Source organism: Sheuella amnicola, assembly GCF_010499255.1.
GTDB lineage: Bacteria > Pseudomonadota > Gammaproteobacteria > Burkholderiales > Burkholderiaceae_B > Zwartia > Zwartia amnicola.
Genome location: NZ_JAAGRN010000004.1, coordinates 115,344 through 173,014 on the forward strand (window position 1 = coordinate 115,344; position 57,671 = coordinate 173,014).

Sequence of the window (57,671 nt, forward strand, 5' to 3'; positions counted from 1 at the left end):
CGTGAATCGGCTTTGGGATCTGGTTTGTCAGCAAAGTGGTCAGATCGACAGATTGCGCAGATTGAATTTGCCTGCAGAGGGCAAGACGCATGCGATCGTAAGAGATCACGAAGCGATATTGCACGCCCTGGAGATAAAGGATCAGCATGCGGCCGAGGCCGCATTAAGGAAACACCTGAGTGGAACCTTATCTTTCGTCAAAGAAATCCGCACGCTTTATCCGGACTGGATCAATGAGGCATCCAGCGAATAGGTGTCGATCGCGGTTTGAAAAAAGAGCGCATTGCGTTCGGACGCAGAGCATGACAAGGTCAGTTTCTTAAATGCATTCCACATGACGTGATAAGAGAACATTCCTTTATCAACTGGAAAATTACTTTCGAACATGCAGCGTTCGGGACCGAACGCTTCAATGAGTGTTTCGATATAAGGCTTCCAGTCGCGCACCAGTGTGTCCGAGTCTGGAGGTAGTGGTAATTCGTTGTATCGATAGCCGAGCACCTTCAACCCAAAACCGCCAAGCTTCATGCGCACGTTTGGCAACAAAGCGATTTTGCGAATGGATTCGAACCATTCGGTCCAAACAGCCTTGCGTTCATGTGCATAGGGTCCCACACCCAAAGGACCGCCAAGATGATCGATCACGATGGTTGTGTGGGGGCAGGACAGGGCGAGATCATAAACTTCGCCAAGCTGGGTGTGATAGGCCCAGACATCAAGCGTCATGTCATGTCGGGCAAGAAGCCTCGCGCCTTCGATAAAATTCGCATCGGCCAGCAGGCCTTTTGGAGGCGGAATCGGATTGCTGACGACGTCGGGATGCGAATGCCACGCGGTGGTGTTTCGTATCCCTTTGAGTCGACCGCCGCCTGCTGCGATCAGTTTCAGAAGGACATCCTCGACACCATCCCCAAGCAGTAAGTCGGCAAATCCGACGATACCGGCACAGCCAAGCGCCTCTCCATATAACCCGCTTGCAAACTGTGCACCGATCCCGCTGGCGAATTCGACTTCACCGATCGACTGGAATTTTGGATCAACATTTTGCCTGTACATGCTTCTGCACTGTACGTACATTGTCGCCAGTACGCGATGGCCCGAATCGAGATCGGCTTTGAGATCGTCAAGCAGGTAGCGATTGCCCGGACGATCCCAGAGGTGGTGATGCGGATCGATGATTGGCAGGTCAGGCAGCACAATCTCTTCACGTCCTAGAGCCAGCCATTGCGGGCGAACAGAAATGTGCGGAGAGGCATGCGTCGGCTTCATATCGCTGAGATCACTGGGGTTGAATGTTTGCCTGCTTGACCACCTTTGCCCATTTGGCGGATTCAACATCCATGTATTTTTTAAAGTCTTCCGGCGTGGATGCAATGATTTTCGTGCCGAGCGCATCGAATCGCTCTTTAACTTCGGGCAACTGGAGGACTTCCTTTACCGCGTTTTGCACCGTGTTCATGATCGCCACTGGGGTGCCTTTTGGCGCGAATATGCCGTTCCATTCGTAAGCCTCGTAACCCTTCACACCGGATTCGGCGATGGTCGGAACATCCGGAAAATTGGCGTTGCGTTGAGACGATGTGATGGCCAATGCTTTGAGCTCGCCCTTGTTGACTAGGTTCGAGATGGCCGGAAGATTGGAGAACATCATATCGACCTGGCCGCCCACGGTTGCCATGATGGCCGGTCCGCCGCTTTTGAATGGAATGTGCAGCATGTTGATGCCGGCACCCTGACTAAAGAGTTCGCCCGCCATGAATTGCACCGTACCCTGACCACCCGAACCGAACGTTAATTTTCCGGGATTCGCTTTAGCAGCTTTGACCACATCCTGTAGTGAGTTGAATGGGGAGTTTTTGGGCACGACAAGCAGCATCGGTGTGACCGAGACTTGCGTCACGGGTATCAGGTCTTTTTGCGGATCGAAGTTCAGTTTCTGCAAAAACGGATTGATCGAAAAAGGAGTGGCGTCGTATAGAAATGTGTAGCCATCGCCTTTCGCCTGGGCAACCGAGTTGGCGCCGATGATTCCGCTTGCCCCGGCGCGATTGACCACGATGACGGAGCCATTGAGCTTTGTGGCGAGATGCTGTGAGATCAGGCGTGCCAATGTGTCGGCGGCACCGCCGGGCGCGTAGGGAACGACCATCGAAATCGGACTGTCCGGATATGCGGCATGCGTCGGTGATGCGACGATCGCGGCCATCAATAGAGCGGCAAGAGTAGTCAGAATTTTTTTCATTTTGATTTCCAGTTCTTCAAGTTCAATCAACGGGCCGGAACATGCAGAGACATGCCGGGGTGGGGCATTCGGATTTTCAGGATTGATGCTGTTTGCGATTCGGTGCAATAAAGCGTCTGACGATCTTCATCGCCATAAGCCATGTTCGTCAACGACTGGCCGCACGGGCTGGCCCAGACTGCGATTGGTTCGGCCCGGTGATTTAGAAGCCATAGATAGCCTAATCCGGGATTGGCGATAGCCAGATTGCCGGCTTGGTCCATTGTTAAGCCGTCAGGCCCACTAGGCCCGTAGGATGTAAAAAATTGACCGACCTTGGCGACACTGCCATCGGCCAGCAAAGGCGCGCGCCAAATGCAGTTTCCGCGCGTGACACCGATGAAAAGAACCTTTTCGTCCGGTGACAGGACAATTCCGTTCGGGCTGGGAATATTGTCGATCAACAGATCAAGCTGACCGTTGGGCCGGAGTCGATACACGCATCCGGAAGGATCGTGCATGCCTGTTTGCCCCTGATCCGTAAAATAGAGATTACCGGCCGAGTCGAATACTAGGTCGTTCGGTCCCTTAAATCTTTCGGAGTTGCGGCGTGTCAGGAAAGGCGAGACTTGTCTTGTTTGAAGATTTAATTTCATCAGTCCGTTTTTGTAATCGGTGATGAGTAATTCATCTTCGGACATGAATTTCATGCCATTGGGCTCCCCATCGTACTGGACGATTAATTCCCAGTTCGCCTGCGGATTAATGCGAAAAATCCGACCAAATACGATATCGGTAATGTAGAGATTGCCGTGTCGATCGAACACCGGCCCTTCGATGAACGAATCGATTGGCTCACCACCGCGATTGGCATCGGCCCATTCGGAGCGCACACCCACATGACGAAATCGATCGGGCATGGTCGTCCAGACTTCCGCTGCCTGCACTTCCGGTATCTTTTTTAAGTACACAACGCCTCCTATTTCTTATTCAGGACACTGAGTATGTTTTGCGCGGCACCGCAGCCCATTTTGACATATGCATCGGCGGTGACTCCACCAATATGCGGACTTAACAGCAATCCGGGTTCGTTGAAAAACACATGGTCGGCAGGTGGTGGCTCCTGGCTGAAGCTGTCGATGCCTGCCGAACGTACTTTCTTTGAACGCAGCGCTTGCACAAGATCGGACTCGTTGATCAAGCCGCCGCGCGCAGTATTGACGATCACGACACCATCCTTGCATTGAGCGAAAACTGATGCGTTTATCAGGTTGCGGTTTTCATCCGTCAATGGGCAATGCAGGGAAATGACATCCGACTGTTTCCAGATTTCTTCAATGCGCACACATTGCAGATAGTTCGGCACGGATTTGGCGAATGGATCGAATCCGATGATTCGCATGCCCATTGCGTGGGCAATGGCAGCAACGCGCAGACCGATCGAACCGAGTCCGATCAGGCCTAATGTGCGCCCCTCAAGTTCGAGACTCTTATGGGTCGATTTATCCCAATGACCTTGATGCATGCGCGCATTGAGGGGGGCAACCGATTTTGCGCAGCCCAGCATTAATGCGATGGCATGTTCGGCAACGGCCGCTGCATTGGCCCCCGCCGCCGCGCATACGTGAATGCCGCGTGCTTTGGCTGCTGCTTGGTCGATCGTATCGATACCGCTGCCGTGCTTGGAAATGACCTGAAGGGATTTAGCCGCCGAAATTATGGCAGGGGTGATGCGGCCATAACGTACGATTATCGCGATCGGATCGTGTTGAGTCACCAATCGAATGAGGTCTTCTTCGGTCGGCTTTGCTCCTGCGTACTGAAGGTCGAAGTCTTTCAGGATCGCGATCGCTTCGTGAGCCAAATCGGCGCCAGTGACCAGCACAGCAGGCTTGGGATGATTGGAATTCATAGCGATTCGTCCACCTTAAGGGCGCCTGCCTGCCGTAATGCTTCGTTAAGCCAAGGTGCACCAAGATTGCCTTGCTTGATTGCGGCAATGCGTTTGGCTTCGGCATCCACCTTTTTTTGCGCAAGCGCCACGATTTCTTCGGCGTTTTCCTTCGGAATCACAACGACTCCGTCTGCATCACCGATGATCAAATCCCCTGGGTTGACCGAGACACCTGCGAGGGTGACTGGCCAATTGACCCTGCCGGCCAGCCCCTTGGTTGGACCGTTTGGATTGGTGCCAACGCAAAAAACCGGAAAATCGCCTTCAGCAAGTTCTTCCGAATCGCGTGCCGCAGCATCGAGAACGAACCCAGCTAGGCCTGCGGCTTGAGCCTGCGTGCTCATGATCGTGCCGCATAGCGCGCTGGTCTGATCCCCCTTGCCATCGACAACGATGACATCGCCCGGTTGCGCCAACGCTAGCGCGGCGTGAAACATCAGGTTATCGCCGGGGCGCACCTCGACGGTGAAGGCCGGGCCCGCCACTTTCATATGACGTCCCAGCGGGGCGATGCGTCCGCCCAAGGCGCCGCGACGTCCTGCCACATCGGCCAGAATCGCAGCTTGATATTGACTCGCTTTTTTGACCAGGTCCGGCGATACGCGTTGAATATCGCGACGAATGGGTGGCAGTGATGTGTTGCTCATGATGTGAAGACTCGTTCTGAAAGAGATAAAAATAGATGCCAATCGTTAATCGATTTTTGCGCCGGAGGATTTCACAACCTGCGACCACATTGCGTAGTCTTGTTTAAGCAGGTCGCTGAAACGTTCGGTACTGCCCCCTTGAATGGTGGCGCCTTCGCTTTTCAATTTGGCTTTGAAAGCAGGTGACTCCATCGCTCGATTGATTTCCTTGTTCAACAGGGCAAGGATGTGCGGCGGTATCGAGGCTGGCGCCAACACGCCGAACCAGGTGATCGCCTCGAACCCGGGATAGCCGGATTCCGCAATGGTCGGCACATCGGGCAGCTCATCCGAGCGTTGCAATGAGCTGACTGCCAGAGGCCTTAATTTGCCGGTTCGGATTTGTCCCAGCAACGTCGGTATGGATGACATGAACATCTGAACTTGTCCGGCAACCAGATCACTGAATGCCAGGTTGAAACCCTTGTACGGAATATGCTGGGCCTTGAAGTTCGCAATCTGCTGAAGTCTTTCGGTCGATAGATGGGCGACAGTGCCGTTTCCGGATGACGCGAAGTTCAGCGCACCCGGACGCGCTTTGGCATCGTTGATCAAGTCAGCAAGCGTTTTATAAGGAGAGCTTGCCGGCACCACCAAAACCATGGGCGATGTGCCGACCAGTACGATCGGAGCCAGATCCTTGAGCGGGTCATAAGGCAGCTTGCTGTAAAGAGTCGGGTTGATGGCCAGATTGCTTGTTTGTCCCATGACCAGGGTGTACCCATCTGCCGGTGCCTTGGCCGCGGCGTCCACGCCAAGATTGCCTCCTGCGCCGGGTTTGTTTTCGCTGACAACTGACCAGCCTGTCGATTGACTCAAGGCGGCCGCCAACTCTCTCGATACGAGGTCAGTCCCACCACCCGGAGGGAAGGGTACGATCAATCGTATTGTTTTACTGGGATAGTTCTGCGCCTGAATTGTCGGGGCAATGCAAACGGACGATGCTGCGATGAGCAGGCATAACAAACGGTTGAACAAGTTTCGTCTCCGGTTAGCAACTGATGGAATTCACTGCATTCACTTTTTATTGTTCGAACTATAAAAAAGTGTTCCACTTGTTACAACACTGTTTCATCAGTTGAACCGTGTATCGTCAGATGGAATCCAGGATATGTCGAAAAACCAGGTAACCGAAGCACAATCGCCGCTGGCGCAGTCCGAAGGCGTGGTCGCCGTTTCGCGAGCGATCAATCTATTGGAGGCGTTTCGGGTCGAAGACTCATTCATATCCCTGTCCGAACTTAGTCGACGGGCGCAGTTGCATAAAACGACGGCGTTGAGGATCGCGCGCACGCTTGCCCTGAATAATTACCTTGTGCAGCGACCCGAAGATGGTGCCTGGAGGCTCGGGCCTGCCGCAGGCTGGCTCGGGGCGCGGTATCAAGCCTCTTACGATGTGAATAACGCGATCGAGCCTGTATTGCGCGAGCTGACATTGAAGACAAAAGAAAGCGCTTCATTTTTTGTTCGCGAGGGCAATATTCGCACTTGTCTAGTGAGAGTCGAAGGACCTCAGGCGATCAGGCATCACATACGTATCGGCGAGGCGTTGCCGTTGGACAAGGGATCGCCTGGAAAGGTGTTGCTGGCTTTCTCCGGCGAGCCGGGCGAGGTGTACGAAGAAATTCGTCGAAAGGGTTCTTACATTTCGATCGGGGAGAGGGATAGCCAAATCGCGAGTGTCGCTGCCCCTGTGTTTGGCACCAACTGGAGATTGCTTGGTGCCTTAAGCGTGTCCGGACCTGCCGTGCGGTTAACGCGCGCCAAACTTGATTCGATCGCCCAGCTTGTCACGAGCCATGCAAGCCAGTTGTCATATGCGATGGGTGATAAACCATCGGCCGCACATCTTAAAACGGCGTTTTGGCATCCCTGATCAAGTTCGCTTTGGCAAGTGGATGTTCACTCCATTTTCAGATCGAGTTCTTTGGCTAATTTCAAATTGAACTCGACCTCGGTCTTCAACAACTGGGCGAAAGCGTTGCCGCAAATCGATTGAGGTTCCAACCCCAGGCTGGATAAGCGTTCAACTGTTTTAGCATCTTTGGCGTTTTGTTCGAGCGTATTTTGCAGTTTGGATCGCACGTTGTCTTGTATGCCGGCGGGGGCCATGACGCCGTACCAAGCATCTGCCGAATATCCCTTGATTCCGGATTCTTCAAACGTCGGCACATCGGGAAGAAACGCAGAGCGTTTGGGTGCAGCGACCGCAAGGGCCTTGAGCTTTCCGGATTTGATCATCGGCAGCACCGATGCCAAGGTCGCAAATGAAAGATCGACCTGCCCCGCCATCAAATCGTTCATTGCGGGAGCGGCTCCTTTGTATGGAATATGGTTCATTTTGAGATTGGCGAGTCGGGCAAACGATTCTGTCGCGAAGTGTCCGCCGCTACCTGTTCCCGGCGTGGCGTAAGTGCGCACCCCTGGCTTGCTTCGTACGTCGTCCAGAAATGCTTTGAGCGTATCGACCTTGAAAGCGGGACCGACAACTAGCACCGTTGGACTGCTTGCGACGGTGCACAGCGGCGCGAACGAGCTGACCGCATTGAATTTAATCTTGTCCTGATAGAGTGCCGGAATCATGGTGTGATTAGTCGCCGCGGCCAATAATGTGTAGCCGTCCGGTTGTGCCGACGCCACGATATCAGCTGCGATGATCGTATTCGCCCCGGGTTTGTTTTCGACAATTACCGGTTGACCAAGATTGCGACCGGCAAAATCTGCAATGCTGCGCGCCACGATGTCGGTCGGACCGCCGGCTGCAAATCCGACTACGATTTTGATGGGCTTATCGGGAAAACCGGTCGCGGCGGTTTGCGAAAAAGCCGGCATGCTCGTTGCCATGAATAAAAGACTGATCGCTAATCTGAGTGACATCGTGAGTCCCATCCTGATATTTGATTGCTTGGATATTTTTTGTTTTATGAGCACAGGATGCTATGCAAACTTGACTGGCCGCACAACCAGGGTGCGCCATGCGCAATGCGTTGCACAGAGCGAAACGGTGAATAAAAAAACCGCCCGATTTTGCAATCGGGCGGCTGCTTGCCTAAAGCGACTCGTGGGATCAGCTAAATGCCTGGATGCCGGTCTGTGCGCGACCAAGAATCAGGGCATGCACATCGTGTGTACCTTCGTAGGTGTTCACGACTTCGAGGTTGACCAGATGGCGGGCAACACCGAACTCGTCCGAGATGCCATTGCCGCCCAGCATATCGCGAGCCATGCGGGCGATGTCGAGCGACTTGCCGCAAGAGTTGCGCTTCATGATGGAGGTGATTTCCACGGCGGCGGTGCCTTCGTCCTTCATGCGTCCGAGACGCAGGCAGCCTTGCAATGCAAGTGTGATCTCGGTTTGCATGTCGGCCAGTTTTTTCTGGATCAACTGATTCGCTGCCAGAGGGCGGCCAAATTGCTTGCGATCCAGCGTGTACTGGCGAGCCATGTGCCAGCAGAATTCCGCGGCGCCCAAAGCACCCCAGGCAATGCCGAAGCGAGCCGAATTCAAACAGGTGAAAGGACCTTTCAGTCCCGACACGCCGGGGAGCATTTGCTCTTCGCCGACTTCGACTTCATCCATGACGATCTCGCCAGTCACCGATGCGCGCAAGCCGACTTTGCCGTGGATGGCGGGAGCTGACAGGCCTTTCATTCCTTTTTCGAGAATGAAGCCTTTGATGCGTCCGTCATGATCGCCACCAACGCACTTGGCCCAGACAACGAAAACCGTTGCGACGGGCGAGTTGGTGATCCACATTTTGTTGCCGGTCAGTTTGTAGCCGCTGGCGGTTTTGACCGCGCGCGTTTCCATGCCGCCGGGGTCCGATCCGTGATTGGGTTCGGTCAGGCCGAAGCAGCCGATCCACTCGCCGCTTGCCAGCTTGGGCAAGTATTTTTGTTTTTGCGCTTCGCTACCGAATTCGTTGATCGGCACCATGACGAGCGAAGATTGCACGCTCATCATCGAGCGATAGCCGGAATCCACGCGTTCGACTTCACGCGCGATCAATCCGTAGCTGACATAGTTCAGGCCCGATCCACCGTACTCGGTCGGGATCGTGACGCCCAGTAAACCCAGTTCACCCATTTCGGGGAAGATGCTGGTGTCCATCTTTTCGTGACGGAAGGCTTCGAGTACGCGTGGAGCAAGCTTGTCCTGGCAATAGTTGCGCGCGGCATCGCGCACCATGCGTTCGTCTTCTGTCAGTTGGCTGTCCAGCAACAGCGGGTCTTCCCAGTTGAATGAGGCTTCAGCGGCCATGGAATACTCCAGATATAAAATTTAAATATAAAAATCCAATACAAAGCTCCGGATGCGTGTGCGCATCCAAAGCCTAACTTATTTCTGTTGCGCAGCTGCCCTTAGTTTCGAGATCGTCGTGGTCGGCGTGATGGCTTCGGGATCGATCAAGCAATGCAGAATAGCCGGCTTGCCGCTGGCAACCGCACGCTCGAATGCAGGTCCGAATTGCTCCGTCGTCTCGACGCGTTCGCCGAATCCGCCGAACGCTTTAGCGTACGCGGCAAAGTCCGGATTTTGCAAGTGCGTGCCGGAAATGCGTCCGGGGTAATGTTTTTCCTGGTGCATGCGAATCGTGCCATACATGCCGTTGTCGATGATCAAAACGATGATCGGCAGGTTGTATTGGACAGCGGTTGCGAACTCCTGACCGTGCATCATGAAGCAACCATCGCCTGCGAAACAGACCACCATTTTCTCGGGCGACAGGCGCTTGGCACCTACTGCGGCCGGTAGACCATAGCCCATCGAGCCTGAGGTTGGCGCAAGCTGCGTGCCATATTGCGTAAAACGATGAAAGCGGTGCAGCCATGTCGCGAAATTACCCGCGCCATTGGTCATGATGGCATCGCCTGGCAAGTGAGCTTCAAGATATTCCATCACGCCACCCATTTGCAAAGCACCGGGTGTCTTGACAGGCGCGGGATCGCTCCAGGCTAGATAGCTTTTATGCATGACCTCTGTGTCCGCTGCCCATGGAGTCGATGCGGGTGCCGGCAACGAAGAAAGCTCGGCGGCAAAAGCATCAGGGGCGGCATTGATCGCGAGTTCGGCGCGATAAACGCGACCGAGTTCGCCGCTGTCCGGATGGACATGAACGAGTGTCTGTTTGGGAACCGGAATGTCGAGCAGGGTGTAGGCCTGGCTTGGCATTTCGGACATGCGGCCACCGACGAGCAGAATCAGGTCGGCGTTTTCAATGCGCTTGAGCAAAGCGGGATTCAAGCCGATACCCACATCCCCGATAAAGCATGGATGATTGGCCGGGAACAACATTTGACGACGGAAAGAAACCGCGACAGGCAACTTGAACTTTTCGGCAAAGGCGGTGAAGTCCTTGACAGCGGCCGCACTCCAGCGGGTACCACCCAAAATGGCGACTGGAGCCTTGGCTTTGGCTAGACGTGCAGCCAAGTCTTGCATCTGGCCTTTTGCCGGCGCGGATTCAACCGGAGCGAAATGAGGCGCATCGGGCACCGTGGCCATCTCGACCAGCATGTCTTCGGGCAGTGCAATCACCACGGGACCGGGGCGACCCGACGTGGCGACATGGAACGCACGCGACAGGATTTCGGGTATGCGGGCGGCATCGTCGATCTCGGTTGCCCATTTGGCAGCCTGTCCGAAAATCGCACGGTAGTCCATTTCCTGAAAAGCTTCGCGCTCGCGCATGCCGCGCTCGATCTGACCGACAAAAACGATCAGGGGTGTCGAATCCTGTTTGGCGATATGGATGCCGGCCAAGGCGTTCGATGCGCCGGGACCGCGCGTGACCATGCAAATGCCGGGTTCGCCGGTGAGTTTGCCGTGCGCATCGGCCATCATGGCTGCACCACCTTCCTGACGGCAGATCGTGACTTCGATGTTTGAGTCAACCAGCGCATCCAGTACTGCCAGATAACTTTCGCCCGGAACGCAAAAAACATGCTTGACGCCATGACTGACGAGTTGACCAACAAGAATCTGTCCGCCGGTGCGGGGTGAACTGGGTGAAGGTGCTTGGCTCATTGATTGGCTACTCTAAAGTTAACGACAGTGAGAGGGTTTGCATAACCCCTAATCATATCCCTAATTTAAGGGAATTCCCCTACTCTTTGAATCCGGGCGGGAGTTTGCGCAAGGTCGACGGGGTTCGGGACAGTTTGATGGGTGAAGCGAGACCTCTGTAACGTCCCTTTTCGAGCACCATGTTGCGGTGCCGTGTGTGGGGGTGTTCGAGAATTTGCTGCACATTAAGCACGGGTGCTGCCGGCACGCCGGACTTGAGCAATGTTTCGGCGATATTTGCCGCATCGTGATCCTTCAGCATCTCGACGAGCAGTTGATGCAAGGCGGGACGGTTTTTGAGCCGATCCTGATTGGTTGCGAAACGGGTGTCGCCAATAAGGGATTCGTGCCCCAGAACTTTGAGCAATGTCTGAAATTGCCTGTCGTTGCCGACCGCTAAAAACAGGGGACCGCTTTTGGTTTCAACCGTCTCGTAAGGTGAAATATTGGGGTGCGCATTGCCGCTACGCCCGGGGACTTTGCCGTTGCCGAAAAAATTGGCCGCATGGGGATGCAAGAGCGAGATCGCGCAATCGAAAAGAGTAATGTCCAGAAACTGGCCAAGACCGCTTCGCGTGCGCTCCTGCATGGCAAGCAAAATAGCCAGCGCCGCGTTCAAGCCCGTCACCATGTCGACCACAGGCAGACCGACGCGGGTGGCCTCACCATCGGCTTCGCCATTGACGCTCATCAGTCCGCACATGGCTTGCGCGCAGGCATCGTAGCCGGGCATGCCGCCCAGCGGGCCGTCGGCACCAAATCCGCTGATGCGACAGTGCACCAGCTTGGGAAATGATTGTTTCAGCGTGTCGTAACCCAGTCCCCATTTTTCAAGCGTGCCGGGTTTGAAGTTTTCGATCAGCACATCCGCATCGGCCAGAAGCGTGCGCAGAAATTCCTGGCCGGCTGTTTGGGCCAGATCGATGGTCAGGCCTGTTTTATTGCGATTGACGCCGATGAAGTAGGACGCCAGGCCATCCTCGAATGGAGGGCCCCAGTGACGGGTTTCATCGCCGGCGGGGGGTTCCAGCTTAAGGACGTCTGCTCCGTGATCTCCGAGAATCTGCGTGCAGAATGGCCCGCCCAGGACCCGGCTCAAGTCCACGATACGGCATCCGGCCAGTGCGCCTGAATTAGAAGATGTTTGCCACATATTTGTTGTTCCGTAATTGGGTCAAGATTTTCAGATTGAATGTGCCAACCAGGCGCACAGATCCGCATCCGCAAGCACGGGATCGGCGATCGGGTCGCGCGTCGCTAGACGCTGCGTGAGCACCAGATCGGCTAGTCTTGCCCGCATGGGCATACCGGCTTGCTTGGCTTCCCAGCGCATGCCGGCCATGGTCACGACGTGATAAAGCGCCGTGCCGACTTGACGGGCCAGTTCCGAGGCGTTGCCGTTGGCGGCCTGTTCAGCAAACGCGAATGCTTTCTCGATGCGTTCCTGTTGCAGTGAACGATGTGAATCATCAACGGGCGTTCCGTTGGCAAGCAACCATTCGACATGGGCGCGCAGTGCCGGTAAAGAATGCTCCCTTTGAATCGCGCGAATGACATCGAGCGCCACAATATTGCTTGTTCCTTCCCAGATCGAACCCAGATGGGCATCGCGCAACAGACGGGCATCGCTGAATTCTTCGATGTAGCCGCATCCGCCACGCACTTCCATCGCATCGCCGGTGACTTTACGTGCATCGCGGCAGGCGCGAAACTTGATCAACGGGGTCATGATTCGCATCAAGGGGCGTTTGGTCGCATCCGCATCCGATGCAGACAAGGCTAGCGCCGTTTGATAGACCATGGTGCGGGCTTGTTCTGTCGCGACCGCCATTTTGAGCAGTTGCCGTTGCATCAGAGGCATATCGATCAGGCGCTTGCCGAATGCGCGACGATTCTTCGAGATGAAAAGCGCTTCGGTCAGGGCGCGTCGCATCAGTCCGGCGGCTCGCACGCCGTTCGATAAGCGCGAATTATTGATCATGTCGGACATGTGCTTAAAGCCTTGCCCTCTTTCGCCGACCAGCCACGCAAACGCCCCTTCCAGACGGATTTCGCCACTTGCCATCGAGCGCGTGCCCAGCTTGTCCTTCAGTCTCAAGATGCGGTAATCATTGGGTGTGCCATCGGGCTTAGTGCGTGGCAATAAGAATAGCGATATGCCCTTCAAGCCCGCAACAGATTCGGATCTTGCAAGCACCATTGCGAAACCGGCATCGGGATTGGAACAGAACCATTTGTCGCCGCGCAATGTCCATGAACCATCCGCTTGCTCGAACGCCTGGGTTTCGGTCGCACTGACATCTGATCCGGCGGCCTGTTCGGTCATGAACATGGCACCCTGATGCAGGGCGTCGAAATCCTGGGTGGTGACCATGGGCAGGACTTGCTCGACCAGTTTCGGGTCGCCGAACTTGCGCAATGTGCGAGCCAAAGAATCCGTCATGCTGACCGGGCAGCACAGACCGAATTCGGCCTGCACGAACAGGTAAGTCAGCGCGTATTTTGCCGCCGCGGGCATGGCGCTCGGCCATCCCAATACGCCACCGCGATGAGATAGCGCAGCCAGACCGAACTCGCTATAGGCATAACGCTCCAGTTCGACGTAGGAGGGGTGTTTTTCGACTTTCGAAATATCGACACCCGCACGACTGCGCACCGACAGCGTGGGGGGGTTCTTATCTGCGGTGCCGGCCAGATCATCCAGTAGCGAGCCTGCCAGCCCGCCAAGCCTGTCTAGATGCGGCAAAAGATGCGCATGCAGATCGGCGGGGAGATAGCATGCGATTAAGGCGTTGCAAGCATCAGCCCTGAACAGGTTAATGCCGTGCGAATCAGGGACAGGATGGATTGCGGCAAGTTCCTGAGGGTTGATTTGCATGATCGTCTCCGGTGTAATTGGGTCGTCAATATTGGGTCATCAATCCTGCTGAAGTCTCAGCAGTGTTTCTTGCGCGATGGCCAGGCTGGATGTCAGCCCGGGGGATTCGATGCCGAACAGATTGACGAGTCCGGGAACGCCATGGTGCGCAGGGCCTGAAATCATGAAATCCGCGGCAGGTTCGTGCGGCCCGGAAATCTTTGGTCGAATGCCGGTGTAGCCCGGTGAGAGTGTGCCATCTCGCATGCCGGGCCAGTAAGTGCGCACGGCTTCATAAAAGCCCTCGCAACGACTCGGGTCGATGTCGTAGTCGACATGATCGATCCATTCGGTGTCAGGGCCGAACTTGGCTTGTCCGCCCAGGTCCAGTGTCAGATGTACGCCCAGTCCGGCATGTTGGGGTATGGGGTAGATCAATCTCGTGAAAGGCGCACGACCTTGAAGCGTGAAGTAGCTGCCTTTGCACAAGTATTCGTTCGGAATGGCTTGCGACGGGATGCCCGCGATGCGTCGAGCAAGCGTGGGGGCATGCAGGCCCGATGCATTGATGAGTACATTGCAGGACAACTGCATGGCGTCGGCACCGCCGAAAGTTAAATCGAATCCGCCGTGCGTTCTGACTGTTCCGCTGAGTAGGGGCGTGTGGAATACGCATTGTGCACCCGCGTTTTCAGCATCGCCTTGATACGCCAGCATCAGGCCGTGGCTGTCGATGATGCCTGTCGAGGGCGAGAGCAGGGCCGACGTACATGAGAGTGCGGGCTCAAGGGATTTCGCTTGCGCAGCCGTGAGCACTTCCAGATCGTCAACGCCGTTGATGCGCGCTTTTTCGCGTATGCCTTCAAGGTGAACTGATTCTTGTTCGGTTGTCGCGACGATCAATTTGCCGATTCGTTTGTGGGCGACACCACGCGCGGCGCAATAGTCGTAAAGCATGTGACGACCTTGCACACAGAGTTTTGCCTTCAGGCTACCTGCCGGATAGTAAATGCCAGCGTGAATGACTTCGGAGTTGCGCGCGCTTGTTCCGGTGCCTATCCCTTCCATCGCTTCGACAACCATGACCTCGCGGCCGGACAGGGAGAGCTGTCTTGCGATCGCCAGACCGACAACGCCGGCGCCGACGACAATGCAATCTATATCTGTGTTCATGACATATTCGGGGTTAAATCATAGCCTCCGGCATGGTAAACAAGCGGAAGGGCCTCTGTATGGGCGCAGTGCTCCACTTGGCCCACGAAAACGATATGATCGCCTTCGTCATACCGGCTGCGATTAAAGCATTCGAACCAGGCGGCGCAACGCATGTCCAGCCTGGCTGTGCCATTGGGGGCTTGCGTGAGCGGCACGCCATTGAATCTTTCGGCATGACTGCCGCGCGCGAATTTGTTGGCCAATAACATCTGATCTGCGCCCAGCACCTGTATTACATACCGATCGCAGCGTTCGAAGGTCGCAAGCGACGATGAACCCCTAGACAAGCTCCAGACCACCAATGGTGGATCCAGGGAAACAGAGTTGAATGAGCTGACGGTCAAGCCAACGGGCGATCCATCCGCTTTGCTGGACGTCACGATGGTGACTCCGGTCGCAAATCGACCCAGGGCTCGACGAAATTCCGGCGAATCAAAACTTGGAGAGGTTGCGCTCAAGTGCTCGTTTCCTTGTTTGTTTTTATATTGGGAGATCACTAGTGTAGCGTGTCGCCGGATCTCCCGATTGGGCCGGATTCAAGGGCGACCGGCCTGAAGGCGTGCCCTGAGCCGATCGGATAATTTTGCGAGCCTTTCGTCGCAAATCCCGACTTCTTGCAGCGCGATTGCCGTTTGCATGACGTAGTCGACGCAGGGCCCGTAAATCCCGCTTGCGCGCATGATGATTTCGATTAAATCCTCTTCATGTGGCTCTTGAACATAGCCCGGGCTTTCCGGGTTGATGATGAAGGCAAGCGCGGATACTTCACCGTGTTCGGTCTGGCATGTTTTCCAGTCCGGAAGATAGGATCCTGTCGACATTTCCCTCACCCAGACGGCTTCGAAGGTTTTCTCCACACGTTCTGCGGCGATTCTGAACACTTTGCCGGTGCAATGCCCACCTTGTTCGAGACCGAATACCAGTCCCGGCAACTCGGGGGTGCCCCGGTTAATGCGAGACCAAAGGCAAAGCGCTCGATGATGGCCATCCAGCTTGGCCATGCGACTTTCCACGAATTCGAACTCGGGACGCCAGATCAAGGACCCATATCCGAAAATCCAGACGTCCTGATCCTTTTGCCAATGACTCAGGGCATTTTCCATCGAGACTTGTCGTTCTTGTTCGGTCCAGCGTTTGAATATGTTCGCAGGGGGTGGCGTGGCGGAAACGGGCTTGGATGACATACGGCAGGTGGTGGAAAGGGATTTAGGATTTAGGATCTGGAGGCAGTTCTACATTGGAAAGAGGCGCTTCTTTGCCGGCACTACGGGTGAACCATCTTCCGGCGCCCAGGCCCGCGGCGGTCATCCAGAACAAGGGCATGATCCCCATGATTGCGCCCAGCGCCCCGAAGGTCAGGGGTAATGAGACCTGCACCGTATTGATGAGTGCCATGCGCACACCGAAGGCTTCACCCGCGCGCCCCGGTGGAGCGTGTTGCTGCAATAAGGCCAGAATCCCGGGTTGGGTCGATCCCAGCGCGATGCCCAGTATGAAAGACATGGTCATCAATATCCAGACTTGCGAGAAGAGGGGATAGATGAGGAAGTTCAAACCTGCGATAACCATGGCCAGATGGATCAGGTGCCAGGGTTTCAGATAGCGTTGGATGAATGGAAGCGCCAGGCGAACGACGATGGTTGCCGCAGCAAACGATGAAAGCACCACACCGATGGTTGTCGCGGACAGGCCGATTCCGACTCCAAAAATCGGCACGACAAACATGTGCGTGTCCCATGCCCCCGACAAAAGCATGTTGGCGGCAAAAACTTTGCGTAACGGGGCGATCGCCAAAAGATCGAAAACGCTGCTCTTTTCTTTGGGCTGGGTGCTTTTGATGTGCGAAGCCAGCAGGTCGGAACGGATTCTGTAGAGGCCCGCCAGGCAAAAAATCGGGCCCAGTGCGAGTAGTCCGAACACATAGCGATGGCCGAGCTGATCGATCGAAATGCCCGTAACCAGAGGGCCGATCAATCCCGATGTCGCCAACGACAGCGAGAGCCAGGAGAAGTTGCGCATCCTTTCTTCGTTCGAACCCAGGCCGAGCTGTCGTTGAATCGCGATCTGAAAAACCATGTGCCCGATTCCGATGCATACAGCCGAGATAATCAGGGCGATCAGGTCTTGCCACAGCAAGGGCAGAACCGCGCCGATGATTACGGTCATGACGCAAAGCTGCATCGGTTTCCATGGGCCGATCTTGTCCAGCAATTGCCCGGCCTTAACCGAGAGCAATGCAGGAAGCAGCGCAAATACCGCGATCAGAATCCCGACTTCGAAAGTGGAGCGACCCAGTTGTAGTGCTGTCAGGGAGACTGCGATCCGCCCGCCCGATATGGCCATGTGCACGAGCATGATCAACAGGCAAAGCATCGCCGGACCAGCCAGTAAGGATGGTTTGGATGCGGGGCGAAGTTGGGGGGACGGCATGCTCACGATATTCAGGATAAATTGTCTGCTTCTCGCGGCATCTTGTCGAGTCCGAACATTGTTTTTGATCGATAACGTGCAAAAATGCCGCATTCATTAGATCGGATATTCCATGCAAGATCAGACAAACGACACTTCCATTGATGCGACCCCGGTTGACGAGTCAACCGAGCGGCGCTTTGGAGGATTGACTCGGTTGTATGGCCCTGCATCGAATATTGCGCTGCAGCAATCGCATGTTGCTGTTGTCGGAATTGGCGGCGTGGGGTCCTGGGTCGCCGAAGCGCTCGCCCGCAGCGGCGTGGGCACACTGACGCTGGTCGATCTGGATCATGTGGCCGAATCCAACATCAACAGGCAGGTGCATGCCTTGACCAGCACACTGGGTCAGGCCAAAGTCGTCGCGATGGCCGCGCGTATTGCCGGCATCAACGCAGCGTGCCATGTAAAGTGTGTCGACGACTTTCTGACTCCCGAAAATGTCGCTACCGTTTTACCGGATGACGCGGCCGTCGTGATTGATTGCACAGATCAGGTGTCGGCCAAGATTGCGATGGTGTTGCATGCCAGGGCACGCAGGCTGCCGCTGCTTGTGTGTGGAGGAGCTGGAGGAAAGACCGATTTACTCTCCATGCGTGCGGGTGATTTGTCCGAGGCCACCCATGACGCCCTGTTGGCCAGGATGCGTAATTTGCTCAGAAAGTCGCATGGCTTTCCCAAGCCATCGAACGCCGCAGGCAAAGCCAAAAAACGCATTCCGAAAATGGGGGTCAGCGTCATCTGGGTGGATCAGCCGACGATATTGCCTGATGCCTGGTTGTTGCAAAAAACGACCGGGGATTCTGAAATGGCTTCGACTTTGCAAGGCCTCTCTTGCGCCGGGTATGGCTCAAGCGTTACTGTCACGGGTTCAATGGGCTTTGCGGCTGCAGCTCAAGCCATCAATATTATTCTGAACAATAAAAAAGTAACGCGATGAATACGCCCCGACTCTCTCGCCACCTGTCCAAAATCCTGTCGTTGGCGGACTTCGAACGCGAGGCGCAAAAGCGATTGCCTCGTCCGATTTACGGCTATGTCTCGGGCGCATGCGAGGACTGCAATACGTTGCGCGAGAATCGCAATGTGTTCGCGGAATATGAGTTCGTCCCGCGCGTGCTGGTGGACGTGTCCAAGCGTCAGCAGCAAATCGAATTGTTTGGCGATCGATACGCAAGCCCGTTCGGTATCGCTCCAATGGGTATTACGGCATTGTCCGCCTATCGAGGCGATGTGGTGCTGGCCCAAGCCGGTCAGCGCGCCAATATACCTGTCATCATGAGCGGATCTTCATTGATCAGGATGGAAGAGGTGGCCCAGGCAGCCCCAAATACATGGTTTCAGGCCTATTTGCCTGGGCGTGTCGAGGAGATCATGCCTTTGATCGATCGCGTGATCGCGGCTAAATTCAAGACGCTTGTGATTACCGTCGATACCGCCGCTGCGGCAAATCGCGAAAACAACGTGCGCACCGGATTTTCCACTCCATTGCGGCCAAGCGCCAGACTAGCCTGGGATGGCATCAGTCATCCACGCTGGTTGTTCGGCACTTTCTTGAAAACATTGATGTGCCACGGCATGCCTCATTTCGAAAATTCCTTTGCCACGCGTGGCGCGCCCATCATGTCCAAGAACGTACTGCGAGACTTTTCTTCGCGTGGACATCTGTCGTGGCAACACATCAGGGAAATTCGGGCCAAATGGAAGGGGCCGATGGTGATCAAGGGCATTCTGCATCCGGAAGATGCGAAGCTGGCGCGTCAATACGGAATGGACGGCCTGATCGTTTCGAATCATGGCGGCCGACAATTGGACGGCGCGATTACGCCTTTAAGGGCTTTGCCGCGCATTCTCGAGCACTTCAAGGAAGGTCCGGTGATGCTCGATAGTGGTGTGCGCCGTGGCAGTGATGTGCTCAAAGCGCTCGCGCTGGGCGCGCGATGCGTTTTTTTGGGGCGTCCATTCAATTATGCTGCCGCCGTTGGCGGCGCGGAAGGGGTGGACCACGCAATTTCATTGCTTGAACAGGAAGTTTCACGCAATATGGCGATGATGGGAGTCAACTCAGTGAGCGAGCTTTCGCCCGAGTGTCTGGTTCATGTCGCAAGATAGGGATGATCAATCAATTGGATTTTTAATGCCTTGGCAATCAAGGCTTTTTTTCTGGAGCAGTCATGGCTGAATTAGGTTTTCAAGTCAACGTGCACAAGCACACCGTCAGCAACGCCACGCTGAAAAAATTCGCGAAATTTGCCGTAGCAAATATCAGCGATGTGATGAACCGCACCAATGGCACGGTTGATTTGCGTCCGTTCCACAAAGGCGGAAAAATCCTGGGCCGTGCCCTGACGGTCAAAACAGCCCCGGGCGACAATCTGATGGTGCACAAAGCCATCAACATGGCCGCCCCCGGGGACGTGATCGTGGTGGACGCCGGCGGCGCGCAGCGTAACGCGATCATCGGCGAAATCATGTCCTCATTGGCCGAGAAAAAGAAGATTGCAGGTTTTGTGATTGATGGCCCGATTCGCGACGTCGATGCGCTGAGCAAAGGCAAGTTCCCCGTGTTCGCACGCGGTATTTCACATCGTGGTCCATACAAGGAAGGTCCCGGCGAAATCAATGTCACGGTCAGCATTGATGGCATGATTGTTCATCCGGGCGACATTATTGTCGGCGATCAGGATGGCTTGCTCGCAATCCGTCCCGAAATCGCCGATGAGCTCGCCAAGCTTGTTGCTGCGGTCGAAAAGAAGGAAAAGGAAATTCTTGCCCAGATCGCCAAGGGCACGCTCGATCGTTCGTGGGTGGATAAGATCCTGCAGGCCAAAGGCGTTCTTAAATAATTCGAAAATCAATTAAACACGGGGGATTCGGTAAATGAAAACGAATGTAGTGCGCTTTAACTTCTGGTTGAATCCGGCATTTGATGCGCAAATCGGCAAGGCGGCGGATATTAATTTGTCCGTTCTCAAACACGAGGACAGCGATGAAAAAAATATGGCCGTTTTCAGCAATGCTCACATCTATCATATTCTTGCCGCTCGAGATGAAGTGCCGTCGCAGTGGTGGGTGACGGAGGAGCTTCTTTCGAAATCACCGAATCTTCTGTGTGTTTCCAGCTCCGGAGCCGGATTTGATCCCGTGGACGTGCAGGCTTGCAATAAGCATGGCGTTCTGGTTGTCAACCAGTCCGGATGCAATGCGGACTCTGTTGCCGAGCATGCAATTGGTCTGATGCTGTCCGTCAAGCATCGCATCGCCGAGTCGGATCGCGTGATGCGGGCGAATGCTTACACCACGCGCGAAGATTTGATGGGTAACGAAATCCGTGGATTGACGATGGGGATTATCGGTCTGGGCAATATCGGCCGTCGCACCGCTTTACTCGCGAAGGCGTTCGGAATGGAGGTACTTGCTTACGATCCCAATCTGACGCAAGATGAAATCATCAGTCGCGGCGCGAAGCCTGTGTCGCACGATCAACTGTTGGCGCAGTCCGATGTGGTGTCGATACATTGCCCGCGCAATCCGCAGACATTGAATTATTTTGGCGCAGCCCAGTTTCGTGCGATGAAGCCGGGTGCGGTTTTCATTTCGACGGCTCGTGGCGGTATCCACGACGAGCAGGCGCTTTATGAAGCGCTGCGCGACAAGCATCTCTCGGGTGCCGGGCTGGATGTGTGGTCGGTCGAGCCGCCCGCCAAGGACAATCCTTTGCTCGGGTTGCCTAATGTCACCTGCACTTACCATACTGCAGGCGTGACGCATGAAGCGCGGCGCAATGCCGCGGTAATGGGGGCCGACCAGATCGAAGGGCTGGTCAGAGGAGAGCGTCCTCCACGTCTGGTAAACCCTGAGGCGTGGCCCGCCTATCTTGAGCGTAAAAAACGTATATTTGGCTGATACGTTTTCGTAGTGGCAACATGGCAGTACAACGGCGGGGAAGATACCTCGCCGTGAAGAAAAATATACGAGGCAAACAGTCATGCAAAAATTCATCCGTCAGTTCAAGGGCATCCTCCTTTCATTCGCAGTATTTTTTTCTGGCATCACGGGCATATGCGCCGCTGAATATCCTGAGCGTCCGATCACGATGATCATCGCCTACGCTCCGGGTGGCGGCACCGATCTCGTTGCCAGACTGATCGCCCCTTATATCGAAAAATATCTTGGTAACAACGCGCGCATCATCGTGTCGAACAAGGCCGGCGCGGGTGGCGCGATCGGTTTCACCGAACTGGCTAAGTCGGCTCCGGACGGCTATACCATCGGGTTTCTGAATACCCCAAATCTACTTTCGATTCCGATCGAGCGGCAGACGGCGTACACATGGCAGAGTTTCGATCTGATCGGCAATCTTGTGGATGATCCGGGTGCATTTACGGTGCAGACTTCGGATCCGATCAAAAACCTGAAGGATCTGGTCGAGTTTGCCAAAGCAAACCCAGGTAAGGTCACTGTCGGATCGACCGGTGTCGGATCCGATGATCATCTTGCGATGCTGATTTTCGCCAAGGCCGCCGGTGTGAAACTCACGCATGTACCCTACAAGGGTTCGGGAGAGGTTAGGGGCGCGATCGCTTCGGGCCAGCTTGTGGTCGGTGCGATCAACGTTGGCGAAGCATTGCAGTACATCAAAGGCGGAAGCCAATTGCGCATGATCGGTCAAATGGCTTTGAAGCGCACGACACTTGCACCGAACGTTCCCACTTTCGCAGAGCAGGGATTCAATATCGAAATGGCTTCGCTAAGAGGCATCGCAGCACCCAAAGGCTTGCCTAAGGATGTGCGTGAACGTCTGGTCAAGGCGGTTGCGCAGGCTGCAGCCGATCCCGCATTTTTGAAGCAGGCGGCCGATATGTTCGCTCCGATGCGTTATCTGGATCCCGTTGCCTATGAGAAAGAAATGGCCAGCGCGGAAAAGGATTTGCGCCAGTTATGGAAGGAAGTCCCCTGGAAGGAGTGAGGGGTCCCGAAAGCTCACGTCAAACCACCCGCGCAATCCATTTGATAATCTGATGCGTGCGCCGGGTGTGTGCAGATCCTCAAGGGTCAATACACCTTGCTTGACTTGTCCGGTTGCGAGCAAGTGTTGCCTGACTGCTCCACCCAAAAGGCCGCATTCAAGAGGCGGAGTGATCCATTCACCATTTTTTTCGATATAAACATTCGAGCGACTGCCCTCGCACAATTCTTCTCGTTCGTTTAAGAAGAGCAGATCGAAGAACTCGGGATGTTTGGTCAGCCATCCGGTGGTGTCGGCATACCAGGGGCGGTAAGTCGTTTTATGTCGCAGCAAGGCCTGATGGCTGTTCAGCCTTGTCGTGGCGATCGAGACCAGGGGCATCGCTGTCAAATCCGCCAAACGGGCTGACTCGATCGATACGTGTCCGCTGCGGTCGAGCAACAGTCGAACGCGGTATCGTTGAGATTGGATGGCCGGTGTGTCGTTGCTTTTCGGTTGCGGCTCTTTCTCGATTGTCTTAAGGACATTCTCTCGAATATCGTTTTTCAGTTTAGAGCGTTCGGGACATGCGTAATTCAGTTGCCGTGACGACTTTTCAAGTCGATCCAGGTGCTCTTCGAGTCTTTCAATTTTGCCGTTTTCATCGGCAAGCATCGTTTCGATCAGCTCGGGCGGGTTGTTCGAAAGCACGCGTGACTTCCAGTGGCATTCTTCCCACTCCTGGGATGGGTCCGAGTCAAACACAATACCGCCACCCACGTTGTAGGTGGCGCCGTGATCCCTGATGACAAGCGTTCTGATCGCAACGTTCAGCGCGAAGTCGCCGTTTGGCGCCATCCAACCGATGCTGCCGCAATAAAGGCCGCGCTGTTCGGGTTCGGTTTGCCGGATGCGCTGCATGGCTGCGATTTTGGGCGCACCCGTGACTGAGCCACACGGAAACAGAGCTCTCAGTATTGCCTCGAAGGTTGTGTCCGGCTTTAAATTTGCGGTGACTGTCGAAGTCATCGTCCAAACGCTCGGGTATTGCTCGAGCGAGAATAACGGCCTGGCGACCACAGTGCCGGGCAGGGCGACCCTGCCGAGATCGTTGCGCAACAAATCGACGATCATCAGGTTTTCAGCCCGGTTTTTAGCGCTGCGCAACAGGTTCTCGCCAAGCAGTCTATCTTGACCGGGATCTGTTGAGCGCGGGGCTGTGCCCTTCATCGGTTTGGTTGTCAGTGTATCGCCTTGTCGCAGCAAAAATAATTCCGGAGAAAAAGACAGAACAGTTCTGTCGTTGTCTTCAATATATGCCGCGTAAGAGACAGGGTGCTTGTTCGCTATTTTTTTATACAACGATTGCGAATCACCCTCGATCTCGACTTGCATCGGAAACGTCGCGTTGACCTGATACACATCGCCTTGACGAATCCATTCGCGAATCCGTTTGATTCTTCCGATGTAGTCATCACGCTCGATAAGCGGCGCCATTGCGGCAACCCGGGCGTGATTTTCCGGCGAGTCGGACCAGGGTTGCTCAATCGTCATTTGACCGTAGGCAAGCGCGGTCAGTAAGGGCCGCATAGTATTCGAACCGGTTCGATCTTCGCTATCCAGTGTCGGTTCGAACCATTCCCCCAATTCATAGTCGAGTAAAAGGGCGACCCATTCCCCACGCTTGCGCGCGGCTTCGATTCGCGCGAACGCCTCGGCCAATTCTTCTTTGCGGCATGCGGTGATGCGCTCTCGCAAATCGGTCAGTACACGCGCCTGACCGGCTAGGCGATCTTCAAAGCGGCAGATATTCATGTTTGTTCCAACACGGACATCAATTGCGCTGCATGAATTCGTGCAGGACTTCACCGGTGTGAGAATGTTTGCGCGCATCCATCACTTGTTCCGGCGTGCCTTGCACGACGAGTTGCCCACCGCCTGAACCACCTTCGGGACCCATGTCCAGAAGCCAGTCGGCCTCCGCAATGATGTCCAGATTGTGTTCGATCACGACAACAGTATTGCCAGCTTCGACAAGGCGATGCAGGACACGAATGAGTTTTTCGACATCCGCCATTGATAATCCAACGGTTGGCTCATCCAACACATAAAGCGTATGAGGCAATCGCGATGCGCGCCCGGTCTTGATGACCCCTTCGGTCATTCTTGCCTTTGCAAGCTCGGTGACGAGTTTGATGCGTTGCGCTTCTCCACCGGACAATGTCGGTGATGGTTGTCCCAAGGTCAGGTATCCGAGTCCCACATCCTGCATCAGTTGCAATGGATGGCGAACACGGGGATGAGCCGAGAAGTATTCGATCGCATCATCGACTTCCATGGACAGCACTTCACCGGCATGCTTGTCACGCATGCGCACGCTGAGCGTATCGGTGTTAAAGCGGGCGCCATCGCAAGCGTCGCAGGGTACTTTGACATCAGGCAGGAAGCTCATCTCGAGCGTGCGCATACCCTGGCCCTCGCAAATCGGACAACGACCATCTCCGGTGTTAAACGAAAAGCGCGCGCCGGTCCATCCGCGAATACGCGCCTCATTTGTGTCGGCAAACTGCTTTCGCACATCGTCCCAGAAGCCGATGTAGGTGGCGGGACAGGAGCGTGGCGTTTTTCCGATTGGAGTTTGATCGACCTCGAGTACGCGATCCAGTTTTTGCCAGCCTTCGATCGACTCGCACCCAATCCAGTCGGGATCCGCACGCATCGATACCGCCGCGCTCAAATTGTCCAGAAGCACGTCTCGGGCCAAAGTGGATTTGCCTGAGCCTGAAACGCCTGTGACCACGCTTAACCGACCAACCGGGAAGTGCGCATCGACGTGCCGAAGGTTGTGCAGGCGGGCTCCTTTGACAGTGATCATTGGGGTATCCGCATCGATTTTTCTGCGTGGCTGTATCGGATGATTCAGAGGATGGCGCAGATAATGGCCGGTGGCGGACTCGGGTGCATTCATCAGATCCTGTAGCGTGCCCTGCGCGACAACACGCCCACCGCGCACGCCCGCACCAGGACCAATATCGATGACATGCTCGGCGCGTCGTATCGTATCGTCATCATGTTCGACGACAACCAGTGTGTTGCCGTTTTGCTCAAGCTTCGATAAGGCACCGAGCAGAATTCTGTTATCGCGGGGATGCAAACCGATTGTCGGTTCGTCCAAAACGTAGCAGACACCTTGCATGTTAGAACCCAGTTGGGCCGCAAGCCGGATACGCTGCGCTTCACCTCCGGACAGTGTCGGAGCGGCGCGATCAAGCGCAAGGTATCCCAGGCCGACCTCCTGCATGAACTGAAGACGGCCGCGGATTTCAGACATGATGTCGCGCGATATCTCGGCATCTCGCCCCTTCAAAACCAGGGAGGTGAAAAAGGTATGCGCGTCCGACACCGCCAGTCCGGCAAGTTCGGCGATGGACTTGTCGCGCCAGAGCACGGCGCGAGACACCGGATTCAACCGGGCCCCATGGCAACTTGTGCATGTATGGGTTTCGCCTTCGTACCAGGCGTTCCAGGCCGTTTCTTCGCCGGTTTGTTCGGCATCAAAACCCTGCAACTGCAATCCGGTTCCGAAACAGCTCGTGCACCATCCGTGCTTGGAGTTGTATGAGAACATTCTCGGATCCGGCTCGGGAAAACTCGTACCGCAACTCGGGCAGGCACGCTTGACCGAAAACTGTTCCTGCGACAGATCGGCTTGCATATCACTGTGCAGTCGGTCCAGTGGCCATACGATGCTCATGACACCTTGGCCATGCTCCAGCGCGCCGCGCACAGCCTCGCGCAATTGCGTCTCCTGGTCGCTGCTGACAACCAGGTCTGCGACGGGAAGTTCGATCGTATGCTCTTTGAATCTGTCCAAGCGAGGCCATTTTGCGGTCGGAATAAATTCGCGATCAACTCTTAGATGCGTAAAGCCTTTTCCGGATGCCCATTTAGCCAGATCCGTGTAGAAACCTTTTCTGGCGGTGACCAGAGGCGCCAACAATCCGATATGCTGTCCTTTGTGATCTCGCAAAATTCTCGCCACGATCTGATCGGCACTTTGGGGTTCGACGCTGACATTGCATGTCGGGCACATTTGCGTGCCAAGTTTCATGTATAGCAAGCGTAGGAAGTGGTGAATCTCGGTCATCGTAGCTACGGTCGATTTGCGCCCGCCGCGACTCGTTCTTTGCTCGATGGCAACTGTCGGAGGAATGCCGAAGATCGCATCGACATCCGGCTTGCCCGCTGGCTGCACGATTGCGCGCGCGTAGGCGTTCAATGACTCGAGATAGCGACGCTGCCCTTCGTTAAAGAGGATGTCGAACGCAAGCGTGGATTTTCCCGATCCCGAAACACCCGTGATAACAGTGAATTTGTCGTGAGGAATGCTGACGCTGACGTTCTTGAGATTGTGTTCGCGTGCGTGAAGGATATCAATGTTGTGCGAAACGCGGCGCTTTTCCTTGATCAATGATTGCAGCGATCTTCCGGTTGCGGATTCCTCTGCGTGCATCTTTGCCGGCTGATTAGATCCCGTTGTCAAGACTGCGCTAATCGATTCCGGGGTCATGGCCTGTGCGTATTCAAGCAGTGCCGCGCCGGTATGGGAGCGCGGATTTTTCATGATGTCTTCCGGTGCGCCCACCGCGATGAGTTCGCCGCCGGCGTCTCCGCCCTCAGGCCCCAGATCAATCACCCAGTCGGCCGCGCGGATCACGTCCAGATTGTGTTCGATGATTAGCAATGTGTGACCCGCACCTAGTAACTTTCTGAACGCGCGCATCAAACGCGACACATCATCGAAGTGAAGCCCGGTCGTCGGTTCGTCAAAAAGGAACAGGCTGCCTTTTTTGGCAAGCTTGGTTGTGGATATGCCGCTGCGGGCCGCTTCGGCCAAATGGCCTGCCAGCTTTAGTCGCTGCGCTTCTCCGCCGGACAATGTTGGAACGGGTTGGCCAAGCTTGACATACTCCAGGCCGACGTCAGCAAGAGGAGCCAGCCCGAGTTGCACATCACGCAGCCCCTTGAAAAACTCCAGCGCTTCGGCGACTGTCATTTCCAGTACTGAGTCGATCGAGGCGCTTTTGCCCAGATGCTCGACCTCGACCTCACGCACCTCGGGCCTGAATCGTTTGCCATCGCAGTCCGGGCAGCGGATGTAAACATCGGACAGGAATTGCATCTCGACGTGCTCGAAGCCCGTTCCGCCGCAAGTCGGGCATCTGCCGTCGCCGCTGTTGAAGCTGAATGTGCCGGTGGTGTATCCGCGCTCGCGCGCCATGGGCGCCTGGGCAAACAGTTTGCGTATCGGATCGAAGGCGCCGACATAACTTGCCGGATTCGAGCGCGCCGTTTTGCCGATGGGCGTCTGATCGACCATGACCACATCGGCGAGTTGTTCGGCACCCAGGATACGGTCAAACGCACCGGGCGCTTCGGTCGGTTTGCCCATGATTTTGAGCAAGCCGGGATAGAGAACGTCTTGTATCAGCGTTGATTTGCCCGAGCCCGAAACGCCGGTTACGCAAACGAGTCGGCCTAGCGGTATGTCGATGGAAATATTTTTCAGGTTGTTCGCGGTGACGCCTTCCAGAAGCAAGCGGGGAGTGCTTTGCGTCACGGGCAAGGGGCGGGGCGCTTCGACTTTGATTTGCCCTCCCATATATTTGCCCGTCAGTGTTTTGGCCTCTCGCAGCGCGGCCGGCGTGCCGTCGAAAACGATCCGGCCTCCGCGCTCGCCCGGACCCGGCCCGATATCGATGATGCGATCGGCCGCGATCATGACTTGGGGATCATGTTCGACTACGACAAGAGTGTTGCCTGCATCGCGCAAGCGATGCATGACCTCAACCACGCGGTGGATGTCACGGGGATGCAGGCCGATCGAAGGTTCATCCAGAACGAATAGCGTGTTCACCAGCGATGTGCCAAGCGCAGTCGTCAGATTGATGCGCTGAACCTCCCCGCCCGATAGGGTTCTGCTTTGGCGATCCAATGTCAGATACCCAAGCCCGACATCGCATAAGAATTTCAATCTTGCCCGAACTTCGGTCAGGACCAGATCCATCGCCGCGTCCATTGCTCCTTCAAAGCGAATCGTTTCGAAGAAGTCTTTCAACTGGACAATCGGCGTGAGCATCATGTCCTGAATCGATTTGCCATCGATGCGCCAGAGCAGGGCGTCCGGCTTGAGTCGTGCGCCATGACAGGCCGGGCATGTCGTGTAGCTTCTGTATTTGGACAGCAGTACCCGGACATGCATCTTGTAGGACTTGGTTTCGAGCCAGTCAAAGAAGCGCTGCACGCCATACCACTGTGTTTTCCACGCCTGATTGCCACCTTTCCACAGCGGATCGCCGTATAACACCCACTCCTGATGTTCGGGCGGCAAATGCTTCCAGGGCGTATTGATCGAAACGTTGGCTCTCTTGGCGTATTTTTCGAGTTCGACCTGACATTCTTTATAGCTGGGAGTTTGCCAGGGCTTGATTGCTCCGCCTTCGAGCGTTTTGTTCTCGTCGGGTATCACCAGTCCGAAATCGATTCCGATCACGCGACCAAATCCGCGACAGCTTTCGCACGCACCGAGCGGAGAGTTGAAAGAAAAAGTGCTTGGCAATGGATTCGAGTAGCTGATGTCGCAATCCGCGCAATGCAATTTGTCGCTGAACTTCCAGACTTGCAGGTCTTTACCTTCGTCATCGACCGCATGAATGGCGATCAAGCCGTTACCCATTTTCAGGGCGGTGTCCAACGCTTCCATGACCCGGGCTGTATCCGCGCCCGCAAAACGGAAGCGGTCCTGCACGACGCGCAAGGTTCTCAATGACGGGGACGATGCGACGGTTTTTTTGGAACCGGCAGGTTTCGAAACGACCGACGATGAACCAGCTGAACTCGCCTCATCTCCATGGGTGCGGGTGTAGCCTTGCTGATCCAGAAATCCCCGCACCTCATCTTCGGTGAAGTTTGCCGGGACCTGAACCGGAAACGTCACGACCAGTCTTGGGTTGCCCGCTTGCGCCGATCTTTTTTCGATTGCTGTCAAAATCGAGGCTGAGCTATCCTTGCAGACGGCCTGACCGCATCCCCGGCAAAACAGCCGGGCACCTCGTGCGAATAAAAGCTTGAGATGATCGTTCAGCTCGGTCATGGTTCCGACCGTGCTTCGGGAGCTGCGCACAGGATTGGTCTGATCAATGGCGATTGCGGGCAGGATTCCCTCGATCTTGTCGACCAACGGTTTGTCCATGCGATCCAGGAACTGCCGCGCATAGGGCGAAAATGTCTCGACGTAACGTCGTTGGCCTTCCGCATAGAGCGTATCGAAAGCGAGCGAGCTTTTGCCCGACCCGCTGACGCCGGTCATGACGGTCAGCTCCCCGGTGTTCAGGGTCAGGTCCAGGTTCTTCAGATTGTTCTGGCGCGCGCCAGTGATGCGAATGGTTGGGTTCATAGTGCGTATGATAGAGGGAGATCGCCGGGTTGAACTCCTGACCGGGTAAATATCCGTAAGGATTTTGGGTTAATATAGTGAGTTCCTTACCGGAGATCTGTCATGGCTTCAGAAACAAAACGCACACGCCGCAACACCCTCGAACGTCGTTGCCTGGGCAAGGCTTTCAAGCGCTTGTTCGTCAATGCACCTAAAGGTGTGTTCAAAATGCTCGAGAAAGTCAAAAAAGTCTGATTTTCTTGTAGTTCGAATTGATTACTTTCCGAGGTATTGCGGTTTTTTAGTCGCTAAACACCTTGGATTCAATCAAGAAAAACCGCCTGCAAGGCTCTTGCAGGCGGTTTTTTTTGCCTGATGAAAGTAATAAATTTTGTCTGATAAAACTAAAATTTGATTTCTGTCTTACGCCGAATTGACCTAGGCTAAACAATATTCAATATTGCTTGACGTGATTTGAGAATACGAACAATATTTGAATCCATGCATAAGAATTACACAAGAATTGCATTGAGACATAATCAAATATTTTGTAAGACAAAAATCAATTCAATTTTGGAGATGACTGTATGAGCGGGTCAAAAAGATGGGTCAAACGTCCTGAGGGTTCGAACTGGGGGGACTTTGGCGAGGACGATCAACGCGGACGCATTAATTTGCTAACGCCCGAAAAGATCAAGCAAGGTATCGCCGAAGTGAAGGAAGGGATTCCCTTCTGCTTGAGCCTGCCGCTGGATTTTCCGGGCGGCAATTTGCTCAATCCGCGTCGTTATCCCCCTGTGATTCGCCCGACCCTGCGCAACGGTCGTCCCAACATGAATTACAAATTGTTCAGCGACAACAAAGATCACAGCGATGTTGTGAGTGACGATCTGGTTGTCATGCATCTGCAGTATTCGACGCAATGGGACAGTCTTGCGCATGTGGGTTCGCTTTTTGATGCGAATGGCGACGGCATCCCCGAAGCTGTTTATTACAACGGCTATCGCGCAGGCGAGCACATCATCGGACCGACCGAAGGTAAAGATGCCGGTGTTCCCGAGCCGGGCGATCAGAAGAGCACGTCCAATGCGATTGCGTTGGGTATTCAGAACATGGCTGAATCGTGTGTACAGGGTCGTGGTGTCATGATTGATTTTCATGCGCACTTCGGCAACAAGAGAGTCGTTGTCGGCTACGACACCATGATGCGCGTTCTGGAGCAGGATAAGGTCGTGATCGAAAAAGGCGATATGGTGGCGTTGCACACTGGATTTGCGCAAATGCTGCTCGACATGAACAAAAAGCCGGATCTCAGCATTCTGGATAACAGCTGTGCGGCACTGGATGGTCGCGACTCAAAGCTGTTGAACTGGATCACCGACAGCAATCTGGTTGTCTTGATGGCAGATAACTATGCGGTTGAAGCACATCCCGCCACCAAACATGTCGGTTGTTGCGCCACATTGCCCCTGCATGAGCATTGCCTGTTCAAGCTGGGCGTTCATTTGGGCGAAATGTTTTATCTGACACCTCTGGCGCAGTGGTTGCGTAAAAACGGTCGCAATCGGTTCCTGTTAACTGCGCCTCCATTGCGTTTGCCCGGTGCGGTCGGCTCGCCTTCCACGGCAGTTGCGACGGTATAAAAAATGCGGCAGGTCTCTGATAGCAGTGCAGCGCAGAAGGTCTGTCGCATTCTCAAGGCGCTTTCTTCACCTTCGCCCCAGCGATTGACGGATATCGCCGTCGGATCCGGGGTGAACAAGGCTACGGCGCTGCGTCTTCTTGAAGAAATGATGGCCGAGGGCTTTGTTTTGCGTGATCCGCAAAGCAAAAGATATGTGCTTGGCGACGAGGCCATCACGCTAGGCCTTGCGATGCAAGGCCGTGATCATATTCGCGACCGTGCCCGGCCGGCGATATTGAAATTGGCCGATTTGTGTGGTGATACGGTCTTGCTGTCCACGCGTAGCGGCCGGGATGCCGTTTGCATCGATCGCGAGTTTGGCAGCTTTCCGATACGCGCGAATTATCTTGATTTGGGTATGCGCAGGCCATTGGGTGTAGGGGCCGGGAGTTTAGCTTTGCTGGCATGGCTACCCGATGACGAGGTGCAAGCGGTGCTTGAATTGAATCAATCCGTGATCGAGAAAAAATATCCGCTCTTGAGCATCGATATGATCAAGCAAGAGGTGACTCGATCTCGGGAGCGAGGCTATGCCATGCTTCTGGACGTGGTCGTTAGGCAAATGGGGGGAATCGGCGTGCCTATTTTCGGTCGGGACGGCCGACCCTTTGCATCGTTAAGCGTAGCGGCCTTGACGGATCGGATCGTTGGGCGACGCGAGATGCTGGTGTCCGAACTAAAGAAGGTCGCGAACGAGCTTTCGAATCCGACGCAGTCTATGCAAGCCAACGAAGTAATCGAAATTCAATAAATAATATCGAGGAGAGTACATGAAGGACATGATTAGAATCGGATCCGGAGCGGCGTGGTGGGGAGATCGCGTCGAACCGGCGGCATTGAATGCCGAAAAGGGCGATCTCGATTACCTATGTTTCGAAACCATGGCTGAAGCGACTGTCTCAGCCGCGCAGGTGCGCGCGCGGCGCGACCCAAGCTTTCCGGGGTATGACACCTATCTGGATGACCGAATGAAGGCAGTCTTGCCTCATTGCATGAAGCGCGGCACAAAAATCATCACGAATCAGGGATGGATTAATCCGGATGCTGCTGCAAAACGCGTTGTTCAGTTGTTGCAGGAGATCGGCTATGCCGGCGTGAAAGTTGCCGCAGTCAATGGCAGCCTGATTACCGAGCACGTGCTGGATTTGACCGACAAGATTCTCGAAAATGGCCAACCCACCTCCACCTTGAAATCCACTTTGATTTCGGCCGAGGTCTATCAGGGTGCCGAACCCATTGTCGAAGCATTGAAGGCCGGTGCCCAAATCGTGATTACCGGGCGTGTAGCGGATCCTTCTATTTTTATGGCGCCCATGATGTATGAGTTCGGATGGGATCCGCTTGATCATGTCAAGCTTGGTCAGGGTAATGGCCTGGGGCATTTGCTCGAGTGCGGAGCACAGGTCACAGGCGGATATTTTTCAGATCCGGGTTTTAAGGATGTGCCCGAACCATGGAACTTTGGATTCCCGATTGCCGAAGTGAGCAGGGATGGTAGCGCGGTGATTACCAAGGTTGCCGGAACGGGCGGCGCGGTCACGCTCCAAACGATCAAGGAGCAGATGCTGTATGAAGTGCATGATCCCGCCAACTACTTGACTCCGGATGTCGTGGTCGATTTCACGACCGCAAAAATTGAACAGGTGGGACCTGATCGCGTCAAAGTCAGCAATATCGGCGGCAAGCCGCGCACGCCTACCCTGAAAGTATCGATTGGCTGCACTGAAGGCTTTATCGGCGAGGATATGTTCTTCTACGCCGGTCCGGGTGCGTTGCGGCGTGCTCAGCTGGCCAAGAAGGTCCTTGAAGAGCGGTTCAAGATCGTGAATTTGAAGGCAGAGGATGTGCGTATCGACTACTTGGGGTTGAACGCGATCCATGGCGAGGCCACACCAGCAGATGCACCTGAACCCTATGAAATCGCCGTTCGTGTCGCGGCGCGAACCAAAACCCGCGAAGAGGCGGCCAAAGTTGGTCGTGAAGTCGATGGCATGGCGGTTTCGGGTATCGCGCACACTGGCAAGCGCGTTCCCCATCAGGATCGTACGCGCGAAGTCATCGGTGTCTGGTCATCATTGGTGCCGCGCGAGCGCGTCACTCCTTCCATTCAATATTTTGTGAGCTGATCCATGAAAGTGAAACTTCAGCATGTTGCACATGCGCGCTCGGGCGATAAAGGCAATACATCGAATATTTCCGTTTTCGCCTACACCCCCGAACTCTATGCCCTGCTAAAAGACCAATTGACTGCTGATCGATTTAAAGCCTTTTACGCCGGCGCGATCACAGGGCCGGTTGATCGTTATGAAGTGGATAACCTCAATGCGATGAATTTTGTCTGTCAGGGGGCGCTGGGCGGTGGTGTGTCGCGCAGCCTCTGTCTGGATAACTATGGCAAGGCTTTGTCCGCTGCGGTGCTTGGATTCGAAATCGAGGTGCCCGAATCGCTACGCAGCCATTTGCGTGGTCAGCAACTTTTGTCATGATTTGAGCGCAAGGGGACGGGGGACATGAAAAAACATACGATACTCATTGCCGGAGCGAGCGGAGTGGTGGGTGCTGCTGCGCTTGAGCATTTTTCGAAGCTGCCGGATTGGGATGTCATTGCGTTATCGCGCCGCCCCGTGGCGCTACCTGAGGGTGCCAAACACATCAGTGTGGATTTAACGGACCTTGCCGCCTGTCAACGCGCTGCAAGGGAGTTGACTCATGTCACTCACATCATGTTCGCGGCATTGTTCGAATTGCCCGATCTTGTCGCGGGTTGGCGCGACCCCAGGCAAATGGCCGTGAATGAAGCCATGCTGAAAAACCTGCTTGATGCAATGGAGCCTGAGGCCAAAGGCCTGCGGCACATTACGATCATGCAAGGTACCAAGGCGTATGGCGGTCATGTCGAACCCGCACCGGTTCCCGCCAAAGAGCGCTGGCCGCGACACAACCATGAAAATTTTTATTGGTTGCAGGAAGATTTGCTTCGAGCGCGTCAAAAGAACGCGGCATGGACCTTTTCAATATTGCGACCACAAATCGTGTTTGGTTATGCCGTATCCAGCCCGATGAACATTATCGGAGCGATTGGCGCATATGCAGCCATCTTGCGCGAGCAAGGATTGCCACTGCATTTTCCCGGAGGCGGACGATACATCAACGGTGCTAGCGATAGCCGCATGATTGCGCAAGCGGCTGAATTTGCTGCCACACATGAAATCGCCGCCAATGAAACATATAACGTCGTCAATGGCGATTCGCTGGTTTGGCAGGATATCTGGGGCTCGATTGCCGATCGGTTCGGCATGCAGAAGGGCAAAGATGTACCGATGTGTATGGCAAAGGTGATGCCAACACACGAAGCGATTTGGGAGCGTATCGTTAAAAAACATGACTTGAAAGCCAATACGCTTGCGCAATTGATTTCAAGTTCATGGGAATTTACCGATCGCGCACTTGGTTACGGCGTGGAAAACCCGGCCGACTCCGTATTGAGCACACTCAAGTTACGCCAGCATGGGTTCGCAAACTGCTATGACACCGAAGATTCTTTGCATGACTGGCTGGAGCTTATGCAAAAGAATCGCCTGATTCCTCGTTAAGGCAGGCCTCTGGCACATATTCACAATATCAAATTAGGGTATCAAGTCATAAACATGAGTCACGCATTTATCACCGGGGTAGGAAACACCCCCTTTGGCCGACATGAGGGATACAGCACGCTTGATCTGATGGCGCAAGCCGCCAAACAGGCGCTCAGCTCCGCACAGTTGGAAAGAAAAGACATCGATGGTGTCTTGTGCGGTTACTCGACAACCATGCCGCATTTGATGTTGTCGACCTTGTTCTGCGAGCGTTTTTCGTTGCGGCCGAACTATGCGCATAGTTTGCAGGTTGGTGGCGCGACCGGTGCCGCGATGCTGATGCTTGCACGTGAACTAGTTGCGAGCGGCCGCTGCAGAAATGTTCTAGTCCTTGCCGGCGAAAACCGCTTGACGGGCCAAACGCGCGACAGTTCGATCCAGACTTTGGCGCAAGTCGGTCATGCGGATTATGAAGTCCCTAATGGCGCATCTGTTCCCGCGTATTATGGATTGATGGCTTCGAGATATATGTATGAGACCGGCGTTACAAGCGAAGACCTCGCCGAGTTCGCAGTTCTGATGCGCGACAATGCCATCCATCATCCCGATGCACATTTGACGACTCCCATCAGTATCGCTGAAGTGCTTGCTTCAAAACCGATTGCTGAACCATTGCGACTGCTGGACTGCTGTCCGATTTCAGATGGGGCGGTGGCGGTCATCGTGTCGGCACAACCTCCACAGGGTCCGCGCGTGCGGATGACCGGAGCCGGCCAAGCCCATCTTCATCAACACCTGACCGCGATGAAGGACGTGATGGATTGCGGCGCAGCCGCTGCCTCGAAAATTGCATTCAAAGAAGCAGGCCTTCAGGTGTCCGATATCAATTATCTTGGAATATACGATTCGTTCACCATCACGTTGACGATGTTACTCGAAGAGATCGGCTTTGCGCCCAGAGCCGGTGCCGCAAAACGACTACGCCAGGGTGATTTTTCGAAAAAAGGCGATTTACCCTTGAATACCCATGGAGGATTACTTTCCTTCGGACACTCCGGAGTAGCCGGTGGCATGGCGCATGCGGTCGAAACCTATAGGCAATGCGCAGGGCTTGCGAGTGACAGGCAAGTCAACGTTCCCGAGCATGCGTTTGTTCATGCGGATGGTGGTGTGATGTCATCCCATGTCAGTTTGATTTTGTCGCGGGAGGGTTAAGTCATGACACATTCGAATGCACATATTTCATTGGCTCAGCCATATCTGGATGGTGTGACGAAGCATCAGATTCAGTATCAGATCTGTGGCGTTTGCCATCATGCGCAGACACTGGCGCGGGATGCTTGCCAGCATTGCGGAGCAGAGCAATTAAGCTGGAAAGTCTCTTCTGGATTCGGCACGGTGTATTCCGCAACCATCGTCGGTCGCGCACCTTCTGATGTGTTTCGACCGCTCGCCCCGTATACCTTGGTGATCGTGACCTTGGCCGAAGGTTCGCGAGTGATGGGGCATGCAGAGCCGGGCGTCAAAATCGGTGATCGCGTTAAAGCGAATTTTTTCGAACATCAGGGTCAGATGCTGATCCGGTTCGAGCCTTGTGTTGATTGATTGTGGAACGTATATGTCTGACTTGCTTGAATCCGCGTTGAATCCCAAAACGGTTGCCATTATTGGTGCTTCGGAAAACATACATAAAATCGGTGGCCGTCCGATCTTTTACATGCAGAAGTGGGGATTTAAAGGAACGATATACCCCATCAACCCATCGCGCGAAGAAGTGCAAGGACTGAAAAGTTATCCGAGTCTTGCGGCATTACCTGAAGTGCCCGAGCTTGTGTTGATTGTCGTGGCCGGCGATAAGGCGGTTGAAGCAGTGGAGGAGTGCGCGCAACGAGGAGTCAAATCCGTTGTCGTCATCGCATCTGGTTTTGGCGAAGTTGATGAGGCCGGACGCGCGACGCAACAACGCATGACCGATGCTGCTCGTGCTAAGGGGATGCGCATTTACGGCCCCAACACGCACGGACTCGCAAATTTCGGCACCGGTGCGATTGCAGGATTTTCGACAATGTTTATTGAATGTCCTCCGCAAGACGGACCGATCGCGGTGTTGAGCCAGAGCGGTGGCATGAGTGCCATGGTGTATGGATTGCTGCGTCAAAAAGGCTTGGGAGTCAGGCATGTGCACGCTACAGGTAATGAGGCGGATGTGACCGTGTCGGATATGGCCTGGGCTATTGCGCATGATCCCGAAGTCAAATTGCTTTTGCTGTATCTGGAGAATATTGCCAACCCTGAAGTGCTTGCCCGCACGGCAGAATACGCCCGTAGCCGTGATTTGCCGATTATTGCAGTCAAGTCGGGACGTTCGGCCAGTGGCCAGAAGGCTGCAACGACGCACACCGGCGCATTAGCCAATGAAGACCGCACCGTCGATGCCTTCTTCAAAAAACACGGAATCTGGCGGGTGCGCGATCCGCATGCCCAGGCGTTGGTCGCTGAGGCTTATCTGAAGGGCTGGCGTCCTGCAGGCAATCGACTGGTTGTCATCAGCAACTCCGGCGCAAGTTGCGTCATGGGGGCCGATGCCGCCGAGGACAATGGTTTGCAAATGGCCACGCTTGCCCAGTCCACGCAGCAGGCAGTGGCCAAATCTTTGCCTGGGTTTGCAACCACTACGAATCCGATCGACATCACGGCGGCGCTCTTGTCCAATAGCGGCTTGTTTAGCGAGGTATTGCCTGCGGTTGCTCAGGATCCGTCTGCCGATATGTTTTTTATCAACATTCCGGTTGCAGGAGCAGGTTACGACGTCGAGGCCTTCGCACGCGATACGGCAAGTTTCGAAAAGCAAACAGGTAAACCCGTAGCTGTTGCCGCATGGCAGGACAGCGTTGCCGATGTGTTTCGACGCGCAGGCGTGGCCACTTTTGAGAATGAAGGAGATGCTGTCGGTGTACTTGGTCAGCTTGCTGCGCATACCCGCCTGATGAAAGAGAAGTCAGTTGTCTGGCATGACTTGCCCTCTGTTCAGGTGCCCGACGGTCAGCATCAGTATTTGAGCGAAGCCCAATCGCTCGCGCTGCTTAGTCAGCATGGAGTGCCTGTCATTCAGCACATACTCTGTCGTGACGAGGACGAAATCAGAAACGCCTTTGCAACGTTGGGTGGGCCAGTTGCAGTCAAAGGTTGCGCCGCTCAAATTCCCCACAAAACCGAATACGGCTTGGTGACGCTAAATGTGCGTGATGCCGATCGTGCCGTTCAAGTGTTTAGAGAGCAGATGCAAAAAATGCGAGCCATGAAAGTGGATGATCCTGCTGTACTGGTTGCCGCGATGGCGCAAGGTCGACACGAATTCATGATCGGTGCCCGATTCGATCCTGTGTTCGGTCCGGTTGTCATGGTGGGTGCCGGCGGAAAGTATGTCGAGGCTTTGAAGGATTACGCTGTGATTTTGCCTCCTTTCAGTCAAGAGCAGGTACTGGCTGCACTCAATGGGCTGCGGATGGCACCGATACTGGAAGGCATCAGAGGCGAGCCGCCTGTTGATGTGGTCGCGCTATCGGCTGTTACCGTTGCGGTAGGGAAAATCATGTTCGCAGCCGGTTCAAAAATCGCTTCTCTTGATCTGAATCCGGTGATGGTGGGGGCGCAAGGAGAAGGTGCGGTCGTGGTTGATGCGTTGATTGAAAGATCCGTTTAACACTAAATGATTTTTCATAACTGCACTAAGGGTAAACCCTTATTTTTGATCAGGAAATATCTAAATATTCGTTAAATATTTGACGCATGACTGAGGGTGGGGCAATATCCGTCCGTTACGGAACTAAAAAACGGAGTTACCCCATGCGCCGCACTTTGATCGCTACCGCCTTGTCGGCAGCCATGCTTTTGCCAGCAGCCGGATTTGCCAAAACGCTTAAATGGACCAGCCAGGGCGACATCATGACCCTGGACCCGCACTCGCAGAACGAGGGCTTGAATATTGCGGCTAACCTGTGGGTATACGATCCGCTTGTTCGCTACAACGAGAAGTTCGAAGTGATTCCCTCGCTTGCCGAATCTTGGGAACAGGTCAATCCTTCGCTCTGGCGCTTCAAGATCCGTCCTAACGTCAAGTTCCAGGATGGCACGACCTTTACTGCAGAAGACGCTGCTTTCTCTATCAAGCGCGCCATGCAGCCAACATCGCAATTCAAGTCCTATGTGGCCGGCGTGAAGGATGCGCGCGCGGTGGATCCGCTGACGCTTGAAATAGAAACGGCCGGCCCAAATCCGGTTTTGCTGCGTCAATTGCCCTCGCTTGGCATGATGAGCAAGGCCTGGTCCGAAAAGAACGGCGTGACCAAGCCGCAGGATTTCAACAACAAGGAAGAAAGCTACGCTGCCCGCAACGCCATGGGCACGGGTCCTTACAAACTGAAATCGCGCGAAGTCGATATCAAAACGGTTTATGTCGAAAATCCCGACTGGTGGGGCAAGCCGACCAAAAAGGGTAACGTGACAGAGATCGTCTACACGCCGATCAAGCAAAACGCGACCCGTACCGCAGCGTTGCTTTCTGGTGAGGTTGATTTTGTGCTGGATCCACCCGCACAGGATCTGGATCGCTTGCGCAAGCAAGTCAAAGTGGTGGACGGCAACGAATACCGCACCATCTTCATCGGCATGGACCAGAAGAGCCCCGAGCTGAAGTACAGCAACATCAAGGGCAAGAACCCGTTTGCCGATGTGCGTGTGCGCGAGGCGTTGTACCGTGCCATCGACATCGACGCGATCAAGAAATCAGTGATGCGTGGCATGTCTCTGCCAACCGGCACTATGATCGCTCCGCAGGTCAATGGATATACCGAAGAGCTCGGCAAGCGCGTTCCTTATGATCTGAACAAAGCCAAGGCCTTGCTCAAGGAAGCCGGCTACGAAAACAATCTTGAGTTCACGATCGATTGCCCGAACAACCGCTACATCAACGATGAGGCGATCTGTCAGGCACTGGTTGCGATGTGGGCCAAGGCCGGCGTGAAAGCCAAGCTCAATGCGATGCCGCGTGCGACGTTCTTCCCCAAGATCAGCAACGACACCAGCATTTATCTGTTTGGATGGGGCGTGCCGACGTTTGATGCCTATTACACCTTGCAGGCTATTTTGCACAGCAAAGGCGAGGGTGCCAACGGCGCCTTCAATTACGGCGGCTATGCCAATCCGAAGGTTGACCAGTTGATCGACGCGATCAAGGTCGAGACCGACGACAAGAAGCGTACGGCTATGATCCACGAAGCTTTGGCGCTCTACGCCAAGGACTTTGGCGCACTTCCCCTGCATGACCAGATCATCCCCTGGGCAATGAAGAAAAACGTCAACATTCTGCATCGCGCCGACAATCGTCCGGTGATTGAATGGGTCAAGATTGACTAAGTAGTCCGTTTTTGATTCGGACGCGGCATCCTGCGGGATGCCGTGTCTTTTTCGTGAGACATTATGTTTGCATTCATTGTGCGTCGGTTGGTTCAGTCCGTCGGTGTCATGCTGGCGGTGGCTTTGCTGGCCTTCGTGTTATTCCAGTTTGTCGGTGATCCCGTGACCATCATGCTTGGTCAGGAGGCAACTCCGACTGAAATCGCCGAGCTGCGCGAGCAACTCGGCCTGAATGATCCCGTGGTTGTTCAGTTCTATCACTTCGTTGTCAACGCAATGCAGGGCGACTTTGGGTTGTCGTTAAGACAAGGCCAGAAAGTTTCGGTCCTGTTGCGCGAGAGATTTCCCGCTACCCTCGAGTTGTCCATCGCTGCCGCCTTCATCGCGTTGATCGTCGGCTTGCCGTTGGGCGTCTACACCGCGCTTAAGCGCAACAGCAAGCTGTCGCAGGTGTTTCTCGGTTTTTCTCTTTTGGGCGTATCTTTACCCACGTTTTTGATCGGTATCCTGTTGATTCTGGTGTTTTCCGTCATGCTCGGTTGGTTGCCGAGTTACGGACGCGGCGATACCGTCCGACTTGGATGGTGGACAACCGGGTTGCTGACATCAAGTGGATGGACGCATTTGATTTTGCCGGCAGTCACGTTGTCGATGTTTCAGGTGGCACTGGTGCTCAGGCTTGTCCGATCCGAAATGCTTGAGGTGCTGCGCACCGATTACATCAAGTTCGCACGCGCACGTGGGTTAACCAAGCGCGCGATTCATTTCGGTCACGCATTGAAGAATACGCTTGTGCCTGTCATCACGATCATGGGCTTGCAGCTTGGCGGCATCATCGCTTTTGCCATCGTTACGGAAACCGTATTTCAATGGCCGGGCATGGGATTGCTTTTCATCCAGGCTGTGCAGTTCGCCGATATTCCGGTGATGGCTGCGTATCTGTGCCTGATTTCTTTGATTTTTGTCGTCATTAATCTGACGGTCGATCTGCTTTATTTCGCAGTGGACCCGAGGCTGCGTGCCGGCCTGGGCAAGTCGGGAGGTGGCCACTGATGGTTGCTGCTATGAAAAAATTCTGGAATGGCGATCTGGCTTGGTCATGGCGTCATCAGCCCGTTGCGATCATCGCGACCATCATGTTGGCGGTATTGCTGGTGGCTTCGTTCGGTGCCGGTTGGATTGCACCGCATAATCCTTTTGATCTGGCAACGATCGATTTGATGGATGCATTAAAGCCGCCTGTATGGGATGCCGAAGGTTCGGCAAAGTATCTGCTGGGCACCGACAGCCAAGGTCGTGATTTGTTGTCGGCGCTGATGTACGGTACGCGCGTATCGCTGTTGATCGGACTGGCGTCCGTACTGGGTGCGATGCTGATGGGTATCGTGCTGGGCCTGATATCCGGATATGCCGGCGGACGCGTCGACGCCCTCATCATGCGTATCGCGGATGTGCAATTGTCTTTTCCGGCGATTCTGATCGCATTGCTGATTGATGGCGTTGCGCGTGCGGTTGTTCCCGGTGATATGCACGAAGTCATCGCGTTTCCGGTGCTGGTGGGGGCCATCGCGCTTGCCGGATGGCCGCAGTATGCGCGCACCGTACGCGGCTCGACTCTGGTGGAAAAGAATCGCGAGTATGTCCAGGCAGCCCGCGTGATTGGAATTTCCTCTCCCGTCATTATGTTTCGCCATGTTCTGCCCAATGTGCTGGGTCCCGTTTTGGTGTTGGCGACCGTGCACCTTGCCACGGCAATCATTACCGAGGCGACATTGTCCTTTCTCGGGGTGGGCGTGCCGCCGACATCGCCATCGCTTGGCACATTGATCCGCATCGGAAACGACTTCCTGTTTTCGGGCGAGTGGTGGATTACGATTTTTCCGGGTGCGGCCCTTGTGTTGCTAGTGCTGTCGTTCAACTTGCTTGGCGACTGGCTAAGAGATGCCCTGAATCCAAGGTTGAGCTGAGAACACCATGTCCAATATTCTTGAATTAAGAGAGTTGAGTGTCGAGTTTCCGACTCGACACGGCACGTTGAAAGCGCTCAACGAAGTATCCTTTTCGATCGCGGCCGGTGAAGTGGTTGGCGTGGTGGGCGAGTCCGGTGCCGGCAAGTCGCTGACCGGCGCGGCCATTATTGGTTTGCTCGAACCTCCGGGGCGCGTGTCAGGCGGTCAGATCATGCTTGAAGGCAAGCGGATCGATAATCTGACCGACGAGCAGATGCGGCCGATTCGCGGCAAGCAGATCGGCGCGATTTTCCAGGATCCACTGACTTCGCTTAACCCGCTTTACACCGTGGGTCATCAGTTGACAGAAACGATTGTCACGCACTTGCCGATGACCTGGTCCCAGGCGCGTGCGCGAGCGATCGAGTTGCTTGAGGCGACAGGCATCCCCGCTGCACGTGAACGCATCGACCATTATCCACATCAGTTTTCGGGCGGAATGCGCCAGCGTGTCGTGATCGCGCTAGCCCTGGCTGCCGAGCCGAAATTAATCGTGGCCGATGAACCTACCACCGCACTGGATGTGTCCATTCAGGCGCAGATCATCGAGTTGCTCAAAAAGCTCTGTCGTGAGCAGGGCGCCGCAGTCATGCTCATTACCCACGACATGGGTGTCATCGCCGAAACAGCCGACCGTGTTGTCGTGATGTACGCGGGACGCGTGGTCGAGATCGGCCGTGTTCACGATGTGATTCATTCTCCGCGCCATCCTTATACGGTGGGTCTGATGGGGTCGATCCCTTCGGTGCACGAGCATGTCGAAAGACTGGTACAGATCGATGGGTCGATGCCCCGCCTGACGGCGATTCCGTCCGGTTGCGCCTTTCATCCACGCTGTCCACATGTGATGCCGCGCTGCAAGAGCGAGCGGCCTGAATTACAGCAAGTGGGCACGACACGCGCCGCTTGCTGGTTGCAAGCATCATCGGAGGTTGCATGAATACCGAGCGCCCATTAATTGAAGTGCAGGATGCGGCCCGCTGGTTCGATGTCTCCGCCCCTTGGCTTGAACGTGTTCTGGCTCGCAAGCCCCGCAGCATTCTGCGCGCGGTCGATGGGGTGTCGTTCACGATTCGCAAGGGCGAAACGCTTGCGCTGGTTGGCGAATCCGGTTGCGGCAAGTCGACGATTGCCCGCATGCTGGTGGGGCTGTATCCATTGACGCGCGGAAACATCGTGTTTGACGGTGAGCCTTTGTCCAGAATGCAGGGGTCGGGCGGCTTGGCGATGCGAAAGCGTCTGCAAATGATTTTTCAGGATCCGTATGCGAGCTTGAATCCGCGCTGGCGTGTCGGCCGGATCATTGCCGAGCCGATGTTAGCGCACACCAAAATGACCGAAGCCGAACGCAATGAGCGTGTCGATGCGTTGCTCACCCAGGTCGGCTTGCACCCTGCGGACAAGTCACGTTATCCCCATCAGTTTTCGGGTGGACAGCGCCAACGCATATCGATCGCCCGTGCGCTTGCGGTCAATCCGGAGTTTCTGGTGTGCGATGAGCCAACTTCGGCGCTGGATGTGTCTGTTCAGGCGCAAGTGCTCAACATCATGAAGGACCTGCAGCGCAATCTGGGCCTGACTTATCTGTTTATTTCGCACAACCTGGCCGTGGTGCACCATGTTGCGGATCGAGTGGGTGTGATGTATTTGGGGCGGATCGTCGAAATCGCCGATCGGGACACTTTGTTCACGCAGCCTCGACATCCGTATACCCGCATGCTGCTTTCGGCGATTCCGGATATGACCGGCAAGGGGACCAAACGCACCCCCGTGGCAGGCGAAGTGCCGAATCCCTTGAATCCTCCGACCGGCTGCACCTTTCATCCGCGTTGCCCGTTTGCGCGTGAACAGTGCAAAACCGAAGCGCCGCCGACTGTGGTGGACGGCTCAAGCCAGATCGCCTGCCATGGCGTGGCGCAAGGCTGGTCGATGGACAAGGTCTGAAACGAAGAATCCTAGCGCAGCGGTCCTAGAGTGCATCGGTCCTGGCGTGCATTGGTCCCTTAGTGCAAGGGACCCTTGGGGCGCTGCATCGGATCCTCTTCTTCATCGGACCAATCCGCGTCATCCTCCTCGTCCAGATCTTCCAGCATTTCAAGATCTGGATCGGGTAGGGCCTCGTCGGTGAGCTCGAAGGGCAGAAGCTCGCCCAGATCGTTCGAGAAATCAAACTCTTCGCCCTGGTCGTCTAGTCGCACGAAACGGGCTTCCGGATCGTCGGTGATTTGGATCGCCCACAGGTACTGGCAGTCATACACTTCAGTATCCAGATCCAGACCGCCCTTGTTGCCGACAAAATGCGCATCCGGCCCGCCCATTTGTACATGCATGGCCGATTCGTCCGGTGTTTCGTCTGTGCCGATTGGAATCGCGAAGATGACCCATTCGGCGCCGTCATCCATGCCGACCTCGGCCAGCACGGGTTTGCCCATGTAGGCGCTTAATCCGTCGGCCGTTTTGCCCAGCATGATCAGCTCTTGCTCGGTAAATCGCAGGGTCAGATCAGGATCGTCTTTTGAGTTTTTCATGTCGCATCGGCATGTCGAATGCCGCCAGTCAATGGTCAATTAATCACATCATAGCCCTGCAGGCCAAGACGCGCGACCGGAAAGGGCGACCCGAATGCCGTCAAGCTCTACAATAGCGGCATTGTTTTCGACTCTAAGTGAAAGACCAAATGGCTCAATACGTTTACACCATGCATCGCGTTGGCAAAGTGGTGCCTCCCAAGCGCCAGATTTTGCGCGATATTTCCCTGTCCTTCTTCCCTGGCGCCAAAATCGGCGTGCTGGGTTTGAACGGCTCCGGCAAGTCGACACTTCTTAAAATCATGGCGGGTGTGGACAAGGAAATCGAAGGCGAAGCCGTTCCGATGCCCGGATTGAATATCGGCTATCTGGAGCAGGAGCCCAAGCTTAATCCCGATCACACTGTGCGCGAGGCGGTGGAAGAAGGCCTGGGGCCTGTTGTGGCTGCCAAAAAACGCCTGGACGAGGTTTATGCCGCTTATGCCGAGCCGGATGCGGATTTCGACAAGCTTGCCGCCGAGCAGGCCGAACTTGAAGCGATCATTTCCGCTGCCGCGTCAAGTGGGGCGGACGACATCGAAACCCAGATGGAAATCGCTGCCGATGCGTTGCGCCTGCCTCCATGGGACGCTAATGTCGGCAAGTTGTCCGGTGGTGAAAAACGACGTGTCGCGCTTTGCCGCTTGTTGCTGTCCAAACCCGATATGTTGTTGCTGGATGAACCGACCAACCACCTGGATGCCGAAAGCGTGGAATGGCTTGAGCAGTTTCTGACGCGATTCCCGGGCACGGTCGTAGGTGTAACTCACGATCGTTACTTTCTGGATAATGCGGCTGAGTGGATTCTTGAGCTTGACCGCGGCCATGGCATCCCCTGGAAAGGCAATTACAGTTCATGGCTCGAACAAAAGGATGATCGCCTGAAGCAGGAAGAGGCAACCGAGTCCGCCCGCCAGAAAACGATCAAGAAAGAACTCGAATGGGTGCGCCAAAATGCCAAGGGGCGCCAGGCCAAGGCCAAGGCCCGCATGACACGGTTCGAGGAGTTGTCATCGCACGAATATCAGAAACGAAATGAAACATCCGAAATCTTCATCCCTGTTGCTGAGCGCCTGGGTAATGAGGTGATCGAGTTCGTTAATGTCAGCAAATCGTTTGGAGATCGTTTGCTGATCGATAATTTGAGCTTCCGTGTACCACCTGGTGCGATCGTCGGCATCATCGGTCCGAACGGTGCGGGTAAATCCACGCTGTTCAAAATGATCGCCGGCCTTGAAAAACCCGACAGCGGCGAGGTCAAAATTGGCCAAACCGTCAAAGTGTCTTTTGTCGATCAGTCACGCGAATCGTTGCCAGAAAATAAAACCGTGTTCGATACCATTGCCGATGGCGCGGACTTGTTGACTGTAGGCAAGTTCGAAATGCCTGCCCGTGCTTATCTTGGCCGCTTTAACTTCAAAGGCGCGGATCAGGGCAAAATCGTCGGACAATTGTCAGGTGGCGAACGCGGTCGCTTGCACTTGGCCAAGACCTTGATTGCCGGTGGCAACGTATTGCTACTAGATGAACCGTCAAACGATCTGGACGTCGAAACCTTGCGCGCGCTGGAAGACGCATTGCTCGAGTTTGCGGGATCGGTGATGGTAATTAGCCATGATCGCTGGTTCCTCGATCGCATTGCCACACATATCCTGGCTTTCGAAGGCGATTCGCAGGTTGTGTTTTTTGACGGCAACTATCAGGAATACGAAGCCGACAAAAAACGCCGTCTCGGCGAAGCCGGTGCAGCACCGAAACGCATCCGCTACAAGGCGCTTCGCTAATCATGGGTTTGCGCGTCCTCTCGGTCATCCCGCCGATGACGCAACTCAATACACCATACCCGTCAACTGCTTATCTGACGGGTTTTTTGCGCTCGCGCGGTATCGACGCTGTGCAAGAGGATTTGGCGCTGGCGCTTGTGCTCGAACTGCTCAGCACGCAAGGCCTGCATGCGGTATGCGACATTATCGAAGCCCTGCCAACATCACGGCATACTCCGTCGATACGGTCCTTTATCGAACAGCGGCAACGTTATCTCGGCACAATCGAGCCTGTCATTCATTTTTTGCAGGGACGCGATACCACTCTGGCGCATCGGATTTCCGCGCGCAATTACCTGCCCGAGGGACCGCGATTTGATTCACTGGATGTGTATGTGGATGACGAAGGTGGCGATCCGCTTGCCTGGGCGTTTGGTGCGCTTGGCTTGCAGGATAAGGCCAAGCATATTGCGACTTTGTATCTCAACGATCTGGCCGATGTGTTGCGAGACGCGGTCGATTCGCGATTTGAATTCGTGCGTTATGCAGAGTCGCTTGCAGCCAGCCAGGCAAGCTTTGATGCATTGGCGCAGGCGCTTGAGGCCTCGCCAAATTTAGTGGACGATACTTTACGCAATCTGACGGTGCAGGCGTTGCAGACACATCGACCGACTGTTGTGCTGTTGTCCGTGCCGTTTCCGGGATCGGTGTATGCGGCGTTTCGAATCGCGCAAACTATTAAAGCATCGCATCCGGACATCAAAACAGTGTTGGGCGGCGGCTTCGTCAATACCGAACTGCGGCAATTGTCAGAGCCCCGCGTGTTTGATTACTTCGATTTTGTGACGCTGGATGCAGGCGAACGACCCTTGCTGGCATTGCTTGAACATGTTCAGGGCAAACGCACAGCAAGTCGTCTGGTTCGTACATTTGTGTGCGATCCGCAATCTCATCAAGTCCGCTATATCAATCTGGTCGAACCGGATATCCCATTTGAAGAAGTCGGTACGCCAACCTGGGACGGTTTGCCGCTTGATCGCTACCTTTCATTGCTGGATATGCTCAATCCAATGCATAGATTGTGGAGCGATGGTCGTTGGAATAAGCTCACCGTTGCGCATGGTTGTTACTGGAAGAAGTGCAGCTTTTGCGATGTCAGTCTGGATTACATCGGCAGGTACGAGCAGGCATCCGCGAGCGTGTTGGCCGATAGAATTCAGGCGATCGTAAACGAAACCGGTCAGACAGGATTTCATTTTGTGGATGAGGCCGCACCCCCCAAGGCGTTAAAGGCCTTGGCAACCGAGTTGCTGGATCGCAATCTGGATATTTCGTGGTGGGGCAATATCAGATTCGAAAAAACATTCACGCCTGATTTGTGTGAACTGCTCGCCGACAGTGGCTGTATCGCCGTATCGGGTGGACTGGAGGTCGCTTCAGATCGTTTGCTTAAACTGATGAAGAAGGGTGTGTCGGTTGATCAGGTTGCACGCGTCACCAAAGCGTTTTCCGATGCGGGTATTCTGGTGCATGCCTATCTGATGTACGGGTTTCCGACGCAGACGGTTCAGGATACGGTTGATGCACTGGAGTATGTGCGGCAGTTATTCGAAAACGGTTGCATCCAGAGCGGCTTTTTTCATCGCTTTACTTGCTCGGTGCATTCTCCGGTTGGTTTGCATCCAGAAGAGTATGGCGTGACGCTCAAGCCTTTGCCTCCGGTCAGTTTTGCTCAAAACGATGTGGGCTTCATCGATCCGACTGGCGTAGATCATGCCGCACTAGGGCAAGCGCTTAGAAAGGCTATCTACAATTTCATGCATGGGATCGGACTCGAAGAGGACGTCCGAAGCTGGTTCCCATTCAAAGTGCCACGCACGACAGTGGCGCGCCATCGGATAGCACGCGCCTTGATGGGGTAGTGCTGTCCGAAACGAGTTGTGCGACCTGTGTCCAATGATCGCAGTTAGTTATTTTCGCGGCGAGATTGAATCTTTGCCTTCACACCTGTTTCCATCACCAGACGTTTGCGGTTTGGTTCAACCGCAGGTAGGGGATCGACGCATTCCATAGTGTTCAGGCAACGCACCACAAGGTCCTGGTATTGCTTCGTTCCCAGCCCCTTCCAGTGGATTTCTTCATCGCGCAATTCGCGGACGACCTTAGCGGGAGTGCCCATCACCATGCTGCGAGGTGGGATCACCATGCCTGCCTTGACGAAAGAAGACGCGCCGACAATGCTGGCATCGCCGATGACTGCTTCATCCATGACAACCGCATTCATGCCGACCATCGCGTTAGTGCCGATTTTGCAACCATGCAATACGGCCGAGTGGCCGATATGGCCATCCACGCCGATGACGGTTTCGGTGTTCGAAAAACCATGCACGACGCATCCGTCCTGAATGTTCGATCCTTCAAGCATAACGATACGACCAAAGTCGCCACGCAGGCTGGCCAAAGGGCCTACATAGCAACGCGGACCGATCACCACGTCTCCAATCAGGACAGCGGTTGGGTGGACATAAGCGGTGGGGTCAACAACAGGGGTGATGCCGTCGATGGAGTAAACCTTGAGCATCATCGTTGTGGCATTTCTATCTTGACTTCGAGGACTTCGAGGCTGCCTTGGCTTTCGAGGCTGACTTTGATGTCATCGGGGTTGATCTTCACGTATTTGGAAATGACGGCGACAAGCTCCTGTTGCAATTGCGGCAGGTAGTCCGGCGTGGATTCACCGCCGACACGTTCATGCGCAAGGATGATTTGCAGGCGTTCTTTGGCGACGTTGGCAGAAGTTTTTTTCTGCCCGAGCAAAAATGACAGAAAAGACATTATTTGCCTCCGAACAGACGCTTGAAGAGGCCGGGCTTTTCGTAGTCAACGAAGCGCAGTGGCTTTTCTTCTCCCAGGTAGCGCGCAACCACATCGCGATAGGCTTCGGACACGTCCGTGTTTTCGAGGTGAATGGCTGGCAAGCCCTGATTGGATGCGTGCAGGACGGATTCCGACTCGGGAATCACGCCGATCAGCTTGATGCGCAGGATGTCCTCGATGTCCTTGAGCGACAGCATTTCGCCGTCTTCGACGCGCTTGGGGTTGTAGCGGGTCAGCAGCAAAAACTCTTTGACGGGTTCGTCGCCCTGAACCGCGCGACGCGATTTTGAAGCCAGAATGCCCAGGATGCGATCTGAGTCGCGAACCGAGGAAACTTCGGGGTTGGTCACGACCAGTGCATCATCGGCAAAATAGGCGGCCAACAGCGCGCCGGTTTCGATACCGGCGGGCGAATCGCAAACGATGTAATCGAAACCCATGCCTTTGAGGTCGTTGATGACTTTTTCTACGCCTTCCAAAGATAAAGCGTCCTTGTCGCGTGTTTGCGATGCGGGCAGGACGAACAGGTTTTCAAGGTTCTTGTCCTTGATCAACGCTTGATTCAGCGTGGCCTCACCCTGAATGACGTTGACGAAGTCATACACGACACGTCGCTCGCAACCCATGATCAGATCAAGGTTGCGCAGGCCCACGTCGAAGTCGATGACGGCAGTTTTGAAGCCGCGCATGGCCAAACCGGAAGAAAAACTTGCGCTCGTCGTTGTTTTACCGACACCGCCTTTGCCTGAAGTCACCACCACAATACGTGTCATGACGCACCAATCCTTAAATAATTAGATTTTTATAAAACTGCTTACCGCGAAACTGCTTAAAACAAAACTACCGGAAATGTTTCACAATTCCGGACAAATATTCAATATCTTATTGATCAAGAGGCTTGATTTGCAATGCTTCCTTTTCTAGTTGCACCAGCGCGGGGCGCTGGTGCACGTCTTCGGATAATTTCGAGTCGATCACGCGGTAGACACCAGCCACCGCGACGAGCTCTGCGTCCAGTCCGGTCGTGAAAATTCGTGCCGAGCTGTCGCCACGCGCGCCCGCCATTGCTTTGCCGCGCAGCGGACCGTAAATATGGATGTTGCCATCCGCGATCACTTCGGCGCCCTGACTGACCAGCCCCATGACGATCAAGTCGCCATTGCGCGCGTAAATACGCTGCCCGGATCTGAGCGGTCCGTTCACCACCATGGTGGATTCCGATTTTACGGCCGGAGCAGATGCGGGTGTCGATGCGCTTGACGGTGCGGTTGTCGGTGCGGTTGTCGATGCAGGTGTCGGTGCAGGTGTCGATTTCTTGGCCGGACCTTTAGCCGGAGTTTCGATCGGGGTAGGAGGCGATTTTGCTGCCGAGTCGGCTGCCGGGGCGCGTGCAGGCGCACCTGATAAGTCGACTAGCGTCAATCCGCAATCTTGTGCAGCCAACAGATTGTCGCCCTGAGCGACTACACCGATGACCGGCAGACGGTGATCGCGCAATGCCTGTATCAAAACAGGCCAGTCCAGAGGTTCTTCGATGCGACTTGCATCGATCACAACCGGTTCGTCTTCGAAAAACGAGCCCGCCTCGGCCATGCGTTTTTGCAGGGCTTGAAGCAAAACATCCGTGTCGGCGTGTTGCAAAACGACGCGAACGGCATAGAGGGTTGCGCTTTTAAAGTCGAGGGCGAGAGTATCAGTAGTCATTGCAGCAGATAATACCTCAGGCGCCGGCGGCCCACGTGTCTTTCAGGGTGGTGACCCGGTTAAACACGGGTTTCTCCGCAGTCGAATCCTTGGCGTCCGCGACAAAATAGCCAAGACGCTCGAACTGGGTGACTACGCCCGGCTCGGCAATCGTGCCCGGTTCCAGCCAGCCGTGAACTGTTTCGATCGATGTCGGGTTCAGGCAGGCCAGAAAGTCGCCGTCGCCGGCATCGGGGAATGGTTCGGAGAACAAGCGGTCGTAAAGACGCAGTTCGGCGGGGATGGCGTGCGATGCGCTAACCCAGGTCACGTTGCCCTTGACCTTGACTGAATCGGATCCCGGAGTCCCGCTTTTAGTGTCAGGGTTGTATTCGACGTGAACTTCGGTAATGTTGCCTGCGGCATCCTTGTTGAACCCTGTGCAAGTGACGACATAGCCGTACTTGAGACGCACACTGTTGCCCGGGAATAGCCTAAAGTATTTTTTGGGCGGAACTTCGGCAAAATCCTCTTTTTCTATCCAGAGCTCCCGGGTCAATGGAAATTCTCGCATGCCCATTTCGGGATGATGCGGATTACGGGGGGCGTGGCAAAGTTCGACTTTATCGGCCGGAAAGTTGGTGATGACCAACTTGAGCGGGTCCAGAATCGCGACGGACCTATGTGCGTGCGGATCCTGGTCTTCTCGCATGGCCTGGTCCAGCAGGCTGTAATCGATGCGAGAGTTTGACTTGGACACCCCAGTGCGCTCGCAAAACAGGCGCAAGGCTGATGCCGTGTAGCCGCGACGGCGCAGTCCGGCGATAGTGGGCATGCGTGGATCATCCCAGCCATTGACATGCCCGTCCTTGACCAGTTGAAGCAGTTTTCGCTTGCTGGTGACAATGTAGCTCATGTTCAGGCGGGCGAATTCGTACTGATGCGGCAGGGGCGCGGCCAGTTTGCCCAGCCGCTGCAGGTTGTTCAGTACCCAGTCGTAAAAGGGGCGCTGATCTTCGAATTCGAGCGTGCAGATGCTGTGCGTGATCCCTTCGAGCGCATCTTCGATCGGGTGGGCGAAGGCATACATCGGATAGACGCACCATTGATCACCAGTACGATGATGGGTGGCGTGACGAATCCGGTACAGAACCGGGTCGCGCATATTGATGTTGGGCGAAGCCATGTCGATGCGGGCGCGAAGCGCCATGCTGCCATCGGGGTGCTTTCCGTCGCGCATTTGGCGCAAAAGATTGAGGGATTCTTCTGCCGGGCGGTCACGCCAGGGTGAATCCTTGCCGGCCTCGGTCAGGGTGCCGCGCATAGTGCGCATGGTTTCCGGGCTTTGTTCATCGACGTAGGCCAGTCCAGCCTCGATCAGGGACTCGGCGCATTCGAACATCACCTGAAAATAGTCGCTGGCGAAGTAAAGGTGCTCGGTGCCGTTTGCATTCCAGTCAAATCCCAGCCATTTGACGGCATCGATGATGGCATCCACGTATTCCTGCTCTTCTTTTTCGGGATTGGTGTCATCGAAACGCATGTGGCAGACGCCGCCAAAATCCCGCGCAAGGCCGAAATTCAGGCATATGCTCTTGGCGTGGCCGATATGCAAGTAGCCATTGGGTTCGGGCGGAAACCGCGTACGTATGCGGGCAGGATCGGGTTGGCCGGCCATCTGAACAGATGCCGGGCCGGGTTGGCCTGCCCAGCGTTTTTCGGTGAACTTGCCCGCGGACAGGTCGGATTCGATAATGTTGCGCAAAAAATTGGTCGCAACTGGAGCAGTTGATTCTGAACTCATACGTGTGATTTAGGCAAACTTGTCGGCCGAGAAACGTACATTTTGCCATGACCCGTCTACACTAGTCCGAATTATGGAAATTTCGCCCCTTTCGCTTGCCCGGACCCAGTTCGCCCTGAGCCTGAACTTTCATGTCCTGTTCGCTGCTTTTGCCATGGCATTGGCATGGGTGTTGTGCCTGTTCAAGTATCAAAGCAATCTTCGCCCGGATTCGGCCTGGACGGCGGCGTATCGATTCTGGGTTCGTATTTTCGCGCTGTCTTTTTTTGTCGCCCTGGCATCGGCATTGCCTGTTCTGGTGGAGTTCGGCGTGTTATGGCCGGCCTTGATGGAACGAGCCGGAAACGTAGCCGGCCCCATTATCGCCTGTGGAATCACGACCGTTTTCGTTACGAAATCGGTTTTTTTCGGCGTGATGCTTTTCGGGCAGCGGCGCGTGTCGCCCTCGGCCCACCTGGCTTCGGTATTCATGGTGGCGCTGGGCCTGACCGCCACGGTGTTTTGGGAGGTCGTGCTGCAGTCCTGGTCACATGTTCCGTCCGGGACGGTATTGGTTGAAGGTCGTTTGCGGGTGCAGGACTGGATCGAGGTGATCATGAATTCCGCCTTGATCTGGTGCATGCTTCTGTATGTGACCGGAGGCATATTGACCCTGGGCGTTCTGATGCAAGGGTTGACTGCCTGGCAAGCAAGACGCCGTCCTCTGGAAGAAAACGAAAGACTTGTTTATCGCGTGGGTTTATATCTAACCTTTGTCGCTATCGCTTTGCAGTTGTTTGCCCTGGATGGCAGCCTTCGCCTGATGGCACGCATCCATCCGCTGGCCGCCGCATCGATCATGGGTTATTGGGATGGGCATGCTAGTCCCGACATGATTTGGCTGGGAGTACCGGGCGACGGTGAACAAGCAAATCGGGTTCTGATCGGTACGGAAGGATTGGCTGCGCGTTGGCTGGGCCTAGATGACGATTCCAAGCGAATCGGTTTGGACATGGTCGCCGAGTCGACAGATCTGCCTGCGGTCAACACTTTGTTTTATCTGGCGCGCCTGATTTTTGTCGGAACACTGTTTTTATTGATGATGTCGATCTTGACCGTTTATATGATGTGGCGGCGCGGCGAGCAAGCCGAGAAATATCCGGGCTGGATATTGCGCACGCAAATATGGACGGCCGGGCTGGGGGCTTTCATTTGGCTCTGCGTCTGGAACCTGATGCAGACGAGTCAACATGCGTATTTCGTATCCGGGATGTTACTGACGGGCGATCTCGTCACGAATGCGAGTTCTTATGCGATTGGGGCGGGGCTCGTGGTCATCGGGTTGCTTTATCTGGTGCTTTTTTCAGGCTTTATGCAAATGTTGTTGCATGCCGCGAGATTCGGCGTCGTGCCTGTGCGCAAACCGGGGGTCAAGGGATGATCAGTGCGCTTGCCGCATCGCTTGGGCTGGGGGTCACTCAGCCGGATTTCTGGATGCCTTTGCTGATGATGCTGCTGTTGCTCGCGCTGATTCTGGGCGGAACATTGTTTGACGGATTCGATATTGGCGTGGGGGTATTGCTGAGAACGGCACCCGCATCGGAGCGACCCGCGATGATGGTGGGATTGAGCCCCTGGCGCGATGCCAACGAGTTCTGGTTTTTACTGGCGATTGGTTTGTTTTTGTCTGCATTTCCGCTAGCGTGGGGGGCGATGCTGGCGCATCTGTATATCCCGATGACGATCACGATTGCCGGTGTCGTGTTGCGCAGTGTCTCTTTTGAGTTTCGCATCCGTGCGGCTTCCGAGCATCGTGCCAAATGGATTAACCGGTTCTGGTTCGGTTCGGTATTGACCGCATTTGGTCATGGAATGTTATTGGCATCGATTGCCACCGGTTATCAAAAAGATGGTCCGTCGATCTGGTTCGGCGTATTCATCGGAATCTGCGCGATTGCAGGTTATGCGCTATTGGGCGCATGCTGGATGGTGATGCGCACGCGAGGCGTGTTGCAGTCGCTTTCGGTGGCCTGGGCGCGCCATTCTATTCGCTGGACCGCGGCTGGCATGGCTGCGGTATCCATTGCACTCGGATTGTCGAATCCGGCTATTTTCTACAAGTGGAGCAGCTCGACCAACCTTGCTCTCGCCGCGAGCGTGTGGGTGGTCATGCTAGGCTGCTTTGTCAGCATCGATATGATTTTGTCGAGGGTGACGCAGCCCAAGTACGAAATGCTGTCGTGGATGCCATTTTCATTTTGTCTCGTACTGTTTGTGCTGATGCTGGGCGGATTGACTTACAGCATGTTTCCTTTCGTCATACTCGATCAGCTGACATTATGGGATGCGGCGGCATCCGTGGATGCGTTGCAACTGGTGCTGGCGGCAACCATCGTTGCCGTGCCGGTCATGCTGATATTCAACCTGCTCGGGTACCGTCGCTTGTTCGGTCAGGCCGGGTGATGAATCGGTAGCCGAACTTCCACTTCCAGTCCCCCACCCGGGCCTTGCCCAAGTCGCAGCGCCCCGCCGTGGGCTTGCGCGATCACCTCGCATAGCGCGAGACCCAGCCCGACGTTGCCGGTGCGTGTGCGCGCGGCATCCAGTCTGACAAATGGTCTGAGCGCATCGTCGCGATGCTCCGGAGCGATGCCTGCGCCATGATCGCTGACAGTTAGCAGCGCCCATGGACCCTCGCGTCTAAGTTGCACCATGACCGGAGGTTTGCCGTGATGCAAAGCATTGCTGATCAGATTGTCCAGCAGGCGGGACAATGCGACACTGTCGGCATTGATTTCGACATATTCGGCGCCGCAATCCAGGCTGACTTGCTCACCTGTGCCTTGCCAATTGCCGACTCTTTCCTGTAACCATTCGTTTAAGGCGAAGGGAGCGAATTGATAAGAAGCCGGGTCCGTTCCACGCAAGAAGTTTATGAACTGATCCACCATCTGCTGCATATCTTTCAGGTCGGTTCGCAGTCCCTGCTTGAGGGTTAGATCGTCGGTCATTTCGATTCGTAACCACATTCTGGCTAGTGGCGCCTTCAGATCGTGCGGCAGTCCCGCAAGCAATGTGCGGCGGGTGGATTCGGAATGACTGAGCGCGTCGAGCATGGCGTTGAAGCGCTCGCCTAGCAGTCGGGTTTCAGAGGGACCTGCCGGTTCGACTCGCGCGGGTTTGCCCGCCGCAAGTTGGTCCGTCGCCTGAACCAGACTTGTGATCGGTCGCGAGATGTGCCAGGAAAACCACAGTGCGATCAATAGCACCAGAGCGAGTCCGCCGGCCCAAAGCGCCATCATTGGAGTGGTCAAGGGAGGATCAATCTGATCCAGCGGGATCACAAGCCATTCACGCGCCTGGGGGTACTCAGAATCATCGGGTCGTGTCAGGGATATGTACAGTTCGGGGGTCGGTCCGCGCGAGATCGCAACGCGACTGTCTCCGTCGAGTTGATCATTGAGCCGCTGGATGAAGTGGCTCAGACTGCGCCGAATATTGTCGGATGTCTCGGCTTCGGCGTTTTTGTTTGCACTGTTCGATCCGGTTCCGCTGCGGGGATCGGACAGGAGCAAGGCTTCGGGCATGGCCGAGGGCGATACGGCCGGCGGTGTCGGGTCGGACGTGTCAGGGCGCATCTGGGGCTTATAGGACGGGGGTAGTCCGACAGCTTCCTGTAGCCGCTTGTGCTGACGTTCTTGCGCAGCCTTCATGCGCGCCTGATCTTGTGGCTTGATTGCTCTTCTGCGTTGAAGGCGCGCATCGTTTGGCAAAGGTTTGGACCAAAGTTTCCATTCCCCCTGGGACGCATGCTGCACATAGGCCGCGCGATCCTTGGGACGAACGAGCTCCATCGAAAACTGCAAAGTGCGGATCGTGGTGGCGACAAGGTCGATGGCGACTGTTTGTACATAGTCCCGTTGAAACAGGGACACGGCATATAGCGTTGCCGCCTGACCCGCTAGCACGGCAAGCAAAACGAGCGCGATCAGGCGCGCCCGCAAAGATTGCGGCATGACGCGCATGAAAATATTCTTGAAAAACGTCACGGTGAAAAACGGTATCCCGTTCCCCATACAGTCTGAATCCATCGAGGCTGTTTGGGGTCATCTTCCATTGCGCGTCGCAATCTCAGAATGGCGATATCAATCGCGCGGTCATTGCGTTCGCCGGCTTCATCGTCTCGAGCCAGAGTCAGCAGCTTTTCGCGCGATAGCGGTTTGCCGGGATTGCGGATCAGCGCTTCGAGCAGATTGATTTCACCTCCAGTCAGTTTGACGACTTCATCGCCGCGCAGCAACTGGCGCATGACCGGATCGAATACAAATCCACCGAATTCGACGCGTGCATCTTTGTTCAGTGCAGATGCTCCGCGTTTGCGGCGTAGCACGGCCTGGATGCGGGCAAGCAATTCGCGCGGATCGAAGGGTTTGCCCAAGTAGTCATCGGCACCGGCCTCCAGG

At 55.0% G+C, this 57,671-nt stretch carries 49 protein-coding genes and 2 pseudogenes (2 of these 51 cut by a window edge); 25 read left to right on the forward strand and 26 right to left on the reverse strand.

Translation table 11 applies throughout. The annotated features are described in order from the left end of the window. Positions 1–253, forward strand: the final stretch of a protein-coding gene (locus tag G3I67_RS07095) for a GntR family transcriptional regulator (protein ID WP_163653367.1). It extends 467 nt beyond the left edge of the window; only the last 253 of its 720 coding nucleotides appear in the window; the start codon falls outside the window, past its left edge; it ends in the stop codon at positions 251–253. On the opposite strand, the gene G3I67_RS07100 is transcribed toward G3I67_RS07095, so the two are convergent. From G3I67_RS07100 to G3I67_RS07125, 6 genes are read right to left on the reverse strand one after another with little or no spacing between them, the layout of a single operon-like run. After that, positions 217–1,269, reverse strand: a complete 1,053-nt coding sequence (locus G3I67_RS07100; RefSeq protein ID WP_163653370.1) for an amidohydrolase family protein — start codon at positions 1,267–1,269, stop codon at positions 217–219. The two genes, G3I67_RS07095 and G3I67_RS07100, sit on opposite strands and share 37 nt — an antisense overlap. A gap of 10 nt (positions 1,270–1,279) precedes the next feature. Further along, positions 1,280–2,242, reverse strand: a complete 963-nt coding sequence (locus G3I67_RS07105) for a Bug family tripartite tricarboxylate transporter substrate binding protein (RefSeq protein ID WP_163653373.1) — start codon at positions 2,240–2,242, stop codon at positions 1,280–1,282. 26 nt (positions 2,243–2,268) lie between these two features. Then, positions 2,269–3,192 carry an SMP-30/gluconolactonase/LRE family protein gene (locus G3I67_RS07110; RefSeq protein WP_163653376.1) on the reverse strand — a complete coding sequence of 308 codons (924 nt, stop codon included), beginning with the start codon at positions 3,190–3,192 and terminating at the stop codon, positions 2,269–2,271. An 8-nt stretch (positions 3,193–3,200) separates the two neighbouring features. Beyond that, positions 3,201–4,133, reverse strand: coding sequence for a hydroxyacid dehydrogenase (locus G3I67_RS07115; RefSeq protein ID WP_163653379.1), 933 nt, complete (start codon positions 4,131–4,133; stop codon positions 3,201–3,203). Beyond that, positions 4,130–4,822, reverse strand: a complete 693-nt coding sequence (locus tag G3I67_RS07120) for an RraA family protein (protein ID WP_163653382.1) — start codon at positions 4,820–4,822, stop codon at positions 4,130–4,132. The genes G3I67_RS07115 and G3I67_RS07120 overlap by 4 nt, the downstream gene beginning before the upstream one ends. 45 nt (positions 4,823–4,867) lie before the next feature. Further along, positions 4,868–5,839 (reverse strand): Bug family tripartite tricarboxylate transporter substrate binding protein, encoded by a 972-nt coding sequence (locus G3I67_RS07125; protein WP_163653385.1) that lies wholly within the window; start codon positions 5,837–5,839, stop codon positions 4,868–4,870. Positions 5,840–5,972: 133 nt separating this feature from the next. On the opposite strand from G3I67_RS07125, the gene G3I67_RS07130 reads away from it, so the two are divergent. Continuing rightward, on the forward strand, positions 5,973–6,737 hold the full coding sequence (locus tag G3I67_RS07130) for an IclR family transcriptional regulator (RefSeq protein ID WP_163653388.1): 765 nt from the start codon (positions 5,973–5,975) through the stop codon (positions 6,735–6,737). 26 nt (positions 6,738–6,763) lie between these two features. Here G3I67_RS07130 and G3I67_RS07135 read toward each other — a convergent pair whose 3' ends face one another. The 9 genes from G3I67_RS07135 to G3I67_RS07175 all read right to left on the reverse strand — a co-directional run bounded on the left by G3I67_RS07135 (position 6,764) and on the right by G3I67_RS07175 (position 17,430). Next, positions 6,764–7,738: a Bug family tripartite tricarboxylate transporter substrate binding protein gene (locus tag G3I67_RS07135; RefSeq protein ID WP_235931772.1), complete on the reverse strand. Its 975-nt coding sequence runs from the start codon at positions 7,736–7,738 to the stop codon at positions 6,764–6,766. 190 nt (positions 7,739–7,928) lie between these two features. Continuing rightward, entirely contained in the window at positions 7,929–9,122 is a 1,194-nt protein-coding gene (locus tag G3I67_RS07140; protein WP_163653393.1) for an acyl-CoA dehydrogenase, read from the reverse strand. 78 nt (positions 9,123–9,200) lie between these two features. Further along, positions 9,201–10,889 carry a thiamine pyrophosphate-binding protein gene (locus G3I67_RS07145; RefSeq protein ID WP_163653395.1) on the reverse strand — a complete coding sequence of 563 codons (1,689 nt, stop codon included), beginning with the start codon at positions 10,887–10,889 and terminating at the stop codon, positions 9,201–9,203. Positions 10,890–10,968: 79 nt separating this feature from the next. Then, on the reverse strand, positions 10,969–12,081 hold the full coding sequence (locus G3I67_RS07150) for a CaiB/BaiF CoA transferase family protein (protein ID WP_163653397.1): 1,113 nt from the start codon (positions 12,079–12,081) through the stop codon (positions 10,969–10,971). Between the two features lie 30 nt (positions 12,082–12,111). Next, entirely contained in the window at positions 12,112–13,806 is a 1,695-nt protein-coding gene (locus G3I67_RS07155; protein WP_163653399.1) for an acyl-CoA dehydrogenase family protein, read from the reverse strand. Between the two features lie 39 nt (positions 13,807–13,845). After that, a complete protein-coding gene (gene lhgO, locus G3I67_RS07160; RefSeq protein ID WP_163653401.1) occupies positions 13,846–14,958 on the reverse strand; it encodes an L-2-hydroxyglutarate dehydrogenase LghO in 1,113 nt (370 codons plus the stop codon). Continuing rightward, the gene (locus G3I67_RS07165) at positions 14,955–15,458 is read right to left on the reverse strand and encodes a flavin reductase family protein (protein ID WP_163653404.1); all 504 of its coding nucleotides are present in this window, start codon (positions 15,456–15,458) and stop codon (positions 14,955–14,957) included. Before G3I67_RS07165 ends, lhgO begins: the two co-directional genes overlap by 4 nt. Positions 15,459–15,536: 78 nt before the next feature. Next, a complete protein-coding gene (locus G3I67_RS07170) occupies positions 15,537–16,184 on the reverse strand; it encodes a gamma-glutamylcyclotransferase (RefSeq protein WP_163653408.1) in 648 nt (215 codons plus the stop codon). 22 nt (positions 16,185–16,206) lie between these two features. Beyond that, a complete protein-coding gene (locus G3I67_RS07175) occupies positions 16,207–17,430 on the reverse strand; it encodes an MFS transporter (RefSeq protein ID WP_235931774.1) in 1,224 nt (407 codons plus the stop codon). Positions 17,431–17,542: 112 nt separating this feature from the next. Here G3I67_RS07175 and G3I67_RS07180 point away from each other — a divergent pair, with 112 nt between their 5' ends. From G3I67_RS07180 to G3I67_RS07200, 5 genes are all read left to right on the forward strand, one after another. Then, positions 17,543–18,409 carry a tRNA threonylcarbamoyladenosine dehydratase gene (locus tag G3I67_RS07180; protein ID WP_163653411.1) on the forward strand — a complete coding sequence of 289 codons (867 nt, stop codon included), beginning with the start codon at positions 17,543–17,545 and terminating at the stop codon, positions 18,407–18,409. After that, entirely contained in the window at positions 18,406–19,581 is a 1,176-nt protein-coding gene (locus G3I67_RS07185; protein ID WP_163653414.1) for an alpha-hydroxy acid oxidase, read from the forward strand. Before G3I67_RS07180 ends, G3I67_RS07185 begins: the two co-directional genes overlap by 4 nt. A 62-nt stretch (positions 19,582–19,643) precedes the next feature. Continuing rightward, positions 19,644–20,315 (forward strand): RraA family protein, encoded by a 672-nt coding sequence (locus tag G3I67_RS07190; protein ID WP_163653417.1) that lies wholly within the window; start codon positions 19,644–19,646, stop codon positions 20,313–20,315. 34 nt (positions 20,316–20,349) lie between these two features. Beyond that, positions 20,350–21,375 carry a hydroxyacid dehydrogenase gene (locus G3I67_RS07195; protein ID WP_163653420.1) on the forward strand — a complete coding sequence of 342 codons (1,026 nt, stop codon included), beginning with the start codon at positions 20,350–20,352 and terminating at the stop codon, positions 21,373–21,375. Between the two features lie 82 nt (positions 21,376–21,457). Then, complete coding sequence (locus G3I67_RS07200; RefSeq protein ID WP_235931775.1) at positions 21,458–22,438, forward strand: tripartite tricarboxylate transporter substrate binding protein; 981 nt, start codon at positions 21,458–21,460, stop codon at positions 22,436–22,438. Here the strand turns inward: G3I67_RS07200 and G3I67_RS14985 are convergent. The 3 genes and pseudogenes from G3I67_RS14985 to uvrA all read right to left on the reverse strand — a co-directional run. Next, positions 22,409–23,092, reverse strand: coding sequence for an aminotransferase class IV (locus G3I67_RS14985; RefSeq protein WP_235931804.1), 684 nt, complete (start codon positions 23,090–23,092; stop codon positions 22,409–22,411). The genes G3I67_RS07200 and G3I67_RS14985 overlap by 30 nt on opposite strands. 30 nt (positions 23,093–23,122) lie before the next feature. Beyond that, positions 23,123–24,232, reverse strand: a pseudogene (locus G3I67_RS14990) (aminodeoxychorismate synthase component I); the annotation flags it as partial. A gap of 1,927 nt (positions 24,233–26,159) precedes the next feature. Continuing rightward, positions 26,160–29,873: pseudogene (gene uvrA, locus G3I67_RS07210) on the reverse strand (excinuclease ABC subunit UvrA); the annotation flags it as partial. A gap of 102 nt (positions 29,874–29,975) precedes the next feature. Between uvrA and G3I67_RS15080 the strand changes: the two are divergent. From G3I67_RS15080 to G3I67_RS07275, 14 genes are all read left to right on the forward strand, one after another. After that, positions 29,976–30,107, forward strand: a complete 132-nt coding sequence (locus G3I67_RS15080; protein WP_260074293.1) for a hypothetical protein — start codon at positions 29,976–29,978, stop codon at positions 30,105–30,107. Between the two features lie 332 nt (positions 30,108–30,439). After that, complete coding sequence (locus tag G3I67_RS07215) at positions 30,440–31,495, forward strand: cyclase family protein (protein ID WP_163653428.1); 1,056 nt, start codon at positions 30,440–30,442, stop codon at positions 31,493–31,495. Between the two features lie 3 nt (positions 31,496–31,498). Then, entirely contained in the window at positions 31,499–32,287 is a 789-nt protein-coding gene (locus G3I67_RS07220; RefSeq protein ID WP_163653431.1) for an IclR family transcriptional regulator, read from the forward strand. A 19-nt stretch (positions 32,288–32,306) separates the two neighbouring features. Beyond that, positions 32,307–33,662 (forward strand): acyclic terpene utilization AtuA family protein, encoded by a 1,356-nt coding sequence (locus G3I67_RS07225; protein ID WP_163653434.1) that lies wholly within the window; start codon positions 32,307–32,309, stop codon positions 33,660–33,662. 3 nt (positions 33,663–33,665) lie between these two features. After that, complete coding sequence (locus G3I67_RS07230; RefSeq protein ID WP_163653436.1) at positions 33,666–34,022, forward strand: AtuA-related protein; 357 nt, start codon at positions 33,666–33,668, stop codon at positions 34,020–34,022. A 24-nt stretch (positions 34,023–34,046) separates the two neighbouring features. Continuing rightward, entirely contained in the window at positions 34,047–35,129 is a 1,083-nt protein-coding gene (locus tag G3I67_RS07235) for an SDR family oxidoreductase (RefSeq protein ID WP_163653439.1), read from the forward strand. 54 nt (positions 35,130–35,183) lie between these two features. Further along, positions 35,184–36,326, forward strand: coding sequence for a thiolase family protein (locus G3I67_RS07240; protein WP_163653442.1), 1,143 nt, complete (start codon positions 35,184–35,186; stop codon positions 36,324–36,326). A gap of 3 nt (positions 36,327–36,329) precedes the next feature. Then, positions 36,330–36,716 carry a Zn-ribbon domain-containing OB-fold protein gene (locus G3I67_RS07245; RefSeq protein WP_163653445.1) on the forward strand — a complete coding sequence of 129 codons (387 nt, stop codon included), beginning with the start codon at positions 36,330–36,332 and terminating at the stop codon, positions 36,714–36,716. Between the two features lie 13 nt (positions 36,717–36,729). Next, positions 36,730–38,814, forward strand: coding sequence for an acetate--CoA ligase family protein (locus G3I67_RS07250; protein WP_163653448.1), 2,085 nt, complete (start codon positions 36,730–36,732; stop codon positions 38,812–38,814). 143 nt (positions 38,815–38,957) lie between these two features. After that, on the forward strand, positions 38,958–40,526 hold the full coding sequence (locus G3I67_RS07255) for an ABC transporter substrate-binding protein (RefSeq protein ID WP_163653451.1): 1,569 nt from the start codon (positions 38,958–38,960) through the stop codon (positions 40,524–40,526). Between the two features lie 63 nt (positions 40,527–40,589). Beyond that, entirely contained in the window at positions 40,590–41,579 is a 990-nt protein-coding gene (locus G3I67_RS07260) for an ABC transporter permease (protein ID WP_163653454.1), read from the forward strand. After that, complete coding sequence (locus tag G3I67_RS07265; protein ID WP_163653457.1) at positions 41,579–42,493, forward strand: ABC transporter permease; 915 nt, start codon at positions 41,579–41,581, stop codon at positions 42,491–42,493. Before G3I67_RS07260 ends, G3I67_RS07265 begins: the two co-directional genes overlap by 1 nt. A 7-nt stretch (positions 42,494–42,500) precedes the next feature. After that, complete coding sequence (locus tag G3I67_RS07270) at positions 42,501–43,475, forward strand: ABC transporter ATP-binding protein (protein ID WP_163653461.1); 975 nt, start codon at positions 42,501–42,503, stop codon at positions 43,473–43,475. Further along, a complete protein-coding gene (locus tag G3I67_RS07275; protein WP_163653480.1) occupies positions 43,472–44,479 on the forward strand; it encodes an ABC transporter ATP-binding protein in 1,008 nt (335 codons plus the stop codon). Before G3I67_RS07270 ends, G3I67_RS07275 begins: the two co-directional genes overlap by 4 nt. Positions 44,480–44,538: 59 nt before the next feature. On the opposite strand, the gene G3I67_RS07280 is transcribed toward G3I67_RS07275, so the two are convergent. Continuing rightward, positions 44,539–45,063, reverse strand: a complete 525-nt coding sequence (locus G3I67_RS07280) for a hypothetical protein (protein WP_163653483.1) — start codon at positions 45,061–45,063, stop codon at positions 44,539–44,541. Between the two features lie 149 nt (positions 45,064–45,212). On the opposite strand from G3I67_RS07280, the gene ettA reads away from it, so the two are divergent. Together ettA and G3I67_RS07290 are read left to right on the forward strand one after the other, a co-directional pair. Further along, complete coding sequence (ettA, locus tag G3I67_RS07285) at positions 45,213–46,886, forward strand: energy-dependent translational throttle protein EttA (protein ID WP_163653486.1); 1,674 nt, start codon at positions 45,213–45,215, stop codon at positions 46,884–46,886. 2 nt (positions 46,887–46,888) lie between these two features. Beyond that, on the forward strand, positions 46,889–48,787 hold the full coding sequence (locus tag G3I67_RS07290; protein ID WP_163653501.1) for a B12-binding domain-containing radical SAM protein: 1,899 nt from the start codon (positions 46,889–46,891) through the stop codon (positions 48,785–48,787). 44 nt (positions 48,788–48,831) lie between these two features. Here the strand turns inward: G3I67_RS07290 and G3I67_RS07295 are convergent, their stop codons facing one another. The 5 genes from G3I67_RS07295 to G3I67_RS07315 form a co-directional block, all read right to left on the reverse strand. Further along, positions 48,832–49,446 (reverse strand): phenylacetic acid degradation protein PaaY, encoded by a 615-nt coding sequence (locus G3I67_RS07295; protein ID WP_163654087.1) that lies wholly within the window; start codon positions 49,444–49,446, stop codon positions 48,832–48,834. Continuing rightward, a complete protein-coding gene (gene minE / locus G3I67_RS07300; protein ID WP_163653505.1) occupies positions 49,446–49,700 on the reverse strand; it encodes a cell division topological specificity factor MinE in 255 nt (84 codons plus the stop codon). The genes G3I67_RS07295 and minE overlap by 1 nt, the downstream gene beginning before the upstream one ends. Further along, complete coding sequence (minD, locus tag G3I67_RS07305) at positions 49,700–50,515, reverse strand: septum site-determining protein MinD (protein ID WP_163653508.1); 816 nt, start codon at positions 50,513–50,515, stop codon at positions 49,700–49,702. Before minD ends, minE begins: the two co-directional genes overlap by 1 nt. Positions 50,516–50,624: 109 nt before the next feature. Next, positions 50,625–51,446 (reverse strand): septum site-determining protein MinC, encoded by an 822-nt coding sequence (minC, locus tag G3I67_RS07310; RefSeq protein ID WP_163653510.1) that lies wholly within the window; start codon positions 51,444–51,446, stop codon positions 50,625–50,627. Between the two features lie 16 nt (positions 51,447–51,462). After that, positions 51,463–53,229, reverse strand: a complete 1,767-nt coding sequence (locus G3I67_RS07315; RefSeq protein ID WP_163653513.1) for a glutamine--tRNA ligase/YqeY domain fusion protein — start codon at positions 53,227–53,229, stop codon at positions 51,463–51,465. A gap of 73 nt (positions 53,230–53,302) precedes the next feature. Here G3I67_RS07315 and G3I67_RS07320 point away from each other — a divergent pair, with 73 nt between their 5' ends. Beyond that, positions 53,303–54,649: a cytochrome ubiquinol oxidase subunit I gene (locus G3I67_RS07320; protein ID WP_163653516.1), complete on the forward strand. Its 1,347-nt coding sequence runs from the start codon at positions 53,303–53,305 to the stop codon at positions 54,647–54,649. Further along, positions 54,646–55,671 (forward strand): cytochrome d ubiquinol oxidase subunit II, encoded by a 1,026-nt coding sequence (locus G3I67_RS07325; RefSeq protein WP_163653519.1) that lies wholly within the window; start codon positions 54,646–54,648, stop codon positions 55,669–55,671. The genes G3I67_RS07320 and G3I67_RS07325 overlap by 4 nt, the downstream gene beginning before the upstream one ends. Here the strand turns inward: G3I67_RS07325 and G3I67_RS07330 are convergent. Together G3I67_RS07330 and G3I67_RS07335 are read right to left on the reverse strand one after the other, a co-directional pair. Further along, entirely contained in the window at positions 55,659–57,233 is a 1,575-nt protein-coding gene (locus G3I67_RS07330) for an ATP-binding protein (RefSeq protein WP_203583582.1), read from the reverse strand. The two genes, G3I67_RS07325 and G3I67_RS07330, sit on opposite strands and share 13 nt — an antisense overlap. Before the next feature lie 20 nt (positions 57,234–57,253). Continuing rightward, on the reverse strand, positions 57,254–57,671 hold the 3' portion of the coding sequence (locus G3I67_RS07335) for a response regulator (protein ID WP_163653522.1). Its footprint extends 281 nt past the window's final position; 418 of the gene's 699 nt are visible here — the last part of the coding sequence; its start codon lies beyond the right edge, outside the window; the stop codon is at positions 57,254–57,256.

Excerpts from the sequence above, each read along its gene's own strand:
- G3I67_RS07100 (WP_163653370.1), bottom strand. The coding sequence starts at position 1,269 with ATGAAGCCGACGCATGCCTCTCCGCACATTTCTGTTCGCCCGCAATGG.
- G3I67_RS07105 (WP_163653373.1), bottom strand. The coding sequence starts at position 2,242 with ATGAAAAAAATTCTGACTACTCTTGCCGCTCTATTGATGGCCGCGATC.
- G3I67_RS07115 (WP_163653379.1), bottom strand. The coding sequence starts at position 4,133 with ATGAATTCCAATCATCCCAAGCCTGCTGTGCTGGTCACTGGCGCCGAT.
- G3I67_RS07120 (WP_163653382.1), bottom strand. The coding sequence starts at position 4,822 with ATGAGCAACACATCACTGCCACCCATTCGTCGCGATATTCAACGCGTA.
- G3I67_RS07130 (WP_163653388.1), top strand. The coding sequence starts at position 5,973 with ATGTCGAAAAACCAGGTAACCGAAGCACAATCGCCGCTGGCGCAGTCC.
- G3I67_RS07135 (WP_235931772.1), bottom strand. The coding sequence starts at position 7,738 with ATGTCACTCAGATTAGCGATCAGTCTTTTATTCATGGCAACGAGCATG.
- G3I67_RS07140 (WP_163653393.1), bottom strand. The coding sequence starts at position 9,122 with ATGGCCGCTGAAGCCTCATTCAACTGGGAAGACCCGCTGTTGCTGGAC.
- G3I67_RS07145 (WP_163653395.1), bottom strand. The coding sequence starts at position 10,889 with ATGAGCCAAGCACCTTCACCCAGTTCACCCCGCACCGGCGGACAGATT.
- G3I67_RS07150 (WP_163653397.1), bottom strand. The coding sequence starts at position 12,081 with ATGTGGCAAACATCTTCTAATTCAGGCGCACTGGCCGGATGCCGTATC.
- G3I67_RS07155 (WP_163653399.1), bottom strand. The coding sequence starts at position 13,806 with ATGCAAATCAACCCTCAGGAACTTGCCGCAATCCATCCTGTCCCTGAT.
- lhgO (WP_163653401.1), bottom strand. The coding sequence starts at position 14,958 with ATGAACACAGATATAGATTGCATTGTCGTCGGCGCCGGCGTTGTCGGT.
- G3I67_RS07170 (WP_163653408.1), bottom strand. The coding sequence starts at position 16,184 with ATGTCATCCAAGCCCGTTTCCGCCACGCCACCCCCTGCGAACATATTC.
- G3I67_RS07175 (WP_235931774.1), bottom strand. The coding sequence starts at position 17,430 with ATGCCGTCCCCCCAACTTCGCCCCGCATCCAAACCATCCTTACTGGCT.
- G3I67_RS07180 (WP_163653411.1), top strand. The coding sequence starts at position 17,543 with ATGCAAGATCAGACAAACGACACTTCCATTGATGCGACCCCGGTTGAC.
- G3I67_RS07185 (WP_163653414.1), top strand. The coding sequence starts at position 18,406 with ATGAATACGCCCCGACTCTCTCGCCACCTGTCCAAAATCCTGTCGTTG.
- G3I67_RS07190 (WP_163653417.1), top strand. The coding sequence starts at position 19,644 with ATGGCTGAATTAGGTTTTCAAGTCAACGTGCACAAGCACACCGTCAGC.
- G3I67_RS07195 (WP_163653420.1), top strand. The coding sequence starts at position 20,350 with ATGAAAACGAATGTAGTGCGCTTTAACTTCTGGTTGAATCCGGCATTT.
- G3I67_RS07200 (WP_235931775.1), top strand. The coding sequence starts at position 21,458 with ATGCAAAAATTCATCCGTCAGTTCAAGGGCATCCTCCTTTCATTCGCA.
- G3I67_RS14985 (WP_235931804.1), bottom strand. The coding sequence starts at position 23,092 with ATGCTTGCCGATGAAAACGGCAAAATTGAAAGACTCGAAGAGCACCTG.
- G3I67_RS15080 (WP_260074293.1), top strand. The coding sequence starts at position 29,976 with ATGGCTTCAGAAACAAAACGCACACGCCGCAACACCCTCGAACGTCGT.
- G3I67_RS07215 (WP_163653428.1), top strand. The coding sequence starts at position 30,440 with ATGAGCGGGTCAAAAAGATGGGTCAAACGTCCTGAGGGTTCGAACTGG.
- G3I67_RS07220 (WP_163653431.1), top strand. The coding sequence starts at position 31,499 with ATGCGGCAGGTCTCTGATAGCAGTGCAGCGCAGAAGGTCTGTCGCATT.
- G3I67_RS07225 (WP_163653434.1), top strand. The coding sequence starts at position 32,307 with ATGAAGGACATGATTAGAATCGGATCCGGAGCGGCGTGGTGGGGAGAT.
- G3I67_RS07230 (WP_163653436.1), top strand. The coding sequence starts at position 33,666 with ATGAAAGTGAAACTTCAGCATGTTGCACATGCGCGCTCGGGCGATAAA.
- G3I67_RS07235 (WP_163653439.1), top strand. The coding sequence starts at position 34,047 with ATGAAAAAACATACGATACTCATTGCCGGAGCGAGCGGAGTGGTGGGT.
- G3I67_RS07240 (WP_163653442.1), top strand. The coding sequence starts at position 35,184 with ATGAGTCACGCATTTATCACCGGGGTAGGAAACACCCCCTTTGGCCGA.
- G3I67_RS07245 (WP_163653445.1), top strand. The coding sequence starts at position 36,330 with ATGACACATTCGAATGCACATATTTCATTGGCTCAGCCATATCTGGAT.
- G3I67_RS07250 (WP_163653448.1), top strand. The coding sequence starts at position 36,730 with ATGTCTGACTTGCTTGAATCCGCGTTGAATCCCAAAACGGTTGCCATT.
- G3I67_RS07255 (WP_163653451.1), top strand. The coding sequence starts at position 38,958 with ATGCGCCGCACTTTGATCGCTACCGCCTTGTCGGCAGCCATGCTTTTG.
- G3I67_RS07260 (WP_163653454.1), top strand. The coding sequence starts at position 40,590 with ATGTTTGCATTCATTGTGCGTCGGTTGGTTCAGTCCGTCGGTGTCATG.
- G3I67_RS07265 (WP_163653457.1), top strand. The coding sequence starts at position 41,579 with ATGGTTGCTGCTATGAAAAAATTCTGGAATGGCGATCTGGCTTGGTCA.
- G3I67_RS07270 (WP_163653461.1), top strand. The coding sequence starts at position 42,501 with ATGTCCAATATTCTTGAATTAAGAGAGTTGAGTGTCGAGTTTCCGACT.
- G3I67_RS07275 (WP_163653480.1), top strand. The coding sequence starts at position 43,472 with ATGAATACCGAGCGCCCATTAATTGAAGTGCAGGATGCGGCCCGCTGG.
- G3I67_RS07280 (WP_163653483.1), bottom strand. The coding sequence starts at position 45,063 with ATGAAAAACTCAAAAGACGATCCTGATCTGACCCTGCGATTTACCGAG.
- ettA (WP_163653486.1), top strand. The coding sequence starts at position 45,213 with ATGGCTCAATACGTTTACACCATGCATCGCGTTGGCAAAGTGGTGCCT.
- G3I67_RS07290 (WP_163653501.1), top strand. The coding sequence starts at position 46,889 with ATGGGTTTGCGCGTCCTCTCGGTCATCCCGCCGATGACGCAACTCAAT.
- G3I67_RS07295 (WP_163654087.1), bottom strand. The coding sequence starts at position 49,446 with ATGCTCAAGGTTTACTCCATCGACGGCATCACCCCTGTTGTTGACCCC.
- minE (WP_163653505.1), bottom strand. The coding sequence starts at position 49,700 with ATGTCTTTTCTGTCATTTTTGCTCGGGCAGAAAAAAACTTCTGCCAAC.
- minD (WP_163653508.1), bottom strand. The coding sequence starts at position 50,515 with ATGACACGTATTGTGGTGGTGACTTCAGGCAAAGGCGGTGTCGGTAAA.
- minC (WP_163653510.1), bottom strand. The coding sequence starts at position 51,446 with ATGACTACTGATACTCTCGCCCTCGACTTTAAAAGCGCAACCCTCTAT.
- G3I67_RS07315 (WP_163653513.1), bottom strand. The coding sequence starts at position 53,229 with ATGAGTTCAGAATCAACTGCTCCAGTTGCGACCAATTTTTTGCGCAAC.
- G3I67_RS07320 (WP_163653516.1), top strand. The coding sequence starts at position 53,303 with ATGGAAATTTCGCCCCTTTCGCTTGCCCGGACCCAGTTCGCCCTGAGC.
- G3I67_RS07325 (WP_163653519.1), top strand. The coding sequence starts at position 54,646 with ATGATCAGTGCGCTTGCCGCATCGCTTGGGCTGGGGGTCACTCAGCCG.
- G3I67_RS07330 (WP_203583582.1), bottom strand. The coding sequence starts at position 57,233 with ATGCGCGTCATGCCGCAATCTTTGCGGGCGCGCCTGATCGCGCTCGTT.